The sequence below is a fragment of the Pseudomonas sp. NFPP12 genome (genome assembly GCF_900103205.1).
GTDB classification, from domain to species: Bacteria; Pseudomonadota; Gammaproteobacteria; order Pseudomonadales; family Pseudomonadaceae; genus Aquipseudomonas; species Aquipseudomonas protegens.
The window spans coordinates 114191-169498 of the sequence record NZ_FMWW01000003.1 but is presented as its reverse complement, the minus strand read 5'-3'; the positions used below and the strand labels follow the sequence as shown (position 1 = coordinate 169498).

Annotated in this window: 52 protein-coding genes and 2 tRNA genes (2 of these 54 only partly in view); 27 read left to right on the top strand and 27 right to left on the bottom strand. The window is 61.9% G+C overall.

Annotated elements, in window-relative coordinates; all coding sequences use genetic code 11:
- From BLS75_RS13540 to BLS75_RS13530, 3 genes are all read left to right on the top strand, one after another.
- Positions 1-654, top strand: the 3' end of a protein-coding gene (locus BLS75_RS13540; RefSeq protein WP_011059756.1) for an APC family permease. The gene continues 918 nt to the left of window position 1, outside the view; only the last 654 of its 1572 coding nucleotides appear in the window; its start codon lies off the left edge, out of view; its stop codon occupies positions 652-654.
- A gap of 32 nt (positions 655-686) precedes the next feature.
- Positions 687-2261 (top strand): aldehyde dehydrogenase (NADP(+)), encoded by a 1575-nt coding sequence (locus BLS75_RS13535; protein ID WP_072451063.1) that lies wholly within the window; start codon positions 687-689, stop codon positions 2259-2261.
- An 88-nt stretch (positions 2262-2349) separates the two neighbouring features.
- Entirely contained in the window at positions 2350-3360 is a 1011-nt protein-coding gene (locus BLS75_RS13530) for an Ldh family oxidoreductase (RefSeq protein WP_053149530.1), read from the top strand.
- 74 nt (positions 3361-3434) lie between these two features.
- Here BLS75_RS13530 and BLS75_RS13525 read toward each other — a convergent pair whose 3' ends face one another.
- Positions 3435-5534, bottom strand: coding sequence for a TonB-dependent receptor (locus BLS75_RS13525; protein WP_239690665.1), 2100 nt, complete (start codon positions 5532-5534; stop codon positions 3435-3437).
- 288 nt (positions 5535-5822) lie between these two features.
- On the opposite strand from BLS75_RS13525, the gene BLS75_RS13520 reads away from it, so the two are divergent.
- Complete coding sequence (locus BLS75_RS13520) at positions 5823-6359, top strand: GNAT family N-acetyltransferase (protein WP_072451061.1); 537 nt, start codon at positions 5823-5825, stop codon at positions 6357-6359.
- 58 nt (positions 6360-6417) lie between these two features.
- Here the strand turns inward: BLS75_RS13520 and BLS75_RS13515 are convergent, their stop codons facing one another.
- The 4 genes from BLS75_RS13515 to BLS75_RS13500 form a co-directional block, all read right to left on the bottom strand.
- Positions 6418-6792, bottom strand: coding sequence for a hypothetical protein (locus BLS75_RS13515; protein ID WP_015634498.1), 375 nt, complete (start codon positions 6790-6792; stop codon positions 6418-6420).
- A 218-nt stretch (positions 6793-7010) separates the two neighbouring features.
- The gene (locus BLS75_RS13510) at positions 7011-7298 is read right to left on the bottom strand and encodes a hypothetical protein (protein ID WP_015634499.1); all 288 of its coding nucleotides are present in this window, start codon (positions 7296-7298) and stop codon (positions 7011-7013) included.
- A gap of 473 nt (positions 7299-7771) precedes the next feature.
- Positions 7772-8959, bottom strand: coding sequence for a DUF1501 domain-containing protein (locus BLS75_RS13505; protein ID WP_072451060.1), 1188 nt, complete (start codon positions 8957-8959; stop codon positions 7772-7774).
- 27 nt (positions 8960-8986) lie between these two features.
- Complete coding sequence (locus BLS75_RS13500; protein ID WP_176876746.1) at positions 8987-10513, bottom strand: DUF1800 domain-containing protein; 1527 nt, start codon at positions 10511-10513, stop codon at positions 8987-8989.
- 374 nt (positions 10514-10887) lie between these two features.
- Between BLS75_RS13500 and BLS75_RS13495 the strand changes: the two genes are divergently transcribed.
- The gene (locus BLS75_RS13495) at positions 10888-12663 is read left to right on the top strand and encodes a sensor domain-containing diguanylate cyclase (protein ID WP_019094829.1); all 1776 of its coding nucleotides are present in this window, start codon (positions 10888-10890) and stop codon (positions 12661-12663) included.
- A 77-nt stretch (positions 12664-12740) separates the two neighbouring features.
- Here BLS75_RS13495 and BLS75_RS13490 read toward each other — a convergent pair whose 3' ends face one another.
- Positions 12741-13469, bottom strand: coding sequence for a class I SAM-dependent methyltransferase (locus BLS75_RS13490; RefSeq protein ID WP_072451058.1), 729 nt, complete (start codon positions 13467-13469; stop codon positions 12741-12743).
- Positions 13470-13741: 272 nt separating this feature from the next.
- Between BLS75_RS13490 and BLS75_RS13485 the strand changes: the two genes are divergently transcribed.
- Positions 13742-14170, top strand: a complete 429-nt coding sequence (locus BLS75_RS13485) for an SMI1/KNR4 family protein (protein WP_072451057.1) — start codon at positions 13742-13744, stop codon at positions 14168-14170.
- Between the two features lie 106 nt (positions 14171-14276).
- Here BLS75_RS13485 and BLS75_RS13480 read toward each other — a convergent pair.
- From BLS75_RS13480 to BLS75_RS13460, 5 genes are all read right to left on the bottom strand, one after another.
- Positions 14277-14350, bottom strand: a tRNA-Gly gene (locus BLS75_RS13480).
- Between the two features lie 155 nt (positions 14351-14505).
- Positions 14506-15390 carry an alpha/beta fold hydrolase gene (locus tag BLS75_RS13475; protein WP_015634505.1) on the bottom strand — a complete coding sequence of 295 codons (885 nt, stop codon included), beginning with the start codon at positions 15388-15390 and terminating at the stop codon, positions 14506-14508.
- A gap of 325 nt (positions 15391-15715) precedes the next feature.
- Complete coding sequence (locus BLS75_RS13470; RefSeq protein WP_015634506.1) at positions 15716-16408, bottom strand: pseudouridine synthase; 693 nt, start codon at positions 16406-16408, stop codon at positions 15716-15718.
- 29 nt (positions 16409-16437) lie between these two features.
- Positions 16438-16656 carry a cysteine-rich CWC family protein gene (locus BLS75_RS13465; protein ID WP_072451056.1) on the bottom strand — a complete coding sequence of 73 codons (219 nt, stop codon included), beginning with the start codon at positions 16654-16656 and terminating at the stop codon, positions 16438-16440.
- Positions 16649-18136, bottom strand: a complete 1488-nt coding sequence (locus BLS75_RS13460; protein ID WP_072451055.1) for a sensor domain-containing diguanylate cyclase — start codon at positions 18134-18136, stop codon at positions 16649-16651. The genes BLS75_RS13465 and BLS75_RS13460 overlap by 8 nt, the downstream gene beginning before the upstream one ends.
- A gap of 312 nt (positions 18137-18448) precedes the next feature.
- On the opposite strand from BLS75_RS13460, the gene BLS75_RS13455 reads away from it, so the two are divergent.
- Both BLS75_RS13455 and BLS75_RS13450 read left to right on the top strand, forming a co-directional pair.
- Positions 18449-18685: a hypothetical protein gene (locus BLS75_RS13455; RefSeq protein WP_072451352.1), complete on the top strand. Its 237-nt coding sequence runs from the start codon at positions 18449-18451 to the stop codon at positions 18683-18685.
- A 274-nt stretch (positions 18686-18959) separates the two neighbouring features.
- Positions 18960-19355 (top strand): hypothetical protein, encoded by a 396-nt coding sequence (locus BLS75_RS13450; protein WP_065364737.1) that lies wholly within the window; start codon positions 18960-18962, stop codon positions 19353-19355.
- 115 nt (positions 19356-19470) lie between these two features.
- Here BLS75_RS13450 and BLS75_RS13445 read toward each other — a convergent pair whose 3' ends face one another.
- Entirely contained in the window at positions 19471-20583 is a 1113-nt protein-coding gene (locus tag BLS75_RS13445) for an enoyl-CoA hydratase/isomerase family protein (protein ID WP_041116463.1), read from the bottom strand.
- Positions 20584-20715: 132 nt separating this feature from the next.
- Here BLS75_RS13445 and ung point away from each other — a divergent pair, with 132 nt between their 5' ends.
- Positions 20716-21408, top strand: a complete 693-nt coding sequence (ung, locus tag BLS75_RS13440; protein ID WP_011059775.1) for a uracil-DNA glycosylase — start codon at positions 20716-20718, stop codon at positions 21406-21408.
- 154 nt (positions 21409-21562) lie between these two features.
- Here ung and BLS75_RS13435 read toward each other — a convergent pair whose 3' ends face one another.
- The 5 genes from BLS75_RS13435 to BLS75_RS13415 all read right to left on the bottom strand — a co-directional run bounded on the left by BLS75_RS13435 (position 21563) and on the right by BLS75_RS13415 (position 26978).
- On the bottom strand, positions 21563-22594 hold the full coding sequence (locus BLS75_RS13435) for an AbrB family transcriptional regulator (RefSeq protein WP_072451054.1): 1032 nt from the start codon (positions 22592-22594) through the stop codon (positions 21563-21565).
- Positions 22587-24101, bottom strand: a complete 1515-nt coding sequence (locus BLS75_RS13430) for a tripartite tricarboxylate transporter permease (protein ID WP_011059777.1) — start codon at positions 24099-24101, stop codon at positions 22587-22589. The genes BLS75_RS13435 and BLS75_RS13430 overlap by 8 nt, the downstream gene beginning before the upstream one ends.
- A gap of 1 nt (position 24102) precedes the next feature.
- Positions 24103-24561: a tripartite tricarboxylate transporter TctB family protein gene (locus BLS75_RS13425; protein WP_011059778.1), complete on the bottom strand. Its 459-nt coding sequence runs from the start codon at positions 24559-24561 to the stop codon at positions 24103-24105.
- A gap of 58 nt (positions 24562-24619) precedes the next feature.
- A complete protein-coding gene (locus BLS75_RS13420; protein WP_011059779.1) occupies positions 24620-25606 on the bottom strand; it encodes a Bug family tripartite tricarboxylate transporter substrate binding protein in 987 nt (328 codons plus the stop codon).
- Positions 25607-25685: 79 nt separating this feature from the next.
- Entirely contained in the window at positions 25686-26978 is a 1293-nt protein-coding gene (locus BLS75_RS13415; protein ID WP_072451053.1) for an OprD family porin, read from the bottom strand.
- A 236-nt stretch (positions 26979-27214) separates the two neighbouring features.
- On the opposite strand from BLS75_RS13415, the gene BLS75_RS13410 reads away from it, so the two are divergent.
- Both BLS75_RS13410 and BLS75_RS13405 read left to right on the top strand, forming a co-directional pair.
- Positions 27215-27886 carry a response regulator gene (locus BLS75_RS13410; protein WP_011059781.1) on the top strand — a complete coding sequence of 224 codons (672 nt, stop codon included), beginning with the start codon at positions 27215-27217 and terminating at the stop codon, positions 27884-27886.
- Entirely contained in the window at positions 27879-29264 is a 1386-nt protein-coding gene (locus tag BLS75_RS13405) for a sensor histidine kinase (protein ID WP_011059782.1), read from the top strand. Before BLS75_RS13410 ends, BLS75_RS13405 begins: the two co-directional genes overlap by 8 nt.
- Positions 29265-29271: 7 nt before the next feature.
- Here BLS75_RS13405 and BLS75_RS13400 read toward each other — a convergent pair whose 3' ends face one another.
- Both BLS75_RS13400 and BLS75_RS13395 read right to left on the bottom strand, forming a co-directional pair.
- Complete coding sequence (locus BLS75_RS13400; protein ID WP_011059783.1) at positions 29272-30093, bottom strand: HDOD domain-containing protein; 822 nt, start codon at positions 30091-30093, stop codon at positions 29272-29274.
- Between the two features lie 37 nt (positions 30094-30130).
- Positions 30131-31072, bottom strand: a complete 942-nt coding sequence (locus BLS75_RS13395) for a CAF17-like 4Fe-4S cluster assembly/insertion protein YgfZ (RefSeq protein ID WP_041116481.1) — start codon at positions 31070-31072, stop codon at positions 30131-30133.
- Positions 31073-31221: 149 nt separating this feature from the next.
- Between BLS75_RS13395 and BLS75_RS13390 the strand changes: the two genes are divergently transcribed.
- Both BLS75_RS13390 and BLS75_RS13385 read left to right on the top strand, forming a co-directional pair.
- Positions 31222-31476, top strand: coding sequence for an FAD assembly factor SdhE (locus BLS75_RS13390; protein WP_011059785.1), 255 nt, complete (start codon positions 31222-31224; stop codon positions 31474-31476).
- Positions 31460-31912 (top strand): protein YgfX, encoded by a 453-nt coding sequence (locus BLS75_RS13385; protein WP_072451052.1) that lies wholly within the window; start codon positions 31460-31462, stop codon positions 31910-31912. The genes BLS75_RS13390 and BLS75_RS13385 overlap by 17 nt, the downstream gene beginning before the upstream one ends.
- Here BLS75_RS13385 and nadB read toward each other — a convergent pair.
- Entirely contained in the window at positions 31881-33497 is a 1617-nt protein-coding gene (nadB, locus tag BLS75_RS13380) for an L-aspartate oxidase (protein ID WP_072451051.1), read from the bottom strand. The genes BLS75_RS13385 and nadB overlap by 32 nt on opposite strands.
- Before the next feature lie 558 nt (positions 33498-34055).
- On the opposite strand from nadB, the gene rpoE reads away from it, so the two are divergent.
- From rpoE to BLS75_RS13360, 4 genes are all read left to right on the top strand, one after another.
- Positions 34056-34637: an RNA polymerase sigma factor RpoE/AlgU gene (gene rpoE, locus BLS75_RS13375; RefSeq protein ID WP_007930230.1), complete on the top strand. Its 582-nt coding sequence runs from the start codon at positions 34056-34058 to the stop codon at positions 34635-34637.
- A gap of 31 nt (positions 34638-34668) precedes the next feature.
- On the top strand, positions 34669-35256 hold the full coding sequence (locus tag BLS75_RS13370; RefSeq protein ID WP_011059788.1) for a sigma-E factor negative regulatory protein: 588 nt from the start codon (positions 34669-34671) through the stop codon (positions 35254-35256).
- Positions 35257-35264: 8 nt separating this feature from the next.
- A complete protein-coding gene (locus BLS75_RS13365; protein ID WP_041116484.1) occupies positions 35265-36221 on the top strand; it encodes a MucB/RseB C-terminal domain-containing protein in 957 nt (318 codons plus the stop codon).
- Between the two features lie 224 nt (positions 36222-36445).
- Complete coding sequence (locus BLS75_RS13360; RefSeq protein ID WP_011059790.1) at positions 36446-37876, top strand: DegQ family serine endoprotease; 1431 nt, start codon at positions 36446-36448, stop codon at positions 37874-37876.
- A gap of 75 nt (positions 37877-37951) precedes the next feature.
- Here the strand turns inward: BLS75_RS13360 and BLS75_RS13355 are convergent, their stop codons facing one another.
- Positions 37952-39385 carry a M48 family metalloprotease gene (locus BLS75_RS13355; RefSeq protein ID WP_011059791.1) on the bottom strand — a complete coding sequence of 478 codons (1434 nt, stop codon included), beginning with the start codon at positions 39383-39385 and terminating at the stop codon, positions 37952-37954.
- Positions 39386-39617: 232 nt separating this feature from the next.
- On the opposite strand from BLS75_RS13355, the gene BLS75_RS13350 reads away from it, so the two are divergent.
- Entirely contained in the window at positions 39618-39857 is a 240-nt protein-coding gene (locus BLS75_RS13350) for a sulfurtransferase TusA family protein (RefSeq protein ID WP_011059792.1), read from the top strand.
- A 40-nt stretch (positions 39858-39897) separates the two neighbouring features.
- Positions 39898-40968 (top strand): AI-2E family transporter, encoded by a 1071-nt coding sequence (locus BLS75_RS13345; protein WP_047284335.1) that lies wholly within the window; start codon positions 39898-39900, stop codon positions 40966-40968.
- Positions 40969-41004: 36 nt separating this feature from the next.
- Here BLS75_RS13345 and BLS75_RS13340 read toward each other — a convergent pair whose 3' ends face one another.
- Together BLS75_RS13340 and BLS75_RS13335 are read right to left on the bottom strand one after the other, a co-directional pair.
- On the bottom strand, positions 41005-41478 hold the full coding sequence (locus BLS75_RS13340; protein WP_072451050.1) for a peroxiredoxin: 474 nt from the start codon (positions 41476-41478) through the stop codon (positions 41005-41007).
- Positions 41479-41487: 9 nt separating this feature from the next.
- A complete protein-coding gene (locus tag BLS75_RS13335; RefSeq protein ID WP_011059795.1) occupies positions 41488-42048 on the bottom strand; it encodes a glycine cleavage system transcriptional repressor in 561 nt (186 codons plus the stop codon).
- A 327-nt stretch (positions 42049-42375) separates the two neighbouring features.
- Here BLS75_RS13335 and dapA point away from each other — a divergent pair, with 327 nt between their 5' ends.
- From dapA to BLS75_RS13310, 5 genes are all read left to right on the top strand, one after another.
- Entirely contained in the window at positions 42376-43254 is an 879-nt protein-coding gene (gene dapA, locus BLS75_RS13330) for a 4-hydroxy-tetrahydrodipicolinate synthase (protein ID WP_011059796.1), read from the top strand.
- 17 nt (positions 43255-43271) lie between these two features.
- Positions 43272-44387 (top strand): outer membrane protein assembly factor BamC, encoded by a 1116-nt coding sequence (gene bamC / locus BLS75_RS13325; protein WP_072451049.1) that lies wholly within the window; start codon positions 43272-43274, stop codon positions 44385-44387.
- A gap of 4 nt (positions 44388-44391) precedes the next feature.
- On the top strand, positions 44392-45150 hold the full coding sequence (locus BLS75_RS13320; RefSeq protein ID WP_072451048.1) for an MBL fold metallo-hydrolase: 759 nt from the start codon (positions 44392-44394) through the stop codon (positions 45148-45150).
- A gap of 28 nt (positions 45151-45178) precedes the next feature.
- On the top strand, positions 45179-45892 hold the full coding sequence (gene purC / locus BLS75_RS13315) for a phosphoribosylaminoimidazolesuccinocarboxamide synthase (RefSeq protein ID WP_011059799.1): 714 nt from the start codon (positions 45179-45181) through the stop codon (positions 45890-45892).
- 84 nt (positions 45893-45976) lie between these two features.
- A tRNA-Ser gene (locus tag BLS75_RS13310) sits at positions 45977-46066 on the top strand.
- 379 nt (positions 46067-46445) lie between these two features.
- Here the strand turns inward: BLS75_RS13310 and istB are convergent.
- Together istB and istA are read right to left on the bottom strand one after the other, a co-directional pair.
- Complete coding sequence (gene istB, locus BLS75_RS13305) at positions 46446-47249, bottom strand: IS21-like element helper ATPase IstB (RefSeq protein WP_072451047.1); 804 nt, start codon at positions 47247-47249, stop codon at positions 46446-46448.
- Positions 47242-48741 carry an IS21 family transposase gene (istA, locus tag BLS75_RS13300; protein ID WP_143031433.1) on the bottom strand — a complete coding sequence of 500 codons (1500 nt, stop codon included), beginning with the start codon at positions 48739-48741 and terminating at the stop codon, positions 47242-47244. Before istA ends, istB begins: the two co-directional genes overlap by 8 nt.
- A gap of 153 nt (positions 48742-48894) precedes the next feature.
- On the opposite strand from istA, the gene BLS75_RS32600 reads away from it, so the two are divergent.
- Together BLS75_RS32600 and BLS75_RS32085 are read left to right on the top strand one after the other, a co-directional pair.
- Positions 48895-49095, top strand: coding sequence for a hypothetical protein (locus tag BLS75_RS32600; RefSeq protein WP_219737568.1), 201 nt, complete (start codon positions 48895-48897; stop codon positions 49093-49095).
- A 676-nt stretch (positions 49096-49771) separates the two neighbouring features.
- Positions 49772-50068 carry a hypothetical protein gene (locus BLS75_RS32085; RefSeq protein ID WP_143031427.1) on the top strand — a complete coding sequence of 99 codons (297 nt, stop codon included), beginning with the start codon at positions 49772-49774 and terminating at the stop codon, positions 50066-50068.
- A 38-nt stretch (positions 50069-50106) separates the two neighbouring features.
- Here BLS75_RS32085 and BLS75_RS13290 read toward each other — a convergent pair whose 3' ends face one another.
- Both BLS75_RS13290 and BLS75_RS13285 read right to left on the bottom strand, forming a co-directional pair.
- Entirely contained in the window at positions 50107-53610 is a 3504-nt protein-coding gene (locus BLS75_RS13290) for a transporter substrate-binding domain-containing protein (protein WP_239690664.1), read from the bottom strand.
- A 254-nt stretch (positions 53611-53864) separates the two neighbouring features.
- Positions 53865-55076 (bottom strand): EAL domain-containing response regulator, encoded by a 1212-nt coding sequence (locus BLS75_RS13285; protein ID WP_072451044.1) that lies wholly within the window; start codon positions 55074-55076, stop codon positions 53865-53867.
- A gap of 202 nt (positions 55077-55278) precedes the next feature.
- Between BLS75_RS13285 and BLS75_RS13280 the strand changes: the two genes are divergently transcribed.
- On the top strand, positions 55279-55308 hold the start of the coding sequence (locus BLS75_RS13280) for a response regulator transcription factor (protein WP_072451043.1). The gene runs 597 nt beyond the window's last position; 30 of the gene's 627 nt are visible here — the first part of the coding sequence; the start codon lies at positions 55279-55281; its stop codon lies beyond the right edge, outside the window.

The following is a 55308-nucleotide window of genomic DNA, read 5'->3' as shown; positions in this document are numbered from 1 at the left end:
AACATCTACATGAACGCCACGCCGCGGGTGGTCTACGGCTGGGCCCGCACCGGGACCTTTTTCAAGATATTCACCCGCATCGACGAAGAGTCCGGCATTCCGCGTCCGGCGCTGTGGCTGACCTTCGGCCTGTCGGTGTTCTGGACCTTGCCGTTCCCTTCCTGGGAAGCCCTGATCAATGTGGTCTCGGCGGCCCTGGTACTGAGCTATGCAGTGGCGCCCATCAGTGTCGCGGCCTTGCGCAAGAGCGCGCCGGAGTTGGCGCGGCCGTTCCGTGTGCGTGGTTTTGCCCTGCTGGGGCCGGTGTCCTTCGTGATCGCGGCGCTGATCGTCTACTGGTCGGGCTGGGGCACGGTGTCCTGGCTGCTGGGGCTGCAGATCCTGATGTTCGTGATCTACCTGTTGTGCAAGCGCCTGGTGCCCACCGATCACTTGAGCCTTGGCGAACAGGTGCGTTCGTCCCTGTGGCTGATCGCGTTCTATGCCCTGACCATCGTCATTTCCTACCTGGGCAGCTTCGGCGGCATCGGCGCCCTGGCTCACCCCTTCGACACCCTGACCGTCACCCTCATGGCCCTGTGTATCTACTACTGGGGCGCCAACACCGGCGTGCCCGGCGCCAAGCTGGTGCTGGACGGCGATGAGGTGGAATGAGGGTGCCCACTTTCAAGCAGACGAGGCAAACCATGACTGTTACTGGACAGATGCTGATCGGCCAGCAAGCCGGCTTAGGCACTCACGGGCATATCCATGGGCTGAACGCGGCCACCGGCGAGGTGCTGCAACCGGCTTTTGGCGGGGCCGCACCGGCCGACCTGGAGCGTGCCTGTGCCCTGGCCCAGGCGGCGTTCGAGCCTTATCGGCTGTTGCCGCTGGAGCGGCGGGCGGCGTTTCTGGAGAGTATCGCCAGCCAGATTCTTGAGCTGGGGGATGAACTGATCGAGCGTTGCCTGCTGGAAACCGGCCTGCCCCGTGCCCGCCTGGAAGGCGAGCGCGGGCGCACCGTTGGCCAGTTGCGGCTGTTTGCCGCGGTGGTGCGCAAGGGCGGGTTTCTCGGGGTGCGGATCGACCCGGCGCAGCCCGGGCGCCAGCCTTTGCCCAGGGTCGACCTGCGCTTGCGGCAGATTGGTCTGGGGCCGGTGGCGGTGTTCGGTGCGTCGAACTTTCCTTTGGCCTTTTCCGTGGCCGGCGGCGATACCGCATCGGCCCTGGCGGCGGGCTGCCCGGTGATCGTCAAGGCGCACTCGGCCCACCCCGGCACCTCGGAGCTGGTGGCCCAGGCCATCGCCCGGGCGGCACGGCAGCAGGGAATGCCCGAAGGGGTGTTTTCACTGTTGTTCGACAGTGGCCGGGATATCGGCCAGGGGCTGGTGGCGGACTCGCGGATCAAGGCCGTGGGTTTCACCGGCTCGCGCAGCGGCGGGATGGCCCTGATGCAGATCGCCGCGGCGCGCGCCGAGCCGATCCCGGTGTATGCGGAGATGAGTTCGATCAATCCGGTGCTGCTGCTGCCCCATGCCCTTGAGGAGCGCGGCGAGCAGATCGCCCCGGCGTTTGTCGCCTCGCTGACCCAGGGCGCCGGGCAGTTCTGCACCAACCCGGGGTTGATCCTGGCCGTCGATGGGCCGGCGTTACAGCGTTTTGAGCGGGCCGCCGCCGAGGCCCTCGGCCACGTGGCGGCGCAGACCATGCTCACGCCGGGCATTTACCGCAGCTACTGCCAAGGCGTGGCCAGCCTCGCGGCGCATGCCCGGGTGCAGCTCCTGGCCCAGGGCCCGGAAGGGCAGGGCCAGCAGGCGCGCGCGGCATTGTTCGCCACCTCGGCCGCGGCGTTCATGGCGTGCCCCGAGTTGCGCGGGGAGATCTTTGGCCCGGCCTCGCTGATTGTCCGCTGCGCCGACTTGACTGTCCTGCAACAGGTACTGCGCAGCCTGGAGGGCCAGCTGACCATTGCCATTCACCTGGGCGAGGGCGATCAGCCGCAGGTGCGGGCGCTGCTGCCGCTGCTGGAGAGCAAGGCCGGGCGCCTGCTGGCCAACGGTTTCGGCACCGGTGTCGAAGTGGCCCATGCCATGGTCCATGGCGGGCCGTTCCCGGCCACTTCCGACAGCCGCAGCACTTCCGTGGGCAGCCTGGCGATCCAGCGCTTCCTGCGCCCGGTGTCCTACCAGGACCTGCCCGAGTCGCTGTTGCCGGCTGAACTGCACAGCGCCAATCCGTTGCAGGTGCCGCAGTTGCTCGACGGCCAGGGCCCGGGCTGACCCGAGGCGCGCCTGCTCATCCTTCTTGCCTTACCTATCCGCAAACTCTCCCACAGGAGCGTTCCCCACCTGCCATAGAGGTTCCTGCATGTCTGAATACATCACCCTGTCACTGGATGAAGTCTGTGCCCTGTCCTATCAGGTCCTCACTCGCCACGGCCTGTCCGACGCCCATGCCCGGGCGATCGCCGAAGTCATCACCCAGGGCCAGCGTGACGAGTGCCACTCCCATGGGGTGTATCGTCTGCTGGGCTGCGTACGTTCGGTGCGCGAGGGCCGGATAGATCCCCGGGCCGAACCGAGCCTGCGGCATGTTTCTCCCGGGGTACTGGAGGTGGATGCCCATTACGGCTACTCCCTGCTGGGTTTTCATACCGGTTTGCCGATCCTTGCGGAAAAGGCCCGCAGCCAGGGGATCGCCGCCATGGTGATCAAGCGCTGCTTCCACTTTTCCGCGCTGTGGCCGGAGGTCGAGGCGATTGCCGACTACGGCCTGGTGGGGATGGCGATGAACCCCAGCCATAGCTGGGTGGCCCCGGCGGGCGGGCGTCATCCGGTGTTCGGCACCAACCCCCTGGCCTTTGCCTGGCCGCGCCCGGGGGGCCAGCCTTTTGTCTTTGACTTCGCCACCAGTGCCATTGCCCGGGGGGATATCGAACTGCATGCGCGCCAGGGCAAGCCGATTCCCGAGCACTGGGCCATCGACGCCGATGGCCAGCCCACCACTGATGCCAAGGCGGCATTGCAGGGCGCCATGCAGACGTTCGGCGGGCACAAGGGCTCGGCCCTGGCGGCGATGATCGAGTTGCTGGCCGGTGCCCTGATCGGCGACCTGACCAGTGCCGAGTCCATGGCCTTCGATGGAGGCGTGGGGGCTACGCCCTGCCATGGGGAACTGGTGCTGGCGTTCGATCCCAGGGTGTTTTTGGGGGAGGGCTATGAGCAGGGGCTGGAACGGGCGGAAGGGTTGTTCGCGGCGATTGCCCGGCAGGGCGCACGGCTGCCGTCACAGCGGCGTTTTGCGGCCCGGGCCCGCAGCCTGGAGCACGGAGTGCAGATTCCCCGAGGGCTGCTGGAGGATATTCGCGGGTTGCTCTGAGGCCTGTTCGCCGGCAGACGGCTCCTGCGGATGAGTGCAGGAGCCGGCTTGCCGGCGAAAGGATGTTTACGGCATCAGAAGCGTACGTTGGCCGCCAGCTCGGCGGAGCGCCCCGGCGCGACGGTGGCGAACATCCCCACGTGGGAGGCGTCGTAGTAAGTCTCGTCGGTGAGGTTGAGCACGTTGAGTTGCAGGTCCAGGTTCTTGTTCACCCGGTAGGCGAGCATGGCGTCGTAGCGCCAGTAGGAATCGAGGCTGCGGGTGTTTTCATCGTTGGTATAGCGCTTGTCCACATAGTTGGCGCCGCCGCCGACCTTCCAGCGGTCGGTGAGGGCGTAGGTGGTCCAGACCGAGCCGCTGTTGGGGGCGATGAACTTGGCCTGGTTGCCATCGAAGTTGGTGTTTTTTCCGGATGCATACTTGACCGTCTTGGCATCCAGGTAGGTGTAGCCCGCCATCACTTCCCACTGCTCGGTGAGATGGCCGGTGGCTCCCACTTCAAACCCCTTCACCTCGACGTCGCCGTCCAGCGTGACCTCGTTGCTGATCGGGTCGTAGGTCCGGGCGTTGGTCTTCTCGGTCTTGAACAGGGCCGCGGTCAGGGACAGTCGTTCGTTCAGCAGGTCCCACTTGGTGCCCAGCTCGATGCTGCGGCTCTTTTCCGGATCCAGGTTGCTCAACCGCCCGCCCGCGGCGCCGTCGGCCCCCCCGGATTGCCCGGCGGTTTCCCCCGATGGGTTGAACGAGGTGCCGTAGGACAGGTAGATGCTGCCGTACGGCAGGGGCTTGAAGACGATGCCGCTCTGGTAGGTCCAGAGATTGCTGCGGTTGCTCTGGGCGTCATCGCGCACGTGGTAGTTGTCGAAGCGTGCCCCCAGGTTCAGGTCCCATTGTTCATGCAGGGCCATGGTGTCCATCACGTACAGGGCGCGGTTGTTGTGCTTGGTGACGCGATGCTGGCCATCGCCGCGTGGCACCGGGGTGAAGGGATCCTTGGGGTTAGGGTGGTTCAGGTCACCGAGGTCGGCGCTGCCCGCGCTGCCATAGCGGTTTTTCTCGTCGATCCGTTCCCGGGAGAATTCCAGGCCGGCGCTGTAGCTGTGGCCGATGGAGCCAGTGTCGAACTTGCCGAAAATATCGGTCTGGTTGATCAGCGAGGTATTGACCACGTTACGTGGGCGAGCGGTGCGTTGTGCGAGGTTGTTGCGCTCCTGGGCCGGTGTCGCAATCGGCCGGCTCATGATGTAGTCCTGCATGCTGCGCCCCTGGCGTGTGGTGTTGCGCAGGGTCAGGTGGTCATTGAAGTCGTGTTCCAGTTGCAGGGTGAACAGATCGGCCGAGGTCTTGCGGAAGTCGCGTTTGCTGAAGCCGTAGAAATTGTCCCGGTCGACCTTGACCGGCTTGCCGCTGATGGCCGATACCGGAACACCCTGGTCGGGAATGTCGTCGCTCTGCATGTGGTAGTAGCTGAGGGTGCCGCGGGTATCGGTGTTCAGGCCGAAGGAAAAGCTCGGCGCCAGGCCCCAGCGGGTAACTTCCACATCGTCGCGCCCGGGGGTATCGGCTTCATGTTTCATGGCGTTCAGGCGCAGCGCCATGTTCTGTTCGGGCAGGTACTGGTTGAGGTCGACGGTGGTGCGGCGCAGTTGATCGGTGCCCAGGGTCAGGCTGCCGGCGGCGAAGGTTTCCTGCTGCGGCACTTTGCTGACCAGGTTGATGGTGCCGCCGGTGGAACCGCGCCCCGCGTAGGCCGAGCCCGGGCCCTTGACGATCTCGATCTGCTCGACGTTGAAGGCTTCGTGGGTCATGCGCCCGACATCGCGAATGCCGTCGATCATGATGTCGGTGCTGGCTTCGAAACCACGGATGAAGGGCCGGTCGCCCAGCGGTGTGCCGCCTTCGCCCGCGCCGAAGGTGATTCCCGGCGTGGTGCGCAGGGCATCGGCCAGGGTCGACACCGCACGCTCCTGCATCAGGGATTCGGTGATGATGGTCACCGACTTCGGGGTTTCGCGCAGCGGTGCGGTGAACTTCACCGAATCCGATGTTTCGCGCTTGTATCCCGGCTTGTGTTCGCCCTTGACGTGGGTGGTGCCGAGGGTGACGGATGCCGGGTCGGACGGGCGTTCGGTGGATTGCTCGGTGGCGCCGAGGCTGGCTTCGCTAAGGGCCATAAAACCGAGGGATGTGGACCACAACTTCCATGGGTGTGGGCGGGCAGGACTGGACATTTCAGATAGAGCCTCCGTTTTATTTGGAATGGATTCTCATCTGCGAATTAATATCATTCAATCAGAACTATCTGAACAATCATGTCGAAAAGTGTATGCGTCGTTGTATGCGCGATAGCCGGGCCCTCCTCAGAACCGCTACCCAGGGGCCGTGGCCTGTTGCTGAACCGGAGGGTTCTTTTTTTTCCGGCGTTGCGGTTTCATGAGCGCCTCCTTTCAGGAAGCTCACGGATGAACCTGCATTTCGAAACCGCCCGCCTGTTGCTGCGCCCCCGTACCCTTGAGCACTTCCGGGCGTGCCTGCGTATGGATCAGGATCCCGAAGTCACGCGCTTCATCCCCGGGACCTGGGATGGCGGGCAGTGGCACAGGGACTTTTTACAGGGGCGCATGACCCAGGATTTCGGCCCGCGCTGCGGGTATTGGGCGATCTTCGCCAAGGGCGCGCCGGATGAGTTGCTGGGCTGGGTTTCCTTCATTCCCTTCGATGCTGTGGGGCCCGAGCTGGAAATGGGCTGGCGCCTGGTGCGGCGGGCCTGGGGGCGGGGTTTTGCCAGCGAGGCCGCGCGGCGGATCGTCGAGCATGCGTTTGCCGACCCGGCGGTGCAGCGCATAGTCGCCGATGCCCATGTCGACAACGAGGCGTCGTTGGCGGTGGCGCGCAAGGTCGGTTTTCGCTTCACCCACAATGCCGATTTCGAAGGCTTGCCCTGCCGCTTCTTTGCAATGACCCGTGAGGATTTTTGCCAGCAACGGTCGGCTGGTTGAGGCGGGGGGGCAAGCGTGGGGCGCCGTTGGCGGCGCCCCGTATGGTCCATGCCTGCCGTCAGAGGTGGCGGCTGACCCACCACAGCACCAGGAAGGCAATGACGGCTACCAGGGCCGCGAACTGGAACAGATTGATCAGCCACTTCAGGCCCAGGGGGAATTTCCTGTAGTCCTTCACGTTCAGGCCGCCGTTGCGCAGGAACAGGTGGGGCATGGCGAACAGTGCGCCGATGCACAGCAGCATGAAGAAACGGCTAAGGGGGTCCTTGCCCAGGAGTGGCATGCGGATGGCAATGACCCGGCAGCGCGACAGGTGCTTGACCATGTCATCAAGCCTGAAATAGCCCAGGTAGACCTGGATCGCCAGGGACACCAGCCCGGCCATGACCACCAGGACCCAACCCGCGGTATAGATATCTTTTGCGTTACACATATCTCTTCAGTGACCTCCTCAAGGTGGCGACCACGCGCTCAGCGTATTGCTCCTCCAGTGAGCCCTGGCACGCAGGGCAGCCGGCCACCATAGCACTTTGGGAGCCGTGTCGGGCGCAGGTGCTCCGGCCCCCAGGGGCCAATGAGCACCGCATCAGGGCTGTTTAGCGCGGTCGTAGCCCTGGTCGGAGGCTGGGAGAGAGGGGGGGCAGGGCGGCCCTAGAGCTTGGCGCAACGCTCCACATCGGCCTGGGTGGTGACCTGGGTGTCGATGCCCAGGCGGTATTTGCAATAGTCGATGATCATCTGGCGCTGTTCATCGGTGAGTTTTTCCACGCGCCGGTAGTCGCCGTCATTGGCGTGGATGTTGAAGAATTCCAGGCGCAGGGTCGGGGATGTCTTGATAAACCAGCGGGTATGGGTTTCAGCCTCTTCAAGCTCGGTGTAGTAACCGAGGTTGAGCACCATCAGCAGGATGAGGGAGAGCAGCAACAGCAGTGTTTTCAAGGCACGGCTCCTTCCGTGGGGGGGCGCCAGGGGCGCGGGCTGCGAATGCTTCAGGTTTTTCCCCGGCTTGGCAAGCGCCCGGGCAGGAGGGGGACAGCATCGATGGCGGGATTGGCTTCAGGTTCAGCAAGCAGACAGTTGCGCACTGGTAAAAATATCGGCACGCCGGGCAGGAGCCGGGCGGTGACAGGGGGCAAATGGTTTCAAGCGGATTCACGGCAGGTTGCCAAGAGTCTGCCGGGGTGAATGGCCCGGTGCATCCGTTTGCGAACCGCAGAGCGATCGTTGGCTCTGTACGAAAACTACCTGCGCTTCGATCAGACTGCGTTAAAAACAGGCTCGGAATGCTCATTTAGGTTCCTAAACTCCGCTTCCTCGCCTGTTTTTGCCTTGCCTGATCTTTGCTCGGCGAGTTTTCGTACAGACCCTGGATCGCTCTTTTTTGTCTGCATCCGGGCGTTTCAGCAACGGCATCAGACCAGGCCCAGGGTCGCGGGCCGGGAACCGGGGAACACCGCCTGCACCTGAGCGCGGGAAAGCCCCCAGGTAGCGCCCAGTAGGCCGCCGAGCAGATCCCGGTAGTTGTTGAGCACCGGGTAGTCGCGGTTCTGCAGCAGGCTTTGCGCGTTCACCGTCACTTGCTCGCCGGCCAGGCGCCCGCCGCGAATGCTGCCGCCCAACACCCAGTACACCGTGCCATGGCCGTGGTCGGTGCCCCGGGCGCCGTTCTCGCGAAAGGTCCGGCCGAATTCGGAGACCACGACCACCAGGCTGTCCTTCCAGTGCTCGCCCATGGCCTCGGCATAGGCCGCCAGCCCTTGCCCGAGGTTGGCCAGGTTGCTGGCCAACTGGCCCTGGGTGCTGCCCTGGTTGACGTGGGTATCCCAGCCGCCGACATCGACGAAGCCCAGGCGATACTGCTCGCGCATCAGGCCGGCCATGCGCCGGGTCTGGGCGGCGAAGCTCTGTGCATTGGCCGCCCCGCGATTGGCCGCGAGCATCTCTTGCTGCAGGTCCCGGGAGACCTTCTGGCGCAGGGCCAGTCCATCGCTGGCCGCGGCGGCATAGGGCGTGTGCTGGTACATGGAGGCCAGAATCGCTGCCTGGCGCTCATCGAAGGGCGTCTTGCCGGCGCTGCGCAAGGACAGGTTGGGAATCTCCTGGCCGCCCTGGAAGCTCAGGGGCAGGGCGTCGGTAAAGGCGATAGGCGCGCTGTCGGGCACCTGCCGCGCCAGGCGTGCGAGGAACCCCGAGTCGTAGCGCCGGTGCTGCTGGCTCGGCTGGCCGGCCTCGATAGTGTCCTGGGTCTGGAAGTGGCTGCGGGACAGGTCGTCGGTGCCGGCAAAAGGCACGAAGGCGAGTTCCTGGCGCTGCCACAGCGGGTACAGCGAATCGCGCAGCACCGGGTTCAGGCCCCAGTGGCTGTCCAGCGCGATGGCGCTCTGCGGGTTGTGCCCCTCGGGCCGGGCTATCGCCAGGGTCGGGCGCGACTCGTAGTAGAAGTCGCTGCTGTAGGGCACCAGCAGGTTGTTGCAGTCATAGCCGCCGCGCAGGAACACCAGCAGGGTGCGCGGCGCCGAGGCCGGTGCGGCGAACAGCCGGGCACAAAACGTGAGGCTGGGCAGGGCGGCGGCTGCGATCAACAATTGGCGACGATTCATGACGGCTCCTGGTCAGGTAGGGCGCTCTCAGCGATTGTTGAAATCCGGCGAGGACAGCAGGAAGGTGTTCCATTCCTGGGGGGAAACGGCCTGCTCCAGGGCGTTGCGGGTGGTGCTGGAGAGGTAGGGGGCGATCGCCTGGTAATACATCGGCGTGGTGATCATGGGAAACCCCGGCCCCGGGACCTGGCTGCCCTCGGCGGTGAACAGCCGGTTGTTGCCCGAGCCCATGGCCCGGGCGATTTCAAAGCGCTTGGCCATCTGCCCGGAACTCGACCAGTCACTGGCTACCAGCGGCCAGCCGTCGGGAGTGATGCGCCCGAACAGCGGCTGGCCCATCTGATTCAGCCAGTTGAGCAGTGGTCGCGGGTTGGCCAGGGGCTTGCCGTCATAGGTCAGGCGCAGCGCCGAGACCACGAACTGTTGCGGGTCCTTGAATTTCCTGCCGGCCGCGCGCAGCAGCTCCGGCGATTGCATCAGGGTGGCCATGACCTGGGCGATGTCGCCATCGCTGTCACTGAAGCTCTTGGCTATGCGCGCCACCAGCGCTGGCGGCGGCTCGTCCGCGACGAAGTACTGGGCCAGCTTGCGCGAGATGAACCGCGCGCAGGCCGGTTGCCGGGTGATGAGGTCCACGGCCTGGGTGATCTCGTCATACCCGCTGCCCTTGATGGTATGGCCCAGCAGGTGCTTGTCGCTGAAGTCGTGACGTTTGGGGTTGAACTGGAACAGGCCCTGTTGCACCACCAGGGGCTGCAGGTTGCGGGGAAAGTGCTGCTCGCGACCGTCCAGGGGCGCCAGCCCGGCTCCGGTGAGGATCAGCGCCAGCTGTTGCACGTCTTCCTGGCTGTAGCCGGCGTCGACGCCCAGGCTGTGCAGTTCCATCAGTTCACGGGCGTAGTTCTCGTTGACCTTGCCCCTGGCGTTGCTGCTGTTGTCCAGGTATTCGAGCATGGCCGGGCTTTGCAGGGTGGCCAGCAGCAGGTCCTTGAACTTGCCCAGGGCGTGGGGGCGGAGGGTGTTTTCAAGGTAGTCGGCGGTCAGCAGCCGCACCCTGCCCTTGCCCTGGAACACGCTGAAATGGTTGAGCCAGAACAGCACCAGTTGTTCCTTGAGCTGGTTGGGGCCGTAGACAGCTTGCAACAGCACACTGGACTGGGTCTGTTCAGCCAGTTGGGCGGCGTACTGGCGCAGGTCTTTTTGCGCCTGGTTGCGCGCTTCGCCCTCGGGCATTGCCTTGATCTGTTCCTGGCGCTGCCGGAACTCCTCCAGCAGGGAGCGGGGTGAATCGTTCAGGGCCGGATAACTGCGCAGCAGGGTGTCGATGACCGGTGGCAACGGATCGTGCAGGCGATCGTCCAGTTGCGCCCTCAGCAGCTCATTGCGCCCCAGGGTGTGCAGGCGCTGGAGTTGCGCCGCGTCCAGGTCGAAGCCGTCACGCCGCAGCCAGGCGATGTCGGCGGCACTGGGCGCTTGAGGTTGTGCGGCATGGGCCAGGATTGGCAGCAGCACAGCCAGGTACAGGCAGCGGGGCAACGGGGAAAGCCTTGGCATGGGCGGTTGGTCCGAAGTGAGAGGTCGCGGCCGATGGGATTTTCGCCGTCCGTTGCCAGGTTCAGGGCAGGGCGTGAAGCCTGTTCCGGCTCCCTGGGCAGCACAGCGGTATAGCGTCGCAGGCTATCAGAGGGTTGTTCCGGCTTTCAGTCGGCAATGCTCTAGGACAAGTGTTTCAACGCAGGGTTGGGGGGCTTGCCGTCGACCGTTCGTCCGACGGATGGAATTGGCAAGCACTAGTCACTGCGTCATGCTGTCGATGGATGTCGTAGTGCCACTACTTCAAGGCCCGACCCGGTTTCCGGGTGTCGTTCCATCCCTGCGTTGGTGAGATAGATTGGTGATGAGTGTGTTGATCCTGCCCGAGGCGCAATATGCCCGATAAGGCGCTGGCCGAGGAGCAGCGCCTGGCTGCCCTGTATGCCCTGGAACTGCTGGATACGGCCCGGTGCGAGCGTTTTGACCGCATCTGCCGGCTGGCCGCAGAGTACTTCAAGGTGCCCACGGCCCTGATCACTCTGGTGGACCGTGATCGGCAGTGGTTCAAGTCGCGGGTGGGCTTTGCGCCCGAGCAGACCCCCATCGAGCAATCGTTCTGCGCCTATACCATCAAGTCCGGCGATGTATTCGAGGTGGAAAACGCCCGCCAGGATGTGCGTTTCCACGCCAACCCCCTGGTGACCCAAGACCCGGGCATCGGTTTTTATGCCGGCGCGCCGCTGATTACCTCCACGGGGCATGCGATCGGCAGCCTGTGCGTCATCGATCGCCAGCCCCAGCGCCTGAACGCTGCCGAGCGTCAGCAACTGCGCGACCTGGCATCCCTGGTGATGGAGCAGGTGGAGCAGCGTCAGCGCCTGACCCGGCGCGACCCGGTGAGCAGGCTGCCCAACCGTGAGCAATTTCAGAGCGACCTGTACGACCTGGCGGATGAGAACCCGGGAGAACGGCGCGTGCTGGTGCTGGTGGACGCGGTGGACATGACCGTGGCCCACGAGCTGACCCTGGCCATGGGCCTGGCACCGTTCGAGACCATCGTGCGTTTCCTGGCCCAGCAACTGCTCGCCTACCTGGGGCGCCATGTGCGGGTGTATCACGTATCGGTCAAGCGCTTCGGCTTCCTGCTGCCGGCGGCTCCCGGGATCGAGCGCTTCCTGGAAGGCCTGGTGCGGCGCCTGCGGCGTCAGCCGCCAGGGCTGGAACTGCCGATGATTCCCGGGGTGTGCGCGGGCACGGTGGAGTTCTCCACGGATCGCGACGCCGTGCCCGACGTGTTGCGCAAGGCCATGTTCGCCCTGGAACTGGCGACCCTCAACCGCAGCACCTGGGCGCCTTACGACGTGGTGCGGGACCAGGCCTACCGGCGAGCCTTCAATCTGGCCTCGGATATCAGCGAAGCCCTGGACAGTGGGCAGATCTACCTGATGTTCCAACCGCGTTTCGCCCTGCCCGACGGCGCCCAGGTCAGCGCCGAGGCGCTGATCCGCTGGGATCACCCCTGGCTGGGGCCGATCTCACCGGCGGAGTTCATTCCGGTGATGGAGCGCAATGCGTTGATCCACCGCGTAACCCATTGGGTGATCAATGCGGTGCTCGGCAAGCTGCAAGCCTGGAGCGACGATGAAGTGCAGCGCCTGTCGATCAACCTCTCGCCCCAGGATTTCGAGGACCAGGACATCGCTGATGTGCTCAAGGCGGCCTGTCGCCGCCACGGCATCGAACCCCATCGCCTGGAAGTGGAAATCACCGAGGGTGCCTGGTTGCGTTCCAACCCGCGGGTGCTGGACCAGTTGAGCAAGATCCGCGCCCTGGGCATGGATGTGGCCATCGACGATTTCGGTACCGGCTACAGTAACTTCGCCTATCTGCATCAGATTCCGGCCAACGTGGTGAAGCTCGACAAATCCATGGTCACCGACCTTGAGAGCAGTGCCCAGCACCAGAAGATCACCCGCTCGGTCATCGCCCTGGCCCGGGAACTGGGCTACCGCACCGTGGCCGAGGGCATTGAAAGCTTCAAGTGCCTGCAGATGCTGCGCACCTTCGGCTGCGATGAGGCCCAGGGTTATTTCCTGGCCCGGCCCATGGTCCAGGAAAAATTCCTGGCCCGCAGCGCGGCCCAGCGCTTTCCACTCCAGCAAGGCTACTGACTGCGGCTACAGATGTTCTTCTGCAGCCGCGGCCGCAGGCTGCGACCGAGCTGCCGTTTCAAGGGCGCCGCACCTCCTCACCGCTGCGCTGACACCAGCAACAGCATCGGCCGCTCCCGCTCCTCTGCCAGCGCCGGAAGGTCCTCGACCTGCTGCTCCGTGGGGCCCCACTCCTGCACATGGCGCAGGTTGAAGCCGGTATCGATCAGCGTGTTGAGCAGCGTGCCCAGGGTACGGTGCTGCTTGATCACCCCTTCGGCCAGCCAGTGGGTCACCCGCTCGCCTTCCTGCTGGTAGCTGTCCACCGGCCAGGACTGGCGGCCCTGCGCGTCCACCTGCCAGCCCGGGTTGCGCGGTGCCATGAAGATCGGGTGCTCGATGGAGAACACCAGGCGCGCCCCCGGTACCAGGGCCGCATAGACCTGGGCGAACAGGCCGGGCAAATCCTTGATGTAGTGCAGGGCCAGTGAGCTATAGACCAGGTCGAAGCTGCAGGCGGGCAGGCGCAGTCGCTCCAGGTCCTCTTGCTGATACTGCACGTTGGGTGCCGAGGTCGTGGCGCGGGCGGTGGCCAGCATCTTCTGCGAAACGTCCAGGCCCACTACCTGGCGGGCACCGTGCTCGCTGGCCCAGCGGCTGAACCAGCCATAGCCGCAGCCCAGGTCCAGCACCCGCAGGCCGTTCATCGGTGGCAGCAGGGCTTGCAGGGCCGGCCATTCCGGCGCGGCGTCGAGGCCGCCGAGGGAGCGGCCCATCTGGCTGTAGGCCTGGAAAAAAATCGGGTCGTCGTAGATGTTCTGAGTCATGTGGGGAGGCTCTTTCAGGTTCGTGTGCAGCCCTGGTGGGCAGGGAATGTCATGCAGTTGAAACGGCTGAGGGGCTTCTCCCTCGCAGGGCGCGACGCAGGTATCGTCGATGGCCGGGCAGGTGGTGCAGCAAAACAGGTCGGATATCTTAGCCAGTTTTGCGGGCCGGGCCATCGCCGGATGCTTTGCACGCCAGGATCTTCATCGGCACAATCGCCGGCCGGGAACACCGAGTGTCCCCGGCCCCGAATTCGTACCCCAAGAGAGGCATCATGGGCAAAGCGAGAGTGACAGGCACGACGATCGAGGCGATCCGCGCGGCAGAGACGGCATTGGGGCGTACCTTGCCCTGCTCGTTCGCGCGCTGGTTGCTGGAGCACAACGGCAAGGCCCTGGGGGCGCTGGAGGTGTTTCCGGTCTTCGATGCCCGGGATCCGCGCAAGACCTGGGAGTCGATAGTCCGCCATTTCGAAGGCGGCTGGCGGGCCTGTCAGGACAACGTCTGCGCTGAGCCGGCGGGTTTCTCCAGCCTGCTGCCGTTCGCCCAGTTCGGCACGGGCGACTACTACTGCTTCGATTACGCCGTGCTGGGGGAGGCCGGTGAGCCGGTGGTGGTGCTCTGGTCCCATGAGACTGGCGCCACGTCCGTGGTTGCCGATGGCTATGCAGCTTTTCTGGCCAGCACCGATCGGCCCGGATAGGCACAAGGCTTGGGCTTGAATGGTCAGGTCTGGAGGGAGAGATCGCTGCAGTTCAACGACTGGGAAACTGCTTGGAGCTTCTGCGTGGGCACGCAGATTGGGGAAGTGGAGCGGGTGAAGGGAATCGAACCCTCGTTATCAGCTTGGGAAGCTGGAGTAATGCCATTATACGACACCCGCTCGAACGGCTGACTTTGTACCAGATGTGGCCGTGGATTTGAAGTTTTTCTTTAGCTGACTTGTGCTTGCGCGCCGCTAACCTTCATCGCCAGCCCGCCCCCTACCGTGAAAACCGGGGTTGTCACGGTATGCAGGCGGCCTGCGAGGAGGGCTTTTCAGAGGGCTCGTACATGCTGCTCCTGGACATGCGGGGCACGCGAACGGTTGTCGTACTGGCCCGGTTTGAGGAACCCCATCAGGGCCTGGCGGGTGTCGCGGCAGGCGGCCTTGTGCTCCATGTCGAGAAAGTGCCCGGTGGCCTGGATGGTGCTGAAGCTCGACTGCTGCACATGGTTGGCGAACAGCCGGGCATCGTTGGCCGAGGTGTACTCGTCCCATTCGCCGTTGATGAACAGCACCGGGACCTGGATGTTGCGTGCGGCCCTGAGGTAGCACTGGCGATCACCATGGAGCACATGGCTGATGTGGAAGTGCATCTGCCCGTACTCATGTTCCGCCAGGCTGCTGACGTGGCGATAGTTGAAACGCTTGAACAGCGACGGCAGGTGCTTGCCGATGGTGTTGTTGACCAGGTCGCCGACGCGATGGCCATCGCGGCTGCCGAGGTAGTCGACACCGCGTTCCAGGTAGTCGCGCATCGGTTCGTTGATCACCGGCGAGAACGAGCTGATCACCGCCTTCTCGATGCGTCGCGGGCGCTGGGAGAGCGCTTGCAGGGCGGCGGCGCCGCCCCAGGAAAACGACAGCACATGTTCGGCGGCGAAGTGCTCGATCAACTCCAGCAGGATCTGCCCCTCGACTTCCTTGGTGAGCATCCGTTCGTGCCTGTTGTGGGCCTTGGAGCGACCCGCGTAGGGCTGGTCGTAGAGCACCACATTGAACTGCGGGTGGAGGTTCTTCACGGTCTGGGCAAAGGACGCAGTGGTGGCCAGTGAGCCGTTGACCAGAATGATGGTCTTGTCTGCGGCATCTGCGCGATAGAACTCCGTGTAAACCCGATACTGACCCTGTATATCCAGCACAGCGATTTCTGGCCTCATGTCATAAGACTCCTGGCAAGCGGGTATGCGCGCAACGTGAGTGTGCACGGGCAATGTGACAGGTAGGCATACGCCTGGAATCGGAGCCCATGTCGATCCGGTAAGGCAGGTCGACGGGTGTTGTTATAGGCGGGCGATTTGCCGGGGGGAAGGCAGAGCAGGCAGGGCTCAGGCCGGCAAAGGGTTTCTTAGATGTGTGGTTGTGACTCATCGGTCACAATACGGCCGACGGACAGATTCAAGCAGGGCAACCGGGAACCTGCAAGGTCATTGGGCAAATTGTTCGACAGCTTCTGCCCAGCGGTCGTGTGGCGCGGCGCAACGCTCAGATCAGGCGTATTTCGGCGTCGCTCAGAGCACGGTATTCACCGGGGGCCAGGCGTTCGTCCAGCAGCAGCGGGCCCATGCGTTCGCGGTGCAGGCGCAGCACCTTGTTGTTGAAGTGGCCGAACATACGCTTGACCTGGTGATAGCGCCCTTCGACGATGCTCAGCCGGGCGCTGCGGGGGCCGAGGATCTGCAGTTGAGCGGGCAGGGTGGTCAGGTCCTCGAAGGCGAAATACAGGCCACGGGCGAAAGTCTCGACGTATTCGGGGCCGATCTCCTGCTCGGTTTCCACGTAATAGAGCTTGGGCAGTTTGGTCTGGGGCTGGGTCAGGCGCCGCGACCAGTTGCCATCGTTGGTGATCAGCATCAGCCCCGTGGTGTTGTAGTCCAGGCGCCCGGCGATATGCAGATCCTGCGGGTCCGGCTCATGGATCAGTTCGAGCACGGTCTTGTGCTCGGGGTCGCGGGTGGCGCTGACGCAGCCCATGGGCTTGTGCAGCATGAAGTAGCGCGCCGGCTTGCCGGCCTGCAGCACTTCGTCGTCCAGCTCCACCCGGCTGAACTCGCGGACCTCGGCCTTGGGGTCGCTGACCGGCTGCCCATCGATGCGAATGCGTCGTTGCACCAGCAGCACGCGCACTTGCTGGCGGTTGAAACGGGGCAGGTTGCTGAGAAAACGGTCAATGCGCATGGTAATCGGTGGCTATCGGCTGGAGGGGCTCAGGGACGGGGCAGGGTAGCGGCGCGCAGCTGCGCGTCGACCCCGGCACAGCGCGGGCACAGGCAGGACTGGTTGCGCAGCTCCGGCGCCAGGGCCTCGATGATCGCCGGGTCGATGTCCACGCTGTAGCACCAGCAGGCCTGGCCGGCGCGGCGTGGGTCGGCCAGGGTGCAGTCGTTGCGGGCACCGCAGGCGGGGCAGAGTTCAGGTTCATTCATGGCTGGAGTGAGGCATTTCCACGCAGGTTCGATTGCGTCCGGTGTGCTTGGCACGGTACATCGCGTGGTCGGCACGGGACAGCAGGCTGTGCAGGGTGTCCTGGGCTTGCAGGCTGGTCAAGCCGATGCTGACGGTCAGTTGCAGCGGCTGCCCTTCATAGTGATAGCGCTGCTGTTCGGTGAGCAGGCGGATCTTCTCGGCGATGCCCAGGGCCACGCTGCTGTCGGTGTCCTTGAGCAGGACGATGAACTCTTCGCCGCCCCAGCGGCAGACGATGTCGGACTGGCGCAGGCAGCCCTCCAGGTCCCGGGCGAAGCCACTGAGCACCTGGTCCCCGGCCAGGTGGCCGTAGGTGTCGTTGAGGCGCTTGAAGTGGTCCAGGTCCAGCAGCACGGCGCACAGCGGCGTCAGGTCGCGCCAGGCCTCTTGCAGTGCCTGGGCCGCCAGCAGGTCGAACCCGCGGCGGTTGGGCAGACGGGTAAGGCTGTCGAGGGTGGCCTGGGCTTCGATCTTGCGCTGATAGCGGCGCACCACGGCGCTGAGCAGGACCAGCACGATGGTGGTGATCACCAGGCAGATCAGCAGGTTCAGGTACAGCGACTGGCGGATGCTGTTGAGGGCGCCGTCTTCGCGTTTGTCGACGAACAGGTACCAGTTCAGCTCGGGAATGAAGCGCACATTGAGAAAGTGCCCCTGGCCCTGGGAATTGTATTCATAGCTGCCGCTGTGGGGCTTGGGCAATTGGCTCAGCAGCTCCTTGAGGCTGTCCAGTTCATGCAGCGACTGGCCGCTGCGGGCGCCCTGGGGGCCTCCGTCGGCACCGGTGAGGACGATGCGGCCGAAGGCGTCGACGAAGTACACGCTGCGCTGGTAACGCTGCTGGTACTTGTCGATCAGCTTGATCACCGCATCCACGGTCAGGCCGACCCCGGCGGCGCCGATGAAGCGGTCCTGGTAGTCGTAGACCTTGTAGTTGATGAAGAAGGTCAGCTTGTCCTGGTTGGCCAGGTCCGGGTCGACGTTGATCTCGTAGGGCGTGCTCATGTCGCGTACGCGAAAGTACCAGGCGTCCCGGGGCTCATCGGCCTTGACCTTCTTCAGCACGCCCTTGGCCTGGTAGTAGGTGAGGCTTGTGTTGGAGACGAAGAACGCGGTGTAGGCGTCGTAATGGGTCATGACCTCGTTGAGGTAGCGGGTCATCTGGCTCGGGTCGCGCTCGCCGGCCACCACCCAGTCGCGCATGAAGGTATCGCGGGCCATCATCGAGGAGATCAGCACCGGCCGCACCAGGTCCTTCTGGATTTCCGAGTACACGGTATCGGAGGTCAGGGGCAGTTCGGTATTGACGATGCTGTCGCGGATCGAATCCCGCGAGGCGTAGTAGCTGAGCAGCGAGGTGGCGAGAAAACCGCTGCCCAGCAGGGCGATCAGGACCAGAACCAGCGAGCGCTGGGAATACAGGGGAGAGCGGCGCGGCATGGTGATTCCGTGATAGTGGCCCGATGACGCATTCTAGTGGCACGGCGCGCAAATAACTCGTTCATCACGCGCCTGAATTGTCTCGACTTCGATACGTTTGCCAGGCGCTGGAAGGCCCGCCAGAGGCTCGTCGCAGTTGGGGCCTGCAGGGCCGCCAAGCGGGCCCCGCCACTGGTCGGTGAAGTCATCGGGGCACTGCTACGCGGCGCACCGCAACGGCTTTTTGCGGTCCTATGCAATGCCAGTCATGCCGTTTCGATTGGCGTCGTCCAGCGTCGCTGGTACGGCTTGCACGCGGTCCGGGAGGCCGCCATGTTCCGTCGAATCTTGCTCGGTGTTGTGCTTGGTTTGAGTCTGTCCGCCTGTGTGCCCTATTACGTCGAGCCGGGCTACTACCGCACTGACGTGTATGCGGTTCCAGGCCCCTATTACTACGATGGCTACCCCTACTATGGAGGCGGCTACAGGCCTCACTACTATTACCGGCCCTACTATCACGGGGGCTACGGGCCGCACTACTACGGCGGCTACCGACGCTGGCACCACTAGCCGGCACCAAGGCCCGTACAACAGGCCACCGCCTCGGATGACAAGAGGCCAAGGGCCGAGAGTCGTTGCCCACAGCGCTGCCTTTGCCTGAGGCAGCGCTTTTTCGTGGGCGTGGAAAACCGCGGGAAAGGACGTCAGCAGCACTTGTTTCAAAGTGTTGCGCAAATCGCACCACAAGCGCTTTTCGCGGTCAGATATTGCGTCAGTCAGCCTGTTGCTGATTGCCGCCTGCCAGCGTCGCTGGCGAGGCTTCTTCGCGGTCCAGGAGGCCGCCATGTATCGTCGACTTCTACTGATTGCCTTACTGGGTTCGAGCCTTGCTGCGTGTGCCCCTTATTACGGTGGAGGCTCCGGCTACTACAGCTCGGAGGTCTACAGCGCTCCCGCGCCGGCCTATTACTACGGTGGCGGGTCTTCCTACTATTCCACGGGGCGCAGTTACTACCCACCGCGCTACTACCAGCCGGCGCCGCGCTATTACCAACCGGCCCCGCGTTACTACCAGCCACCGCGCGCGGTATACCGGCCTTATCCGAACCAGGGTTGGGGTGGGCATGGCCGGCCGAACAACTGGAGCAACCAGGACTGGGGCGGCCACGGCGGGCGTGACAATGGCGGGCGCGGCGATCACGGGCGCGGCGACCATGGCCACGGTGGCCGCGGTCATTGAACCGGTACTGGGCTGAACCCTGTAGCCGCTGCCGCAGGCTGCGACAAGGTCCGCAGGACCTTCGGCGAGTCCACTGTCGCCGGGTCCCTTCGGGCAGTGCGCAGCCTGTGACGATCTAGTAATCCGTCAGGTCCGCCAGGGGATGGCGACCTTCCCAGGCCTTGTGGAAATGCGCCTCCACCACGGCCTCGGGCACGCTGTTGATATCCGCCCAGTGCCAGTGCGGCTGATGATCCTTGTCGATCAGCCGCGCGCGCACGCCTTCGGCAAATTCCGGATGCCGGCAGCAGTTCAGGCTCAGGGTGTACTCCATCTGGAACACCTCGGCCAGGGACAGGTAACGGGCGCGGCGGATCTGTTCCCACACCAGGTGTGCAGTCAGCGGGCAGCCTTCGACAAGGGTCTTGGCCGCACGGCTGTAGAGGGCATCGCTGTGGTTGTGCAACTGGCTGATCGCCCGCCAGGCACAGGCCACGTCACTGACATCCAGCCAGCTGTCGATCTGTTGCCGGCGCGGCAGCCACTGAGCGTCGGGCATCTGCTCCAGGGCTTCCTGTTGCAGGGCCTTGAGCAGGCTGTTGAGCTGCCTTGGGGTCTGTTCCTGCCAGTTCAGTTGCAGCAGGCCCTCGATCAGCGCTTCCTGTTGCTCATCGAGCAGGAAACGGTCGGCAAGGTTCAGGTCCAGAGCGTCGCGGCCGTTCATATGGGCGCCGGTAAGGCCCAGGAATAGCCCGAGCTTGCCGGGCATGCGCGACAGGAACCAACTGGCGCCCACATCCGGGTACAGGCCAATGCTGATTTCCGGCATCGCCAGGCGGCTGCTGGGGGTGACGATACGAATGCCAGCACCTTGCAGCAGCCCCATGCCGCCACCCAGGACATAACCGTGGCCCCAGCAGATCAGTGGTTTGGGGTAGGTGTGCAAGCGATAGTCGAGGCGGTATTCCGCGGCGAAGAAGTGCCCGGCCAGCGGCGGCACTTCGCCGGGATGGGCCAGGCAGGCCTGGGCCAGGCTGCGCACTTCGCCGCCGGCGCAGAAAGCCTTGGCGCCGTTGCCCCGCAACAGCACGCACACTACCTGCGGGTCCTTGGCCCAGGTGTCGAGGTGTTCGCTCAACTGCTGGATCATGGGCAGGGACAGGGCGTTCAGGGATTTTTCCGCGTCCAGGGTGGCAATGGCGATGCGTGCACCATCGGTGCCGGTGAGTTCTTCGACGTGCAGGTTCATCGTGACCTCGATGGGAAATTTAAGCGGTCAGTATGATCGCTGTAAGGGAAAGTGCCGGTTCTGTGTCAGATCAATTGACAAGCGAAGTGGGCTTTCCTAGGGTGCGGCCATTGTTTTTTCACGGGCATGGCCATGACTGCTGACGATCGTATCAAACTCGAACCGAGCTGGAAGGAGGCCCTGCGTGCCGAATTCGACCAGCCCTACATGAGCGAACTGCGGGAGTTCCTGCGCCAGGAACATGCCGCCGGCAAGGAAATCTACCCGCCGGGACCGATGATCTTCAACGCCTTGAACTCCACGCCGTTGGACAAGGTCAAGGTGGTGATCCTCGGCCAGGACCCCTACCACGGGCCGGGTCAGGCCCATGGGTTGTGCTTCTCGGTGCAGCCCGGGGTGCCCGCGCCACCGTCGCTGGTGAATATCTATAAAGAGCTCAAGCGCGACCTGAACATCGACATCCCCAACCATGGCTACCTGCAGAGCTGGGCCGAACAGGGCGTGCTGATGCTCAACACCACCATGACCGTGGAACGGGCGAACGCCGCTTCCCATGCGGGCAAGGGTTGGCAGTTCTTCACCGACCGGATCATCGAAGTGGTCAGCGAGCATCAGCCGCACCTGGTGTTCCTGCTGTGGGGCGCCCATGCCCAGAGCAAGCAGAAGCTGATCGACGCCACCAAGCACCTGGTGCTGACCTCGGTGCACCCGTCGCCCTTGTCGGCCTATCGCGGCTTTCTTGGTTGCGGGCACTTCAGCCGCACCAACAAATACCTCGAGCAGAACGGCGAGACGCCGATCGAGTGGCGCCTGCCGCCGTTGTAACCAGTGCTCGATGGGGAGGCTGCTTGGCGGCCACCCCGCTCGCGACTTGAACCAAGGCATATCTGTAGCCGCTGCCGCAGGCTGCGAACGGCCCGTGGGGACGCAGCGGTGGTTCGGCCACTGAAGGTCCTGCGGACCTTGTCGCAGCCTGCGGCTACAGGGGGCCTTTGTTCCAGTGGCGGAACAGGGGCTCGGCGAGAAACAGCACGAACAGCAACCTCATGACCTGCATCGCCGTTACCAATGGCACCGACAGTTGCAGGACCTCGGCCGTCAGGCTCATTTCCGCAATGCCACCGGGCATCATGCCCAGGGTCAGCGAGCGCAGGTCCAGGCGGGTCAGGGCGCTCAGGCCCAGGGCTGCGAGGCCGGCGATCAGCATGGTCAGGGCGGTGCCGATCAGGGTGCGGCCCATGAACGAAGGGGCCCGGCGAAAGAACTGGCGGTTGAAGTGGCAGCCCAGGCCGCTGCCAATCAGCCACTGGCCCATCTGGCTGGCGCCGTTGGGCAGGCCGATGTGCAGGTCCCAGGCGATGCTCAGTGTCGCGCTGAGCAGCAGGGGGCCGAACAGCCAGGGGTTGGGCTGGCGCAGGCGCTGCCAGAGCCAGGCCAGCAGGGCACCGGCCGGAAACAGCAGGGCCAGCCAGCGCCAGTCCACCGTAGCGGCATGCAGGGCGGGTGTGCCTTCCCCCAGCAGGTACTTGAACGCCGCCGGCACACAGAGCACAACCGTCAGTACCCGCAGGCTCTGCCCGGCCGCTACCCGGCTGAGCACAGCGCCGTTGCGCGCGCCGAGGTTGACCATCTCCCCGGAGCCGCCGGGCATGCTGGAGAAGAACGCGGTGGCCCGGTCCTCGCCGGTGCGCCGCAAGAGCCAGACCCCGACCACGCTGGACAGGCTGGTGACCAGGGCACCGAAGAAGATCAGGCCGAAATGGCTCAGCACCTGCTCCATCACCTGCGGGGTGAAGTGCAGGCCGATGCCGATGCCTACCACCCATTGCCCGCATTTGCGCCCGCCGGGGATTTCCGCCAGTTGCCAGGGCGTCAGGCAGCGCACCAGGATGATCGCCAGCAACGAGCCGACCATCCACGGCAGCGGCCAGCCGATCTGGCTGGCGAGGTAACCGCCAGCCAGGCCCACCAGGGGCGTGCCCCACCACTGTTTCCAAGTGGATTCAGACATCGGCCACGGCACGTTGCTGGGCCGCGCGCTTGCGCCAGATACGCAGCAGCGGCATCAGCAGCATGATCACGGTCAGCACCCAGACCCCGACGGTGATCGGGCTCGACCAGAGGATCTCCATGGCGCCGTTGGAAATCGACAGCGCCCGGCGCAGGTTCTGCTCCATCAGGCCACCGAGGATGAAGCCCAGCAGCACTGGCGACAGCGGGAAGTCCAGCTTGCGCAGGATGTAGCCGAAGATGCCGATGCCCACCATCAGGAACAGGTCGAAGGTGGTGGCGTGTACCGCATAGACGCCGATCCCGGTAATGATGGCGATCACCGGCACCAGGGCCCAGTTCGGCACCGCAAGGATGCGGGTGAAGATACGGATCATCGGAATGTTGAGGATCACCAGCATGATGTTGGCGATGAACAGCGAGGCGATCAGGCCCCAGACGATATCCGGCTGTTGCTGGAACAGCAGCGGGCCGGGGGTGATGTTGTACAGCGACAGGGCGCCGATCATCACCGCGGTGGTGCCGGAACCGGGCACACCGAGGGTCAACATTGGTACCAGGGCGCCACAGGCCGAGGCGCCGATGGCGGTTTCCGGGGCTGCCAGGCCGCGCTTGTCGCCCTGGCCAAAGGTGCCGCTGGCACCGGCGATGCGTTTCTCGGTCATGTAGGCCACAGCGCTGGCCAGGGTCGCGCCGGCTCCGGGCAGCACGCCCATGATGAAGCCCAGCAGGCCGCAGCGGATGTTCACCACGAACACCGAGGCCGCTTCCTTGAAGTTGAACATCATGCGCCCGGTGGCCTTCACCGCTTCCTGGCCGCGATGGGTCTTTTCCAGCAGCAGGAGAATCTCGCTGATGGAGAACAGGCCCAGCACCAGCACCACGAACTGGATGCCGTCGGTGAGGTGGATATTGTCCCCGGTGAAGCGGTACACGCCGCTGTTGGCGTCGATGCCCACGGCCGACAGGAACAGGCCGATCAAGGCGGCAATGAAGGTCTTCAGTGGTCGGTCGCCGGCCATGCCGCCCAGGCAGACGATGGCGAACACCATCAGCACGAAGTACTCCGCCGGGCCGAAGGCGATCGCCCACTTGGCCAGCAGCGGGGCGAACAGCACCATGCCGCAGGTGGCGATGAAGGCACCGATGAACGAACTCCAGGCCGACAACGACAGGGCTACGCCCGCCAGGCCCTTGCGTGCCATGGGGTAACCGTCGAGGGTGGTCATCACGGTGGAGGCTTCGCCGGGAATGTTCAGCAGGATCGAGCTGATCCGGCCACCGTATTCGCAGCCCAGGTACACCGCCGCCAAGAGGATCAGCGCCGATTCCGGCGGCAGGCCCAGGGCGAAGGCGATGGGGATCAGCAGCGCCACGCCGTTGATCGGGCCCAGGCCCGGCAGCAGCCCGACCACGGTGCCGATCAGGGTGCCGGACAAAGCGGTGACCAGGTTGTAGGGGGTCAGTGCAACGCCGAAGCCCTGGCCCAGATAGCTGAGGGTATCCATATCAATTCTCCAGAACGTCGAGCAGGCCGAGGGGCAGGGGGACGTCCATGACCCGGTCGAACAGCCAGTAGAGGCCGACACTGAGCAGGCAGATGATCACCAGGCTGGGCAGCCAGCGGCCGCCGTACAGGCGGGCCATGGGCACGCCGATGAGAATGCTGGCGACGATGAAGCCCAAGGGCTCGAAGGCCCCGGCGAAGACCAGCAGCAAGGCCACGCAGAGGGCGATCTTGGTCAGGGTCTGCCGGTCCAGGGGCGGTTCTTCTTCGCTGTGCTTGATCGGTGCCGGGCGAAACAGCATGTACAGCAGGGCCAGGCCCATCAGCCCGAGCATCAGCAGGGGGAAGGCCCGCGGGCCCACCGGTTCGTAGGAAAAGGCCGCCTGGTAGGGCCAGGCCATCAGTGCCAGGCCGGCACAGGCCAGCAGCAACACCGCGGCGAAGAGACGTTGAACGAGCATGGCTAACTCCCGGGCCCGGCCCCCGATGCGCGAGGGCCGGGCCGTCAGAAAGGGACGGTCACTGGATCAGGCCGAACTCTTTGGCCAGGGTCTTGTAGTCGGCTACCTGCTTCTTCACGTAGGTATCCAGTTCGGGGCCGGTCATGGCGAAGGGGAACAGCTCGCGCTGGTCGCGCAGCTTGGCGAACTCTTCGGAGGCCAGCAGCTTGTCGAAGGCCTCTTTCCACCAGGCGTACTCCGCATCGCTGACCTTAGGCCCGAGGTAGAAGCCGCGTACCACCGGCCAGACGATGTCGTAGCCCTGCTCCTTGGCGGTGGGGATGTCTTTCATTTCCGGCTCGTCCAGGCGCTGCTCGGAGAACACCGCCAGCAGGCGCATGTCGCCGGCCAGGATATGCGGCATGGAGTCGGAGATGTCGGTACTGCCAACCTGGATATGCCCGCCCAGCAGGGCAGTGGCGATCTCGCCGCCGCCTTCCAGGGCGACATAGCGCAGGTCCCGCGGGTTGATCCCGGCGGCCTTGGCGATCAGCGCGGTCTGCATCCAGTCCTGGCTGCCGACGGTGCCACCGGAGCCGATCACCACTTTGCTCGGGTCTTTCTTCAGGGCCTGGACCAGATCGTCGAGGTTCTTGTAGGGCGAATCGCTTTTCACCGCGATGGCGCCGTAGCTGGTGCCCACCGCCGCCAGCCAGCGCACCGCGCTTTCATCGAAGCGGCCGAACTTGCCCTGGGCCAGGTTCAGCAGCGAACCACTGGACCAGGCCACCAGGGTCCCGGCATCGGCCGGACGCTGGGCCACCACCGCGTTATAGGCCACGGCCCCGACACCGCCGGGCATGTAGGTCACGCGCATCGGCTTGGAGAGGAGTTTCTCGTTGACCAGGGCGCTTTGCGCCAGCTTGCAGGTCAGGTCGAAACCGCCGCCAGGTGAGGCCGGGGCGATGCATTCCGGGCGCTTGGGCTCGGCGGAGGCTGCCAGCAACTGGCCGGCGAACAACATGCAGCCGGCGGCGAGGGCGAGTTTGCGCAGTGAAAGGTCCATGAGCGTCTCCACAGGAGTTGTTGTGGGTATGTCCGGGTCATCCCCGACCCGTTTTTCGTAGGAGCGTGATAGGGGGGGCTTACCACAGCGCTACGCTGTAGCTCACCAGCAGGCGCACTTCATCCGCATCGCGTGCCGAATAGTTGGAACGGTAGGTGGCGTTGCGCAGGCGCACGGCGACGTCCTTGAAGGTGCCGCTTTGCACTACGTATTTGACCTCGGTGTTACGTTCCCACTCTTTGCCGGTGTCGCCGTTCTTCAGGGCAATGTTGTCGCCGCTGAGGTAGCGGGTCATGAAGCTCAGGCCGGGCACTCCCAGCTTGGCGAAGTCGAAGTCGTAACGGGCTTGCCAGGAGCGTTCCTCGGCCCCGGCGAAGTCGTTGATCTGCACGAAGTTCACCAGGTATGGGTCGCTGCCATCGACGTAGGGGAAAGCGCTGTCGCCGGACATGTGCTGGTAGCCGGCGCTGAGTTTATGCCCGTTGAGGGCGTAGCTCACCAGGCCGTTGAGGGATTTGTTGTCGATCTTGCCGCCGCGGGCCTGGCCCTGGTCGTCGCTGATGGCCAGGCGCAGGTCGGTGCCGAAGGTGCCCGGGCCCATGGGCTGGGAGGTTACCAGGCCGAGAAAGTGCTGGTTGTAGACATCGTCCAGTTGGGCGAAGTGGTAGCTGCCGGTGATCTTGTCGGTGAACTTGTAGTCCAGGCCGCCGAAATTGAAGTGCTTGCCGGCCACGGTGCCGACGAAGCGGCTGTTCTTGTTGTTGAGGCGGATATCCTCGTAGTTGCTGTCATCGCGGTCCTTGGCCTTGTCCAGGCGACCGCCGGTGAAGGTCAGGTTCTTGATCTCCCTGGAGGTCAGCAAGCCGCCCTCGAAGGTCTGCGGCAGGATGCGCCCGTCGTTGGGCTTGAGGATCGGCAGTTCCGGAATCAGGCTGCCGATTTTCAGTTCGGTGGCGGAAATCTTCACCTTGCCGGTCAGGCCGAGCTTGGAGTACTCGTTGGCCGCGCGCCCGTCATCGTGGGTCGGCAGCAGGCCGGTGCCGGTGCGGTCGGGGCTGGAGTCGAGCTTGACCCCGAGCATGCCCAGGGCGTCCAGGCCGAAGCCCACGGTACCTTCGGTGTAGCCCGACTGCAGGTTGAGCATGAACCCCTGGGCCCATTCGTCGCGCTTGGACTGCTGGGCGCTGGTGCCGTCGCGAAAGTCGCGGTTGAAGTACATGTTGCGGGTTTCGAAGGTGGCGCTGCTGTCTTCGATAAAGGCGGCCTGGCTCAAGGGCGCGAAACCGGCAAGGGTGGCGGCGCTGGCAAGAGCAGTCGGGGTCAGACGGGAAAAACGCGCGGGCTGGACAGCCTGAGGGTGCGTGGATGGCATCCTGGAGTACTCCGTTATTGTTCTTATTTTGACGAAAACGCTTCGAGGCGTTTTGCGGGTCAGCGGCCTTCACGGCCAGGGCAGTCGAGACTGTCCGTGGCGGGACTCTAAAGGGCCAACCTTTCGCTAACCTTTCAGTGCACTTTCGTGGTTTTCGGGCTTCACAGCGGCGGTTGCGGCGGTACACTCCGCGCCAAAGAGCGGCGTCGATCCCCCCTGAAACGAGGTAAACAGCCATGCGAGTCCTGCTCGTGGAAGACCATCTGCAACTGGCCGAAAGTATCGCCCAGGCGCTCAAGAGCACCGGCCTGACCGTGGATGTGCTGCACGATGGGGTGGCGGCCGACCTGGCCCTGGGCAGCGAGGAATACGCCGTGGCGATCCTTGATGTCGGCCTGCCGCGCATGGATGGTTTCGAAGTGCTGGCGCGCCTGCGGGCCCGCGGCAAGAACCTGCCGGTGCTGATGCTGACCGCCCGCAGTGACGTCAAGGACCGGGTCCACGGCCTGAACCTGGGGGCCGACGATTACCTGGCCAAGCCCTTCGAGCTGACCGAGCTGGAGGCCCGGGTCAAGGCCCTGTTGCGCCGCAGCGTGCTGGGGGGCGAGCGCCAGCAGCGTTGCGGAGTGCTGGCCTATGACCTGGACACCCGGCGTTTCACCCTGGGCGAGGAGTTGCTGACCCTGACTTCCCGCGAACAGGCGGTGCTCGAAGCCTTGATTGCCCGCCCTGGCCGGGTCATGAGCAAGGAGCAACTGGCCTCCCAGGTGTTCGGCCTGGACGAAGAGGCCAGCCCCGACGCCATCGAGATCTACGTGCACCGCCTGCGCAAGAAGCTCGACGGCCATGCGGTCGCCATCGTCACCTTCCGCGGCCTGGGCTACCTGCTGGAAAGCCGCGATGCATAAGCCCAGCAGCCTGCGCTGGCGCTTGCTGTGGAACCTCGCACTGCTGCTGGTGGTGCTGATGCTGGCCAGCGGCCTGAGCGCCTACTGGAACGGCCGTGAGGCCGCCGATACCGCCTATGACCGGACCTTGCTGGCTTCGGCGCGAACCATCGCCGCCGGCTTGTCCCAGCGCGATGGCAGCCTGAGTGCCAACGTGCCCTATGTGGCCCTGGACACCTTTGCCTACGACAGCGCCGGGCGCATCTACTACCAGGTCAACGACATCCATCAGACACTGATTTCCGGTTATGAGAACCTGCCCGGGCCGCCGCCCGGCACCCCGCGAACCGATGATTACCCGGCCCTGGCGCGCTTCTACGACGCCCGCTACCAGGGCCAGAACGTGCGGGTGGTGAGCCTGCTCAAGGCGGTCAGCGAGCCGAACATGAACGGCATGGCGGAAATCCGCGTGGCGGAGACCGACGAAGCGCGGGTGGCCATGGCCCGCAGCCTGATGGCCGATACCCTGCTGCGCCTGGGCATGCTGGCCATCGGCGCCCTGGTGCTGGTGTGGTTTGCGGTGAGTGCGGCCTTGCGCCCCCTGGAACGCCTGCGCGGGGCGGTGGAAGAGCGCCAGCCGGACGACCTGCGGCCGCTGCCCCTGGTCTCGGTGCAGCGCGAACTGTGGCCGCTGGTACGCGCCTTGAACCATTTCACCGAGCGCCTGCGCGGGCAGTTCGAGCGCCAGGCGCAGTTCATCGCCGAGGCTGCCCATGAGTTGCGCACCCCGTTGGCCGCGCTCAAGGCCCGCCTGGAACTGGGCTTGCGCGCAAGTGAGCCGGATACCTGGCGCGCCACTCTGGAAAGTGCGGCCCAGGGCACCGACCGCCTGACCCACCTGGCCAATCAGTTGCTGTCCCTGGCCCGGGTGGAAAACGGCGCCCGGGCGATCGCCGAGGGCGGGGCGCAGTTGCTCGACCTCAGCCAGCTGGCCCGGGAACTGGGCATGGCCATGGCGCCTCTGGCCCATGCCCGGGGCGTGGCCCTGGCCCTGGAGGCCGACGAACCGGTGTGGCTCAGGGGCGAACCGACCCTGCTCAATGAACTGCTCAGCAACCTGGTGGACAACGCCCTGGCCCATACTCCGCCGGGTGGCAATGTGGTGCTGCGGGTGTCACCGCCCGGGGTGCTGGAGGTGGAGGACGATGGGCCGGGCATTCCCCTGGAAGACCGTGACCGGGTCTTCGAGCGCTTCTACCGGCGCAATCAGCAGGGTGCGGGTTCGGGCCTGGGGCTGGCGATCGTCGGTGAGATCTGTCGCGCGCACCTGGCACAGATCAGCCTGCACGATGGCGAGCCGTCGGGGTTGAAGGTGCGGGTGAGCTTTACAGCCGGCTAGGGGATGCTCAATAGAGCATGGAGCGGGATTCTTCCAGGTCCAGGCACATGGCCTTGTTGTCCGGGTCTATCCCCAGCTTCTTGAAGGCCGGCACGCTGAAGGCGTCGATCCGCGACAGCGGGTGCTCGGTGTCCTTGTGGCAGTACAGGGTCGCCACCTGGACCAGGTCGACGTAGTCGATCCGGCTCGACTGGCGGCTGAAGTCCAGGTATTGCCCGGGGATCTCCACCAGTTGCTCGGGGAACTCCCAGACCCGCAGCAGCTTGTCTCCCAGCAACGGGTGGATGCGCTCGATCACGTGATTGAGGCTGACCGGGTCGGAGAGCAGTTCGTAGTGGTCTTCGGCGTAGGTAAGAATCGGCAGCACGCCGATCTGGTGCACCAGGCCGCCCAGGGCCGCCTGGTCCGGCTTGAGCTGGCTGTAGCTGCGGCACAGCGCATAACTGACCCCGGCCACCTCCAGGCTGCGGCGCCAGACATCGCGCATTTTCTGTTCCACCACTTCGGAGCGGGCGTTGAAGATCTGCTCCATCACCAGGCCGATGGCCAGGTTGCTGCTGTAGTTGACCCCCAGGCGGGTGATTGCCGTGTGCAGGTCGGTGACTTCCTGGGCCGCCCGTAGCAAGGGGCTGTTGACCACCTTGATCAGCCGCGCCGACAGCGCGGTATCGCGGCCTATCACCTTGCTCAGGGTACTGACGCTGATTTCCGGGTCTTCGGCGGCCTGGCGAATCTGCAGGGCCACCTCCGGCAGGGTTGGCAGAACCAGGTCATCGTTGCCGATGGCCTCCAGCAAATCCTGTTGGACCTTTTGCGCCAGCTCAGTCATGTAAGTTCTCTAGGGTGTTGCAAGAAAAGGCAGGCAATCAGCGCTGGATCTCGCGGTCGCGATCCAGCTGGTACGGCAGGTCCAGCAGTTGCAGGGTTGGCCCTTCGAGTGTTTCCAGGTGCAGTTCGCCCCCTTCCACCGCTTCGGCCTGCAGCACGGCCAGCAGTTCCACGCCCTGCTGCGCCCGGGCGGCCAGGACCACTTCGCCAATGGCGCTGTTGTGGCTGGGAGCGAACAGCGCAGTGCCTGGAACGGGGAGGGCGTCGCCAGGCAGGGCAAGGCGGTACAGGCGACGCTTGAGCTTGCCCAGGTACTGCATGCGGGCGACGATTTCCTGGCCGGTGTAGCAGCCTTTCTTGAAGCTGACGCCGCCAACGGCCTGCAGGTTGAGCATCTGTGGAATGAACAGTTCACGGGTCTCGGGCATGACTTGGCCGAGGCCCGCGCGGACTTGCCCCAGCAGCCACTGGTTCAACTCGCCCTCGGGCAGTTGCGCGGCCAGTTGCTGGCGCAGGCTGGCGACGCGCTCGGCCGGCACCCAGAGTTCGGCGCGCTGGCTGGATACGCGCAAGGCGATCAGGCCATCGGCGCGGGCCACGGAGCCGTCTTCCTCGGGCAGCTCAAGGCCCAGACCGCTCAGGGCGACCTGGGCATCGGCCAGGCCGAAACGCGCCCAACTGGCGCTTTCGTCGGCAAGCTTGGCCTTGGAGAACACCGCGTACTTCTTCAGGTCCGCCAGTTGCGGCTCGATCAGCTCGCGGGCCATGGCCAGTAGGCAGCCGTCGCCTTCCAGAAGGATGCGGAAGCTCGATTGCATGCGGCCTTTCTGATTGCAGCGGGCGCCGAGGCTGGACTGGCTGTCACTGAGGTAATTGAGGTTGCAGGTCAACTGACCCTGAAGGAATTTGCTGGCGTCAGGCCCGCGGACAGCGAGCACGCCTTCGTGGGAGAGGGGGCAGAAAAAAGCGGAGTCAGCCATGGTTCATCGCAGGGTAAAAAGTCTGGAGCACATCATAAGGGGGCGCCCCTGAAATGGATAGTTCACAAAGGATGGGTGGCCACCGACCAAAGCCGACTGTTCTCGTCTCCCCCGGGCTGTATACTTGCGCTCTATTTGAGGAGCGCTCCATGGTTGAAGATGTTGAACTGAATCGCCTCTACTGGCACAGCCGCCGCGGCATGCTTGAGCTGGACGTATTGCTGGTGCCGTTCGTCAGGGAGGTGTACCCGCATCTCAATGAGACCGACCGCGAGTGCTATCGCAAGCTGCTGGAGTGCGAGGATCAGGACATGTTTGGCTGGTTCATGGAGCGCAGCGAGTCCGAGGACCCCGAGCTGCAGCGCATGGTCCGCATGATTCTGGACCGTGTCCAACCCAAGTAGGTTGTTCGAATGCCGCTGGCGTGCCTCACGGCAACTGCTGGCGGCCTACCTGCTGGCCCAGGCGTTCGCCCTGGGCGCGTTTTTCCTGCTGGATCTTCCGTCTGTCGCCAGGTTCGTGGGGCTAGGGTTGTGCCTGCTGCACGCCGGCTGGGTGTTGCCGCGGCAGATTCTCTTGAGCCATCCACGGGCCTTCACCGGGTTGCGCCATTCGCCCGAAGGCTGGCAGCTGTGGAGTCGATCCGAGGGGTGGCAGGCCGTGCAGTTGCGCCCCGACAGCATGGCGCTGCCATTGATCGTGGTGCTGCGTTTTCGGCTGCGGGGGGAGCGCTGGGTGCGCTCCCTCTGTGTGCCGCGGGACGCGCAGGCCGCCGACCAGCATCGGCGCCTGCGGCTGCGGCTCAAGTTCAGCCGGCGTAGGTGGGCGGCACCAGAATAGTGTCCCGGGCCTCGGGCAGCATCTGCGGGTAGTCCAGGGTGTAGTGCAGGCCGCGGCTCTCCTTGCGCTCCATGGCCGAGAGAATCATCAGTTCGGCCACCTGGGCCAGGTTGCGCAGCTCGATCAGGTCACGGCTGACCTTGTAGTTGCTGTAGAACTCGTCGATCTCGTCCAGCAGCAGGCGCACCCGGTGCTGGGCCCGCTGCAGGCGCTTGTTGGTGCGCACTATGCCTACGTAGTCCCACATGAACCGCCGCAACTCGTCCCAGTTGTGCGCAATGATCACGTCTTCATCGGAATCGGTGACCTGGCTGGCATCCCAGGCGGGCAGGGCGATGGGGATCGACACCTGAGGCAGTTGCCGAAGGATGTCGGCCGCCGCCGAACGGGCGTAGACGAAGCACTCCAGCAACGAGTTGCTGGCCATCCGGTTGGCGCCGTGCAGGCCGGTGAAGCTGGTTTCGCCAATGGCGTACAGGCCCGGCACGTCGGTGCGGCCCTGTTGGTCCACCATCACCCCGCCACAGGTGTAGTGCGCGGCCGGCACCACCGGGATCGGCTGCCGGGTGATATCGATGGAAAACTCCAGGCAACGCTCGTAAACGGTGGGGAAGTGGCTCTTGATGAAGGCTTCCGGCTTGTGGCTGATGTCCAGGTACACGCAGTCGATGCCCAGGCGCTTCATTTCATGGTCGATGGCCCGGGCCACGATGTCCCGTGGTGCCAGCTCGGCCCGAGGGTCGAAGCGCGGCATGAAGCGTTCGCCGTTGGGCAGCTTGAGGTGGGCGCCTTCGCCACGCAGGGCTTCGGTAATCAGGAAGCTTTTGGCCAATGGGTGATACAGGCAGGTGGGGTGGAACTGGTTGAATTCCAGGTTGGCCACCCGGCAGCCCGAGCGCCAGGCCATGGCGATACCGTCGCCGCAGGCACTGTCGGGGTTGCTGGTATAGAGGTAGACCTTGGCTGCGCCGCCGGAGGCGAGGATCACGAAGCGTGCGCCAAAGGTGTCGACCTGGCCGGTGCTGCGGTTGAGCACGTAGGCTCCCAGGCAGCGGTCGCCTTCCAGCCCCAGGCGTTTTTCGGTGATCAGGTCGACGGCGACCCGTTGTTCCAGCAATTCGATATTGGGGTGTTGCCGAGCCTGGGCCAGCAGGGTCTTGAAGATGGCCGCACCGGTGGCATCCGCCGCGTGGATGATCCGCCGGTGGCTGTGGCCGCCCTCGCGGGTCAGGTGGAATTCGAAGCTGTTGTCGTCGCTGCTGGAGTCTTCGTCGCGGGTAAAGGGCACGCCCTGGTCGATCAGCCACTGGATGGCCTCGCGGCTGTGTTCAACGGTAAAGCGCACCGCATCCTCGTGGCACAGGCCGCCGCCGGCATTGAGGGTGTCATCGACGTGGGATTCTACGGTGTCGGTATCATCCAGCACGGCCGCGACGCCGCCCTGGGCCCTGAATGTCGAGCCGTTGGCGAGGTCGCCTTTGCTCAAGACGGCAATACGCAGGTGGCTGGGCAGGGTCAGGGCCAGGCTCAAGCCGGCGGCACCGCTGCCAATCACCAGAACATCGTGTTGAAACTGTTGGCTCATTTGAAGGATTCCGCTCAAAGCGACCCGGGAAGGGGTTGGCGCAAGACGCCTGAATCGGCAAGTCAAAGCAGCCACACAGCCCACTAGTATATAGAGGGGGGGATCGGCACAATAGTCGCGCCTTCATGGCATTGTGCGACTTCACCGAGCAAAAGCGTTGCTCTCGGTCAGTCCGATATTCGGAGCATTCCAGCCTCTGGAGCGGCTGATCGAAGACATAGGGCGGTTTTTCTTGCCACCGTTATACAATCTTCGTCTGGCGCAGCTATAAAGATTGGGAACTTTTGCCAAGGCCCCAAACTCAATAGAAGGTTGCCTGAAAGAAGGGACAGCGTCGGTTATATCCAAGGTTTACAGTGTGTCCCTTGTGACAGAATTCGACGACAGGATTATTCGCGCAGCCGGCCTCGCCCGTGCTGCGTTTTTCGTGCGTGCCGGATCAGAGCCCGCAGGAAACTTGCTTGGAGGGGGAGAACTTTTGCGAAAAGCCCGAGTCTATGTTTGCAAGCCTGATCGTTTAGTGATGCAAGCCTCCTCCGAGCTTATCGAGGAGTGTTCATGCTAACCCAGGAAGAGGATCAGCAGCTGGTCGAGCGCGTTCAGCGTGGCGACAAGCGAGCGTTCGATCTGCTCGTGCTGAAGTACCAGCACAAAATTCTCGGGTTGATCGTGCGTTTCGTGCACGACACCCATGAAGCCCAGGATGTTGCACAAGAAGCTTTTATCAAGGCTTACCGTGCGCTAGGTAATTTTCGGGGTGACAGCGCGTTTTACACGTGGCTGTACCGTATCGCCATCAACACGGCGAAAAACTATCTGGTTTCACGCGGCCGCAGGCCGCCGGATAGCGATGTAAGTTCTGAGGATGCGGAGTTCTATGACGGCGATCATGGCCTGAAGGATCTCGAATCGCCGGAGCGTGCGTTGCTGCGGGATGAGATCGAGGGCACCGTCCATCGAACCATCCAGCAACTGCCTGAAGATTTGCGTACGGCCTTAACTTTACGTGAATTCGATGGTCTGAGTTACGAGGACATTGCGAGCGTCATGCAGTGTCCGGTGGGTACCGTGCGCTCCCGGATTTTCCGCGCTCGGGAAGCCATCGATAAAGCCCTGCAGCCGTTGTTGCAGGAAACCTGAGACAGCGGCGACAGCCAAGAGAGGAACCGCCATGAGTCGTGAAGCCCTGCAGGAATCGCTGTCCGCGGTGATGGATAACGAAGCGGACGAACTGGAATTGCGTCGGGTATTGAATGCCGTCGACGAAGTGGAAACCCGTGAGACCTGGGCCCGTTATCAAATCGCCCGGGCAGCCATGCACAAGGAGTTGCTGCTTCCGCGTCTGGACATCGCCGCTGCCGTTTCTGCAGCTCTGGCTGATGAGGCCGTGCCGGCCAAAGCCTCCCGCGGACCTTGGCGCAGCCTGGGCCGTCTGGCAGTAGCTGCCTCGGTGACCGTGGCCGTGCTGGCCGGTGTTCGCCTGTACAACCAGGACGAGATCGCAGGTGTCGAGTTGGCACAGCAAACCGGCCAGCCCACCCTGGCGACTCCACAAGTCAAAGGGCCGGCAGTACTGGCCGGCTACAATGAAAGCTCGGAAGCTACTGGCCCCATGGCCAATGGCGTCCTGCAAGGGCAGCCAGGCTGGCACGATCAGCGTCTGCCAAGCTACTTGCGCCAGCACGCCCAGCAAGCTGCACTCAAAGGCACTGAAAGCGCTCTGCCTTACGCCCGTGCGGCAAGCCTGGAAAACCGCTAAGGAGGATCATGCGCGCCATACCTCTATTAACGCTTCTGCTCAGTGGCTGGTTTGTGGTTCCAGCCCATGCCGACGAAGCCCAGGACTGGTTGCAGCGTCTTGGGCAAGCGGAACAGCAGCAAAGCTTTCAGGGCACTTTCGTTTACGAGCGCAACGGTAGTTTTTCTACCCATAACATCTGGCATCGCGTCCAGGATGGAAAGGTCCGTGAGCGGTTGATCCAGCTCGATGGGTCCGCTCAAGAGGTGGTGCGTGTCGATGGTCGTACCCAGTGCGTCAGTGGCGAGTTGGTGGCAGGGCTCGGGGATTCCCCGGACGGTGCCGCCCGAGCCCTGGACCCGCAAAAACTCAAGAATTGGTACAACCTTGCTGTCATCGGCAAGTCGCGCGTGGCCGGTCGCCAGGCGGTGATCGTCTCGGTCACGCCCAAGGACCAGCATCGCTATGGTTTCGAGCTCCACCTGGATCGTGAGACTGGGCTGCCGCTCAAGTCCCTGTTGCTCAACGACAAGGGGCAGTTGCTGGAGCGCTTCCAGTTCACTCGCTTGGATACTGCGGATGTGCCTGACGACGTCGAGTTGCGTCCCAGCGCTGGCTGCAAGCCGGTGTCTCTGGACAGCGACAAGGCCTCGGCGGTCAAGACTGTGCAAACCTGGCATTCCGACTGGCTGCCTCCGGGCTTCGAATTGACCAGCAGCAGTGCCCGCAAGGATCCGGAAACCAAATCCATGGTCAACAGCCTGCTGTATGACGATGGTCTTGCGCGCTTTTCGGTGTTTCTCGAGCCGCTCAACGGCGCGACGGTCACCGATACCCGCACTCAGCTCGGACCTACGGTGGCTGTATCACGCCGCCTGACTACCCCCGATGGCGAGATGATGGTCACGGTGGTCGGGGAGATCCCCATTGGTACTGCTGAACGTATTGCGCTGTCGATGCGTTCCGATGCCACTGCCAAGCAATGAGCCTTTGTTGGTTGTGTAAGAGGTCAGTGATGCCCGCTCCACAATTGAGAAGATGAAATGTTTGGTCAGCAATTTCATTTGCAAAATTCCCAGAGTTTTTCTATAGGTCAGAACCCCCTCGGTTCTGACCTTATTTGTCGTTCCTGGAACAAAGATGCCGCCCCTGCAGTTTCGGTATTTGCTGTTCCATATCGCTTAACCACGCTCGTCGTAACGGGAGCCGTATGTCGATACCACGCTTGAAGTCCTACTTCACCATTCTTGCCACCGTGCTGGTGCTTGGGCAGGCCGTTTCTGCTCAGGCGGCCGAGCTGCCTGATTTCACCCAACTGGTCGAGCAGGCCTCGCCTGCGGTGGTGAACATCAGTACCACGCAGAAACTGCCGGACCGCCGGGTTTCCAATTCGGCTCAGATGCCCGATCTCGAAGGCCTGCCGCCAATGCTGCGCGAGTTCTTCGAACGGGGCATGCCCCAGCCACGCTCTCCGCGCGGGGATCGTCAGCGCGAAGCGCAGTCGCTGGGTTCCGGGTTCATCATCTCCGCGGACGGTTACATCCTCACCAACAACCACGTGATCGCCGATGCGGACGAAATTCTTGTGCGTCTGGCCGATCGCAGTGAGCTGAAAGCCAAGCTGATCGGTACCGACCCACGCTCCGATGTAGCACTGCTGAAAATCGATGGAAAAGACCTGCCGGTGCTGAAACTGGGTAAATCCCAGGACCTCAAGGCCGGCCAGTGGGTGGTGGCCATCGGCTCGCCGTTCGGCTTCGACCATACCGTGACTCAGGGTATCGTCAGTGCCATCGGTCGCAGCCTGCCGAACGAAAACTACGTGCCGTTCATCCAGACCGACGTGCCGATCAACCCGGGCAACTCCGGTGGCCCGCTGTTCAACCTGGCCGGTGAAGTGGTGGGGATCAACTCGCAGATCTACACCCGCTCCGGTGGTTTCATGGGCGTGTCTTTCGCCATCCCGATCGATGTGGCGATGGACGTTTCCAACCAGCTGAAAACCGGTGGCAAAGTCAGCCGTGGCTGGCTTGGCGTGGTAATCCAGGAGGTCAACAAGGACCTGGCTGAATCCTTCGGCCTGGAGAAACCGGCCGGCGCGCTGGTGGCACAGATCCAGGATGATGGCCCGGCGGCCAAGGGCGGCCTGCAAGTGGGTGACGTGATCCTCAGCCTCAATGGCCAGCCCATCGTCATGTCGGCCGACCTGCCGCACCTGGTAGGCGCGCTGAAGGCCGGGGCCAAGGCCAACCTGGAAGTGATCCGCGACGGCAAGCGCAAGAATGTCGAGCTGACCGTCGGCGCTATTCCTGAAGAAGACAAAGACCTGAGCATGCTGCCCAAGTCGGGTGTCGAGCGCAGCAGCAACCGTCTGGGTGTAGCGGTGGTCGAGCTCAACGATGAGCAGAAGAAAGCCTTCGACCTCAAGGGCGGGGTAGTCATCAAGGAAGTCCAGGACGGTCCTGCGGCGCTGATCGGCTTGCAGCCGGGCGACGTGATCACTCACCTGAACAATCAGGCGATCACTTCGGCGAAGGAGTTCACTGAAATCGCCAAGGCATTGCCGAAGAACCGCTCGGTGTCCATGCGGGTACTGCGTCAGGGGCGAGCCAGCTTCATCACCTTCAAGCTGGCCGAGTAATTCGCCAGCCTCTGAGGTTGCCCAATAAAAAGCCCGCCTCGTAAGAGGCGGGCTTTTTTGTGGCTTGCGTCAATGTCAGCGCATCATGTCCTTGACCATCTGTTCCTGGTCCATCATCTCGCGCTGGCGAGCGTCGATCCTCGACGACAGGGGGAAGTTGCTGCCGGCCCGGCGCTTGGCGAAGTCCAGCTGCTGGATGGCCTGGCGATAGTCGCCCACCAGGGCGAAGTACTCGGCTCGGGCCTGGTGCAGGCCGATGATATTGCCCGACAGGCCGCGGGTTTCCGCCACCAGGTACCAGACATCCGGGTCGTCCGGGCGGCTTTTCAGCAGGCCTTCCAGGGCCTTTTCGGCATCGGCCGGGCGGTTCTGCTTGAGCAGCAGGTCCACGCGGATCTGGTTCAAGGGGTAATTGCCCGGGTACAGGTTGAGCATCCTTTCGACCCGAGTCTGCGCGTCCGGCAGGCGGCTGTTGGCCATGTCCAGTTCGATCTGAGCCAGGTTGTAGGTCACGTCGTTGGGCGACTTGGCCAGCAGGGGCTTGAGGTTTTCCCGTGCTTCGTTCCACTGGCTGCCCTTGATCTGGGCGATGGCCAGGCCGTAGCGAGCGATGTCGTTCTTCGGGTTCTCATCGAGCTGCGCGCGAAAACGCTTGGCGGCCAGCCCTGGCGATTCCTCATAGGTCAGTTGCACCCGGGCGCGGATCAACTGGTAGCGCAGGCTGTCTTCGGTGCCGCCTTGCCGGGCCTGTTCCGCACGGTTGCGGGTGTCGGCGATCCGCGATTCGGTCACCGGGTGAGTCAGGAGAAATTCCGGCGGCTTGGCATCGAAGCGGTACTGGCGCATCAGGCGTTCGAACATGGTGGGCATCGAGCGCGGGTCGTAGCCGGCCTTTTCCAGGTTGAGGATGCCGATGCGGTCGGCTTCCTGCTCGTTCTGCCGGGAGAAGCGCCGCTGTTCCTGGATGGCTGCGGCCTGGGTGCCGGCGATGGTGGCGATCCCCGCGTCCCCGGCGCCAGCGGCGGCAATCACGATCCCGGCCAGCAGGGCGGCCATCATCGGCACCTGCATGCGCTGCTGGGCTTCGACCCCCCGGGCGAAGTGGCGCTGGGAAAGGTGCGCCAGTTCGTGTGCCAGCACCGAGGCGTACTCGCCTTCGGTCTGGGCATTGAGGAACAGCCCGCCATTGACCCCGATGATTCCCCCGGGAGCGGCGAAGGCGTTGAGCTGCGGGCTGTTGATCAGGATGAACTCCAGGCGCCGGTCATTGACCTGGCTGGTTTCCACCAGTTTGTAGACGCTGGTTTCGACATAGTCCTTGAGTTGCGGGTCGTTGAGCTGCGAAACCTGGCTGCGCAGCAACGCCAGCCAGGCACGGCCCAGTTGGTATTCCTGTTGCGGAGAGACAATGGCTGAACTGGCATCACCAAGTGACGGCAGGTCGTCGGCGAAGCCCGGTGAGGCGAGCAGGCAAGCGAGCGTCAGCAGGGTAGGGCGCAATACATTCATGCACAAAGCCTTAATCGACAAAGGCTCTACTGTAGCTGGACACCTGGCCGGGGACCAGACAAAGCCAGTGAAAACTCTGAGGATAAAAAGTGCTTTTGGGTAAATTCCGGCGTCTATCTGATCGTGGCTCCGGCAGCGCGCGGCAGTGCTCTGGTGTCGGCCTTCTTTATTGCCGGCGAGCCTGGCTTGCAGGGTATTCTAGACACCTTGAATTGATGATCGGAGTAACCCAATGACCGATGTTGTCGCCCATGATGCCGAGCTGGACGCCAGCGGCCTGAACTGCCCGCTGCCGCTGCTCAAGGCCAAGATGGAACTCAATCGCCTGGCCAGTGGCGCGGTACTCAAGGTCATTGCCACCGATGCCGGCTCCCAGCGTGACTTCCGCACTTTCGCCCGCCTGGCCGGTCATACCCTGCTGCGTGAAGAGGATGAGGCCGGGGTGTATCGCTACTGGTTGAAAAAGGCCTGAGCGCAGTCTGCCCTTGAGGGCCTTCATCTAAGGAACATCGATGTTCAAAGTGCTACGTGACTGGATCCAGCGCTACTTCTCGGATGAAGAGGCGGTGGTGCTGGCCGTTCTGCTGTTTCTGGCCTTCACTGCCGTCCTGACCCTGGGCGGCATGCTCGCGCCGGTGCTGGCGGGGATGGTCCTGGCCTACCTGATGCAGGGGCTGGTGGTGAGCCTGGAGCGGCTGCGCCTGCCTGGCGGGGCGGCCGTGGGGCTGGTGTTCGCGCTGTTCATGGGGCTGCTGCTGGTGTTCATCCTGGTGGTGGTGCCGTTGCTCTGGCATCAGTTGATCACCCTGTTCAACGAGCTGCCGGGCATGCTCGCCAAGTGGCAGTCGCTGTTGCTGCTGTTGCCCGAGCGCTACCCGCATCTTGTGTCCGACGAGCAGGTGCTGCAGGCCATCGAAGTGGCCAGGGGCGAGATCGGCAAGTTCGGCCAGTGGGCGCTGACCTTCTCCCTGTCCAGCCTGCCCTTGCTGGTGAACATCATGATCTACCTGGTACTGGTGCCGATCCTGGTGTTCTTCTTCCTCAAGGATCGGGCGATGATCAGCCGCTGGGTGATCAGCTATCTGCCCCGCGAACGTACGCTGATTACTCGCGTGGCCCATGAAATGAACCGGCAGATCGCCAACTACATTCGCGGCAAGGTCATCGAGATCGTCATCTGTGGCGGGGTGACCTACATCGCCTTCGTCGCCCTGGGCCTGAATTATGCGGCCCTGCTGGCTCTGCTGGTGGGGATCTCGGTGGTGGTGCCCTATGTCGGCGCCGTGGTGGTAACGGTACCGGTGGCGCTGATTGCGCTGTTCCAGTGGGGCTGGAGCGATCAGTTCATCTACCTGATGGCGGTCTACGGGATCATCCAGACCCTGGATGGCAACGTGCTGGTGCCGCTGCTGTTCTCCGGCGCGGTGAACCTGCACCCGGTGGCGATCATCTGTGCGGTGCTGCTGTTTGGCGGGCTGTGGGGGTTCTGGGGGATATTCTTCGCGATTCCCCTGGCGACCCTGTTCAAGGCGGTGCTGGATGCCTGGCCCAGGAAGGACCCGGTGGTGGCACCTCTACTCTAGATACGCGGGGCGGCTGATACAGCCGCCCCGGTCATTTCAGGCCTTGTTCAGGGCCTGGGCCGCGGCCAGTACGGCGTCGACGTGCCCGGGTACCTTCACCCCGCGCCATTCCTGGCGCAACACACCGTCCTTGTCGATCAGGAAGGTGCTGCGGTCCACGCCCAGGTATTCCTTGCCGTAGAGCTTCTTCAGCTTGATCACGTCAAACAGCTGGCAGACGGCTTCGTCCTTGTCGCTGATCAGCTCGAAGGGGAATTCCTGCTTGCACTTGAAGTTCTCGTGGGACTTCAGGCTGTCGCGGGAAACGCCGAAGACTTCGGTGTTGGCAGCCTGGAAGGCTGTGTATTGATCGCGAAAGCCCTGGCCCTCGGTGGTGCAGCCCGGGGTGCTGTCCTTGGGATAGAAGTAGATCACCACTTGCTTGCCCTTGAGGCCGGACAGGCTGACGGTCTGCCCGCTGGTGGCGGGGGCCTGGAAATCGGCAATAGGTTGATCGATAGCAACGGCCATGGGGCTTCCTTACATAGGGTTCTGTGGGCGCCAGGGTTCGATCAGCGCGTCGAGGTTCATGGCATCGGCAAAGTCCAGGAACTGGTCGCGCAGCCAACTGATCTGGGTGCCGGCGGGCAGGGTCACGGTAAAGGTGGCATTGAGCATGGTGCCGCCGGTCTGTGGAGCCTGGTAGGTATCGCAGGTGAGGTTTTCCAGCTCGACCTGATGGTCGATGAAGAACTGGCACAGCTCATTGACGATGTCCGAGCGGTACGCGGCGCTGACGTAGGCCACATAAGGCAGGGCTTGGGGGCGGCTTTCCAGGGCGGCGCTGCGCACCACGTTGACCGTGAAGGCATGCTTCTTGGCCAGGAACGGCAGGCTGCTTTCCAGGCGCGCCAGGGCGTCCCAGCTGCCGGAAATCTCCAGAACCAGCGCGCTGCACTCGCCATGCCGGGTCAGGCGCGACGTCACCACGGCGCAGCGGTTTTCATGGCTGGCGCGGCACAGGACGTTGGTCAGCTCCATGGGGTTGGCGCCGAGGGCACTGATGACAAGGAATTGTTCGCGAACTGTGGGGGTGGACATGCAGCATTCCTAAAGCGATGAGCGGTCGGTACTTTTTTGACAAGCCTGTACCGGGCAAGCGTCGCCGGCGGAACTTCAAGGCCTCGGACCACAAGCCGGCGACTGGCCCCGAAACGCTCGGAACACAGGCTGGCAACGCGGGAATGGGGCTTTGCAGATCCAACAGGCAGGCGATAACCCGGTCTACACGCTTATCAGTAGCGATCAAAGCCTGAAGGGTAGCGAAAACCATCGCTCAGGGGAATGCTCATGGCGCGGGACTTCGCTTGTGCAAGGAACTTGGCGCCAGTACCATTACCGCTCTCTTTTTCCGGCAGGAGCGGTTGCATGATTGCGGGCAGTATGGTGGCACTGGTCACACCCATGGATGCACAGGGAAATCTCGACTGGGACAGCCTGAGCAAACTGGTGGACTTCCACCTGCAAGAGGGCACCAACGCCATCGTGGCGGTCGGCACCACAGGTGAGTCGGCCACCCTGGATGTGAACGAGCACATCGAAGTGATTCGTCGGGTGGTCACCCAGGTTGCAGGGCGCATTCCAGTGATCGCCGGTACCGGCGCCAACTCGACGCGCGAAGCGATCGAGCTGACCACCAATGCGAAGATCGCCGGCGCCGATGCGTGCCTGCTGGTGACCCCGTACTACAACAAGCCGACCCAGGAAGGCCTGTACCAGCATTTCCGCGCCATTGCCGAGGCCGTGGACATCCCGCAGATCCTCTACAACGTTCCGGGCCGCACCGCATGCGACATGCAGGCCGAGACCGTGATCCGCCTGTCCAGCGTGAAGAACATCATCGGGATCAAGGAAGCCACCGGCGACCTGCAGCGCGCCAAGGCCATCCTGGCCGGTGTGCCCGGCGACTTCCTGGTGTACTCCGGCGATGACGCCACCGCAGTCGAGCTGATCCTGCTGGGCGGCAAGGGCAATATCTCGGTGACCGCCAACGTCGCGCCACGGGCCATGAGCCAGATGTGCGCCGCGGCCATGGCCGGCGATGCCGCCAAGGCTCGGGAGATCCACGAGACCCTGATGCCGCTGAACAAGACTCTGTTCATCGAATCCAACCCTATTCCCGTGAAATGGGCCCTGCACGAAATGGGCTTGATGCCGGACGGTATCCGTCTGCCGCTCACCTGGCTCAGTGCCGCCTGTCACGAACCGCTGCGGCAGGCCATGCGCCAGTCCGGCGTCTTGGTTTAATTGAGGAAGTACAACGCATGAAGCGAATGGCCGGACTTTCCGCACTTGCCTTGATTATCTCCAGCACCAGTGGCTGCGGTTGGATCTGGGGCCCGGAAGGCTACTTCCGTGACCGGGGTAGCGATTACCTGCAAGCGCAACAAACAGCACCGATGCAATTGCCGCCGGATGTACAGACCGCCAAGCGTCTGGACCCTCTGCTGCCGATTCCGCGCAACGTGGCCGACGACAACGTCAAGGGCGAGTACGAAGTGCCTCGTCCCCAGCCGCTGTCGGCCATTGCCGATGCCAGCGACTACACCCTGCAAAAGAGCGGCGATTCGCGTTGGGTCATGGCCCAGCATCCACCGGCCGAAGTCTGGCCAGTGGCGGTGCAGTTCTTCCAGGACAACGGTTTCCGCCTGGATCAGCAGCGCCCGCAAACCGGTGAGTTCACCACCGGCTGGCAGCGTTCCGACGAGCTTTCCGCTGCCGTGGCCAAGCGCCTGAGCAGTGCCGGCGTCGCCGCCGACAGCGAAACCCGCGTGCGGGTACGCATCGAGCCAGGCGTGCAGCGCAACACCAGTGAAGTCTACGTGGTCAGTGCCGAGCGTCCCGCCGGCAGCACCGCTGACGTGGAGTTCACCAACCGTTCGGTCAACACCGGCCTGGACGCAGCGCTGGTGGACGACATGCTGGCAAGCATGAGCCGCACCTCCGAGAAGGGCGGTTCGGTGTCTCTGCTGGCGGCCCGCGATTTCGATACCCCGAGCCGGGTCAGCCTCAGCGAGGACGGCAGCGGCAACCCGGTGCTGAACCTGGGCGCCGACCTCGATCGCGCCTGGTCCAGCGTTGGCCGTGCCCTGGAACAGGGCGAATGGCGGGTTGAGGACATCAACCGCAGCCTGGGCCTGTACTACATCAACCTGGCGGAAAAAGCCGAGAAGAAAGACGACGAGCCGGGCTTCTTCGGCAAGTTGTTCGGCAGCAAGCCGGCCAAGGAAGAGGTCGAAGCCCGTGCCGAGCGCTATCAGGTTCGCCTGAGCAAGGTAGGCGAGAACGTCCAGGTCACCGTCGAGAAGAACATCAACACCGTGGCGCCGGCCGATGTGGCACGCAAGGTGTTGGGCGTGATTCAGGACAACCTGGGCTGATCCGATGCGTTTTGCCGTTCTCGGCAGTGGTAGCCAAGGGAATGGCACGCTGATCGTCAGTGCCGACACCTGCGTTCTGGTGGATTGTGGTTTCTCCCTGCGGGAAACCGAGCGGCGCCTGCTGCGTCTGGGAGTTCATCCCGCGCAGCTGAGCGCCATCCTGGTAACCCACGAACATGCCGACCACGTGCATGGCGTGGGTTTGCTGTCTCGGCGCTACAATCTACCGGTCTACCTCAGCCAGGGCACGTTGCGCGGGATGCGCAAACCGGTGGAGGTCGCGGGTTTTGTCCGCGGTGGCGAGTCGCTGCAGATCGGCGCCTTGCGCATCGACGTGATTGCCGTGGCCCACGACGCCCAGGAACCTACGCAATTTGTCTTCAGTGATGGCCAGCGGCGCTTCGGCCTGCTGACCGACCTCGGCTCCTACTGTGACGAGGTGCTGGACGGCTACCGTGGCCTGGACGCCTTGATGATCGAGGCCAACCATTGCCGGGATCGGCTGGCACGGGGTTATTACCCGTACTTTCTCAAGCAGCGGGTTGGCGGCGACCTGGGACATTTGAACAACCATCAGGCCGCAAGCCTGGTGGCCGAATTGGGATGGCAGGACCTGCAGCACCTGGTCCTGGCTCATCTGAGCAGCAAGAACAACCTGCCGCAGCTGGCCCGGCAATGTTTTGTCGACACCCTCGGGTGCGACCCGGACTGGCTGCAACTGGCCGATCAAGATTCAGGGCTCGACTGGCGCCACATCGCCTAGCCCACCTACTTAGCAAGCGGAGCCCATCATGGAAAAACGTGAAGAACTCTACCGCGGCAAAGCCAAATCGGTTTACAAGACCGACGACGCCGACCGCTTGATCCTGCTGTTTCGCAACGACACCTCGGCGTTCGACGGCAAGCGCATCGAGCAGCTGGACCGCAAGGGGATGGTGAACAACAAGTTCAACGCCTTCATCATGCAGAAACTCGAAGCCGCCGGCGTGCCGACCCAGTTCGACAAGCTGCTGGGCGACAACGAATGCCTGGTTAAGAAGCTCGACATGATTCCGGTGGAGTGCGTGGTGCGCAACTACGCCGCCGGCAGCCTGGTCAAGCGCCTGGGCGTGGAAGAGGGCATGAAGCTCAACCCCTACACCTTCGAGCTGTTCCTCAAGGACGACGCCAAGGGCGACCCGTTCATCAACGAATCCCACGTGGTGGCATTCGGCTGGGGTACTGCCGAGCAACTGGCGCGCATGAAAGAGCTGTCGCTCAAGGTCAATGAAGTGCTGAGCAAGCTGTTCGATGACGCCGGCCTGCTGCTGGTGGACTTCAAGCTGGAGTTCGGCGTGTTCAGCGACGGCTCCATCGTTCTGGGCGACGAGTTCAGCCCGGACGGTTGCCGTCTGTGGGACAAGGACACCAAGAAGAAGATGGACAAGGACCGCTTCCGCCAGGGCCTGGGCGATGTGATCGAAGCCTACGAAGAAGTGGCCCAGCGCCTCGGCGTACCGCTGTAATCGACGCAAGCATCTGATAGCACGGAAAAAAATTGCTCGGGGGGCTTCGCTTCGAGCAAAGGTGCTGTTATGATGCGCGCCGTTGGAGAGATGCCAGAGTGGCCGAATGGGACGGATTCGAAATCCGTTGTACCTTCACCGGTACCTAGGGTTCGAATCCCTATCTCTCCGCCATTATTTAGCCTAAAGGCCCCGCTTTGCGGGGCCTTTTTGCATTCTGCGGTTTCTGTTCCCCCATCTGTTCCCCCCATGTGGATTTTGAAAAGTTATCCGTGTCGTTAGGTGGCTTGGGATCTAGTGCTTTACCGTGTTGGCGAGTGCGTCAGGCTCCAGGGTCGTCTGTGTCGCATTGGCACTGCCATAGCGTTCTCTAGCGCATGTTGACTGTCGGCGCTGATTGAAAACTGACCCACCCTGCCGATTGAAAATTGACCCAGGGCGGATTGCTGATTTGACATCAGCAATTATGGATAAGCTTAGCAATCGTGTCCCGGAGGAAGAGGCATTAAGCCCCACCGCATGTGGGCATGCGGCAGGGTATTTTCGGTGCAGATCAAAACAGCTCATCGTCCTCGGCACCATCATCGTCTTTGCGCTTTCGTTCACGTGACTTGATCTTCGTCTGGGCGACCAAGCTGCTGTGTTGCAGGCGGTAGGACTCGTTGCCCGTTTCGACGACGTGGCAGTGGTGTGTCAGCCGATCCAGCAACGCCGTGGTCATCTTGGCGTCACCAAACACACTCGACCATTCCGAGAAGCTGAGGTTGGTAATGATCACCACGCTGGTGTGCTCGTACAGCTTGGACAGCAAGTGAAATAACAGGGCACCACCGCTCTGGCTGAAGGGCAAATACCCCAGTTCATCGAGTATCACCAAGTCTGTTCGTAACAGCCCTTGAGCTATGCGGCCCGTCTTGCCGTCGTACTTTTCGCGCTCCAGCAGATTGACCAGATCCACCATGGAGTAGAAGCGCCCGCTTTTGTGATGCGTCGTGATCCCGGACACAGCAAAGGCAGTGGCGAGATGTGTTTTGCCTTTGCCAGGCCCGCCGATGAACACCACATTCTGCGCGGTATCGGTGAACTCCAGGTTGGACAGATCCCTGACCAGGCGGGCGTCTGCGCTGGAAGCGCTAAAGTCGAAGCCGGCCAAATCACGATGCATGGGGAGTTTGGCCATATTCATCTGGTGGTTCACTGAGCGCACCGCTCGATCCGCATGTTCTTGTTGGAGGAGATGCGCAAGCAGCCATTTCGACGAGGTCGTTGAGGCTTCGCCTTGCGAGGCCAGTTCTTCCCAGGCGCTGGCCATACCATGCAGACGCAGTTCTTTGAGTTCCGCCTTAAGATCACGCATTGCGAGTCTCCTCATCGGTGGTACGGAGCCGGTCGTACCGTGCCGTATTGGCGACAGGCACTATCTTGAGTTGAAGGCTGGTTTCGGCGGACGGTGGGGCTGCTGTCGATGTCAGTCGAGCCGGGACATTCAGGATGTGGTCAGCACTCAAGCTGCCTGATTCAAGTACCAATTCCACCGTCACCAACACGGCATCGAGCCCGGCGATGGGCACAGCCGCCAGTACCTGCGTCATGATTCGATCACCGTTGGTGTGACGCCTCAGACCGCGTTTTAGCAGTTGCAAAGGCTCCGGCAGATCAGCAAACGGAGCGCCATTGCGCAGCGCTCCGGGCTTGCGCTCGATAAGCGGAATGGAATGCTGCCAGTCAAAACTGACCTGATCTCGATCAAACAGGCGCTCATGACTGGCAATCGTCGTTTCATCGGCGATGACTACAATCCGGGAAGGATACAGACGGCTGCTGATCCACTGGCCGACCTGCTCACACGGCACCGAATAGCGATTTCGCGCCACGCTGATCAGACAGGTGCTGGAGACCCGTACGGTGCGCTCGACGTAGCTATCAAAGGCCGTCGGCATCGACATCATTTCGACCCGTTCCAACTCCAAGACGTCCGCCACCGTCAGCCCGTTGTACTGCGGGTGCACCAGCTCGCTCCAGAGCGCACGACAGCGTTTGCCGAGCCAGGCATTCAGTTCCTCGAAGGTGTGGAATATGCAGTTTTGAGCATCGAGCCAGATGCGCCGCCGGCTGTCTTGGACGTTCTTTTCAACGATGCCTTTTTCCCAGCCGGAGGCCACGTTGCAGAAGTCCGGATCGAATAGGTAGTGGGCACACATGACGGCAAACCGGGCATTGACCATGCGGCCTTTACCCTTGTTGACCTTATCGGCAGCGGTCTTCATGTTGTCGTAGATGCCACGACGCGGCACCCCACCTAACGCACCAAACGAGCGGGTATGGGCATAGAACAGCATCTCGTGGCCTTGGCTGGGATACGCAACCAACCAAAATGCGCGACTGGCGTACACCTTCATATGGGAGACCTGGATGCGTCGGAACAGGCCGCCAATCAGCAGATCTTCTTCGCTCCAGTCGAATTGAAAGGCCTCGTCGAGTGCAAAGGTCAGCGGTACGAAGGCCCGTAACGATTTGCCTTGCTCACCGCGCCACGAGCGTATGAAGGCGGTGAGCTGGCTGTAGCCGCCGTCGTAACCCAGAGCCTTGATCTGTTCGAAGAGTGCTTTGGCGCTTCTGCGGTTGTGCTTTGCCCGAAACGAATCGGCCTTGAGCGCCTGCTCCAGCGTCTCGTGAAATGGACTGAGTTTGTTGAAGGTTGCGCACCGTTGGTACGCCGGCTGAGTGGCTTCGGGTGCTCTGACCCATTTTCGAATGGTGTTTCTCGACAGCCCGGTACGCTTGGCTATCTGGTGCAGCGAGAGCTTGTCGCGGAAGTACATCCGCCGGATTTTTCCCAACATTTCCATGCTGATCACCCTGTGTTCTCCTGCTCGGAAAGTGAGCAGAAGCAGTTGAACACCTGGGTCAGTTTTCGGTCAGCGGCAACATTCTGGGAAGCCTGTCAGCATATCAGGTTGGAAAGGAGCCCAGCCGGTCCTGTCTGCCTGAATGAAGGGAGAATGGCCTATCTGGACCATCACCGCAGCATGAATCTGCTGGTCGTGAAGATTCGTCAGTTGATTCGGGGGCAATGGTATCGCCGTAAGAAGGACGATCGTCGGTATCAGTCCAAGAAGCAGGAAGTTAGGGTCACTGATTACACGGATGCCGTGCTGGATCGTTACGCACGTACCGTTGTGGTCAGGGTCAATCTGTCTTAGCACAAGGAGTCTCAAGCTAGTCAGCGTGTTGAGCACGTTTTTAATGATCTCGACAGGTTAATTGCCGAGCGTGAGCGCAACCCAATTTTTGATCATGAGACGGGCTATATCTGTAGCGTCGAGCAAGGGCAGGATCGGGGCTACCACATCCACGCTGCTTTCTTCTTCAACAGTGCCAAGGTGTGTCGGGATATCTACAAGACACGGCAGATTGGCGAGTTATGGGAGGGGATGACGCGGGGAGTGGGCTATTTCGACAGCTGCAATCAGGACAATGGCAGGTACGGGGACAGTCTGGGAATCGGAGTCATCCTTCGCAATGACCGGGAGGTCCGTTCGCATGTCCACTATGCGATGCGCTACCTGGTCAAGGATGATCAGCAGCTACGGCTGAAACCCTGGGGAACTCGATGTCTGCGAGTGGGATGTGTTGGTAGGTAGTTATCAGTTTGAGATGGCATTGGGAGCTTGCAATGCACTAGTTGGCCAAGGATGAAGGCACCCAGCATTTGCGGATGAAGCCTAAAGGATCTAGATGTTTGCGTAAGGGCAGCTTAGCAAGCCGACGCAGTAGAGATGCAGAAGGAGTCAGTAAAAGTTTGGGAAAACTCCTGTTGTATTAGATGAAATAGCGAGAGACCATAATAAAATTATGGCGAGTCAAGTGGTGCGCTAAATGCGATGGTTAGTTGTTAGCTCTGGTGAAATAGAAAAACTACCAGTGTGGAAGCGTACTGTGGGTATCTCGAAAGATGGGAGTATTTTTGTTCCGGCTGCTATTGGCGGTATCGAAAAAGCCGTTTCGACTTCCACCTTAAGGGATAAAATATCTGTCCGTATTCGAGATAATCATGTGTATGTACCAATGGTTTGGCTCGCTGAAAACTATCCACGCTCTTTGGATGAGTGTTGGATTTTGGGGAGTGCAGCCTTTAAATCAAGTGCTACACGAATAGGGATGCAGGTCGAGTAACCTCTGAGGATACTTTTTGATGCGCAAGGTTATTTAGGTTATTGTTGGCGAAGACTCAGTAACGCATGCTCTAGTGCAGCAATGGCTACCTCGACCTGCCCTACCAACTGCTGGAGCTGTCCCGAATCAATCTTTGAATTCTGACATGCGGTTTCCAGTCTTCTACAGCACTCCACCAATTGCTCGCCCTTTACTACTCGCGCAGCGCCTTTGATCCGGTGGGCCAGCTCTACAAGGCTGTCTATCTCACCGTTTTGCAGTAGTACCTGCATCATCTGACAGTCCTTTCGATTGCTTTTGATCAGTTCATCAAGGATCTGCTGAAACTTGATCGGTTCGTTACTGATTAGAAGCTCCAGCGGTGCAAGATCTACCAGTTTGAACGAATCAGGTATGGATATTAGTTGCTCCGTGGCAGGCTGATCTACGTCATCAGCCAAATAGTGCTCCAACAAGCGGGCGTCCAGATCATCAATTCCGATCGGTTTGATCAAGCAATCGTTCATGCCCGCGAGAATACACAGCTCTAACTCCTCTGGTTGTGCATCGGCGGTAAGGCCGATTATCACCGTAGGTTCCTGTGCGCTTTCCAGCTCTGCTCGCCGAATTGCCCGTGTCAGTTCGATACCGCCCATGATCGGCATATGGCAGTCGGTGATGACAATATCAAAAGGTTGCTCGCGCCAGTGTTCGAAGCCCTCCCGGCCGTTTTCGGCCTCGCTGACATCGTGGCCGAGAAACGCCAACTGCTGAGACAACACCTTTCGATTGACCTTATGATCATCCACCACCAGTACCTGCAAACGATAACGTTGTTTGTGCACAGGTGTCGCTAGCATCGGCGAGATGCTGATGCGCTCCAGAACTTGTAAGCGCAACTCAACGTCAATTTGCGTGCCGCGGCCTAGCGCGCTATTCATGCTTAACCGGCCACCCATCATCTCGCAGAGTGAACGACAGATTACCAGGCCCAAGCCAGAACCTTCGGTTTGCTGCACATTTCGTTGCACTTGGGTAAAGGGGCGAAACAGCCGCTGCTGATCAGTCAGACTGATGCCAACCCCCGTGTCTTCGACGCTAAGCCTTACGTTGAGTAGGCTGCTATCGATCAAGACACCTGTAATGCTGACCTTTACCGCGCCCTCTTCAGTAAACTTGATCGCGTTGCTGACGAGGTTGGAGAGGATTTGCTTAAAACGCAGTGTGTCAACCAGTACGTCGCAATTGATGCTCGAGTCGATCTCCAGTACCAAGTTCAGGCGTTTCTGCCGGGCCAGCCCTTCAAACACCCGTGCGACCGATTCAATCAACTCCCTCAGGTTGGTGCGTTTTGGCGAGAGGCTCAGACGGCCAGATTCGATGCGTGCAATATCGAGAATATCGCCGATTAATTCCAGGAGACTTTTCGCAGAGGTATGGGCAATTTCGATACTGGCACGATCGATAGGTACGCTATCGGCGCGCTTGAGCGCTAGCTCAAGAATACCAATAACGGCGTTCATTGGCGTACGAATCTCATGGCTCATCGTCGCCAGGAAACTACTCTTGGCCCTGCTGGCTTCGTCCGCATGACTCTTCGCTTCTTGTAGCTGCTGCACCAGTTGTCGATGTTCGGTGATATCCAACCAGCCGCAGATAATTCCCTGGGTGATGCCTTTTGAGTTTTGGAACGGTTGTACCCAGTGGCTAATCCATACCTCTTTTCCTTGTAGCTGAATGGTATGTACCGATTCGATCGTCTGGCTGTCACGTATGGCATGCAAGTGCTCCTGGTGAAACTCAAGCGAGCTCTCAAAATGTTGACTAGGTAGCTGATCGGATGTCTTGTTCAGCACCTGTTCACTGCTCAAGCCAACACTCTTGAGGAAGCTGCGGTTGCACGACACCATGCGTCCATTGGAGTCACACACGTAAAGGGAAGGGGGCATACAGTCAGTCAAGGTCTCGACAAACCGTAGTTGGTCGTTGAGTTTCTGCTCGGCTTTGGTTCTTACTTTGACCTCGCGACGTAGGTAAAACACCCAGACCAACGCGAGCAACAGCATCACCACTGCGGCTAATACAATTTGACGGATCACCCGTTCATAATTGATCCAGGTCTCTCCGCTCATACCCGGTGGGGAGCGCCAGCGGTTGTAAAGGGTATTGAGCTCATCCGGCTCCATGCTTTGCAATACCTTCTCTATTATGGACTGCAGTTCCGCGTCACGTCGTTGGTAAGCAAAGCTAATCGTGCCAGGTTCGATATCAAGCGCCTGAGTGACGACCAGTTTGTCGCGAAATAACCTCTCGATGTAATAGCGTGCTGCGGGTAGCGCTGTGACCGCGGCATCAACCTGTCCCTCATAGAGAAGATTCATTGAATTCACTGTGCTACCAGCTTCGATCAGTATTGCTTTGGGGTAGAGTTCTTGCAGGCTTTTTATAGCGACGTGGCCGGTGGCAATCGCCACACGTTTATCGGCCAGGTCTACTAACTTGTGTTTTTCTTGACTGTTGGTGAGCAGCACAAAGGGATCGACGAAGAGCGGTCGGGAAAAGCGCAGGAACTCTTCACGTTCAGGGCTTGCAGTCATAAGTGCCAAATCGGAGTCGCCCGTTTGTAGCGCATTCATGATTTGCGAGAAACTACCGCTATACGACGTCACCTGAAAATGCAGACCGGTACTGAGTGTTATCACTTCAAGAAGATCGGCTACACTGCCGATAAATACCCCATTGGAATCGAAGTATGCACTTGGGGCCAAGTCGTCATTGATCACCAGTCGAACCACCGGATGACGCTCAATCCATCGGGATTCTTGCACCGTGAGGTCGATGGGATCTGATCTGGGAACGAAGTTGTTACCAACCCAGCGCATCGCGAAGTGCCTCATTTGATTCTCACCGATGGCGACGATGGCGCTGTTAACCAAGCCTTGGAGTCGCGTATTGTCTCCGCGAAAGGCATAGCGGTAACCGTCGATGGATAGTTCGCTGAATCGCTCAAAGCTCAAATAACCGTAGAATGAACGATTAATTTGGTAATAAGCGCTATACAGGTCGTCGAGATAAACATCTGCCTGCCCAAAGGCGGCAGCGGCAATCGCCTTGTCGTGGTCGGAGTAGACCTTGAAATTAGCCCGAGGATACAGCTGCTGTAACTCGTTAATGTGCTCGCGGGTGACCGCCACACTCAAGCCTGCCAAATTGGCGGGCGAATGCCGAGACTCCGAACGACGCTTGAACACGGCAAGCCGATCCTGGGTGTAAGGCTTGCTGAAAATCAGATCCAGGGGCGATGCTTGGCCATAATTTCCGCTGATCAAATCTATAGTACCTGCTATCAGCGCTTGTTCGGCTTCCTCGTCATTGGCGAATGGAACGACCTTCAACGGCACCCCCAATAGCTGCGAAATGAGGTTCGTTGTATCAGCACTGATACCCTCGTACTGATTTTCTGCAGTCTTGATCGAGAACGGTGCCGATTCGCTGGCGGATACACCGACCTTCAGCTCACTTTTGTGTCGCAGCCAGAGCCAATCTTCAGGCGAAGCTTCCATTTCGTGGTGGTCAATATGTAACTTGCTGGCAAGCGCCTGATAGGGCAAAGGTATCTGTGCATACACTGCAGGAGTGGTTATCAGGAGTGGGCACAGGATTAGCCAGAGAGAGCGTAGGTACATGGGGGTCAGACCGAAAGTGCCCAGGGGGGCGGAGCCAACCCTTGCGGGAGTGGTATTGGGGGCGTGACGTAACGATAGTAGTCGTCAGCGATTCGGATAGCGCGCTTTTAGTTCAGCACTATTGCCTTCGTTCATTCATCAGGTGATGTCTCAGCCCGGCGAGTACTTCGGTCCATGCAGTAGTTTATGAAGTGACTTTCCGGCATAGGTCGGGCAAATAGAAAGCCTTGGGCAACGGTGCAGCCCAGATCAATCAGTCGAGCCTGCTGCTCGAGGGTCTCTACACCTTCGATGACCAATTCGATGTTCAGAGACTGCGCGAGGGCCACCGAACAGCTGATGATTGCCGCGCTTCTGGGTTGGCTTTGCATCTTGTGTACAAATGCCCGGTCAAGTTTGATCTCGCTGAACGGCAGTTCGCTGAGCCTGTCTAGCGATGAGTAGCCTGCTCCAAAATCATCCATGGCAAGACCACATCCGAGAATGCGCAAGCGTACGAGGTTTTCCAGGCTATTGGCCGGTGCATTGAGCAGACCTGATTCGGTGATCTCGAACATCACGCTAGACGGTGACACTTGCGCCTGTCTGAGGAGTATCGGTATACGATGAGTCAAAGCACGGTTGGCTAATTGCATAGGATGTAGGTTAAACGCTAAGTGGGACTCCAACCTTAGCTCCACCAGTCGCTGATGCAGCGCCAAACCCTGCTCGAACAGATGCCAGAACATTCTGTCTATCAGGTGGTGTTGTTCCATCACCGGTAAGAAGTGCGCAGGTGTTAGCACCCCCAGTTGCGGATGGGCCCAGCGTGCGAGCACTTCTGCTCCTACCAACGCTTGCCCTTGAAGGGTGACTTTGGGTTGGTAATAAGCCTCGAACTCGCCGTTGTCCAAACCTAGCAGCACGTCGTTTAGAGTTGGCAGTTCGGACGGAAGTAATAACCTGGGCGTGGCATTACAGTGCGCTTGGTAGCGCGTGATTAATTCATTGAAACCCTCCTTGTTGAATGGTTTCCCCAGATCGCCGAGATAGGTTAGACCAAGGCAGTGGATCATCGATGCAGTGGCATGGCGTAGAACTGGATCCAGTTCGCTGCACAGCGCTACTGCACGGACTTTTCTACTGCTGCTGGCATGGCGTAGGAAGGCTAGCCCGTCGGTACCTGCCATTTTAAGGTCGCAGAGAACGATATCTATGTGGCTGCAAGTTTCGAGGGCAGCAATTGCTTCGTCTCCGTCAGCGGCTTGCAGGACGGGGCTCGACAGTATTTTCTCCAGCGCGGTCACAGTGACCAGGCGTTGGAATGGTTCATCTTCCAGCACCATCACAGTCAAGTTTTGCATTGCGCATCTACACAAAAAAGGGGGGGCAGTGTGAGAGGGTGCGACTAGAGTCTAAATGAGAGGCTTCCTATCTTTTCTAGGAAATTTCCGAAGGCAGACAGCCAAAGGTCCTACAGTAGGACCGGTTCGTCTAATGGTGTTAGCCTTAGCTATCCTTAAGTTGCACTGCTGCGCACCGCCGCGCTCAAGAGGTAAAAATACGATGCATAGTGTTCTCATAGTTGACGATCAC

What these genes read in the sequence shown, in the direction of transcription:
- BLS75_RS13530 (WP_053149530.1), top strand. Translation starts at nt 2,350, where the DNA reads ATGTCTGAATACATCACCCTGTCACTGGATGAAGTCTGTGCCCTGTCC.
- BLS75_RS13505 (WP_072451060.1), bottom strand. Translation starts at nt 8,959, where the DNA reads ATGAATCGTCGCCAATTGTTGATCGCAGCCGCCGCCCTGCCCAGCCTC.
- BLS75_RS13485 (WP_072451057.1), top strand. Translation starts at nt 13,742, where the DNA reads ATGGGCAAAGCGAGAGTGACAGGCACGACGATCGAGGCGATCCGCGCG.
- BLS75_RS13495 (WP_019094829.1), top strand. Translation starts at nt 10,888, where the DNA reads ATGCCCGATAAGGCGCTGGCCGAGGAGCAGCGCCTGGCTGCCCTGTAT.
- BLS75_RS13460 (WP_072451055.1), bottom strand. Translation starts at nt 18,136, where the DNA reads ATGCCGCGCCGCTCTCCCCTGTATTCCCAGCGCTCGCTGGTTCTGGTC.
- BLS75_RS13425 (WP_011059778.1), bottom strand. Translation starts at nt 24,561, where the DNA reads ATGCTCGTTCAACGTCTCTTCGCCGCGGTGTTGCTGCTGGCCTGTGCC.
- istB (WP_072451047.1), bottom strand. Translation starts at nt 47,249, where the DNA reads ATGCGTGATCTTAAGGCGGAACTCAAAGAACTGCGTCTGCATGGTATG.
- BLS75_RS13285 (WP_072451044.1), bottom strand. Translation starts at nt 55,076, where the DNA reads ATGCAAAACTTGACTGTGATGGTGCTGGAAGATGAACCATTCCAACGC.
- BLS75_RS13465 (WP_072451056.1), bottom strand. Translation starts at nt 16,656, where the DNA reads ATGAATGAACCTGAACTCTGCCCCGCCTGCGGTGCCCGCAACGACTGC.
- dapA (WP_011059796.1), top strand. Translation starts at nt 42,376, where the DNA reads ATGATTGCGGGCAGTATGGTGGCACTGGTCACACCCATGGATGCACAG.
- BLS75_RS13415 (WP_072451053.1), bottom strand. Translation starts at nt 26,978, where the DNA reads ATGCCATCCACGCACCCTCAGGCTGTCCAGCCCGCGCGTTTTTCCCGT.
- BLS75_RS13400 (WP_011059783.1), bottom strand. Translation starts at nt 30,093, where the DNA reads ATGACTGAGCTGGCGCAAAAGGTCCAACAGGATTTGCTGGAGGCCATC.
- BLS75_RS13490 (WP_072451058.1), bottom strand. Translation starts at nt 13,469, where the DNA reads ATGACTCAGAACATCTACGACGACCCGATTTTTTTCCAGGCCTACAGC.
- BLS75_RS13405 (WP_011059782.1), top strand. Translation starts at nt 27,879, where the DNA reads ATGCATAAGCCCAGCAGCCTGCGCTGGCGCTTGCTGTGGAACCTCGCA.
- BLS75_RS13390 (WP_011059785.1), top strand. Translation starts at nt 31,222, where the DNA reads ATGGTTGAAGATGTTGAACTGAATCGCCTCTACTGGCACAGCCGCCGC.
- BLS75_RS13410 (WP_011059781.1), top strand. Translation starts at nt 27,215, where the DNA reads ATGCGAGTCCTGCTCGTGGAAGACCATCTGCAACTGGCCGAAAGTATC.
- BLS75_RS13535 (WP_072451063.1), top strand. Translation starts at nt 687, where the DNA reads ATGACTGTTACTGGACAGATGCTGATCGGCCAGCAAGCCGGCTTAGGC.
- BLS75_RS13345 (WP_047284335.1), top strand. Translation starts at nt 39,898, where the DNA reads ATGTTCAAAGTGCTACGTGACTGGATCCAGCGCTACTTCTCGGATGAA.
- BLS75_RS13500 (WP_176876746.1), bottom strand. Translation starts at nt 10,513, where the DNA reads ATGCCAAGGCTTTCCCCGTTGCCCCGCTGCCTGTACCTGGCTGTGCTG.
- BLS75_RS13395 (WP_041116481.1), bottom strand. Translation starts at nt 31,072, where the DNA reads ATGGCTGACTCCGCTTTTTTCTGCCCCCTCTCCCACGAAGGCGTGCTC.
- BLS75_RS13455 (WP_072451352.1), top strand. Translation starts at nt 18,449, where the DNA reads ATGTTCCGTCGAATCTTGCTCGGTGTTGTGCTTGGTTTGAGTCTGTCC.
- nadB (WP_072451051.1), bottom strand. Translation starts at nt 33,497, where the DNA reads ATGAGCCAACAGTTTCAACACGATGTTCTGGTGATTGGCAGCGGTGCC.
- BLS75_RS13515 (WP_015634498.1), bottom strand. Translation starts at nt 6,792, where the DNA reads ATGTGTAACGCAAAAGATATCTATACCGCGGGTTGGGTCCTGGTGGTC.
- BLS75_RS13350 (WP_011059792.1), top strand. Translation starts at nt 39,618, where the DNA reads ATGACCGATGTTGTCGCCCATGATGCCGAGCTGGACGCCAGCGGCCTG.
- BLS75_RS13470 (WP_015634506.1), bottom strand. Translation starts at nt 16,408, where the DNA reads ATGCGCATTGACCGTTTTCTCAGCAACCTGCCCCGTTTCAACCGCCAG.
- BLS75_RS13445 (WP_041116463.1), bottom strand. Translation starts at nt 20,583, where the DNA reads ATGAACCTGCACGTCGAAGAACTCACCGGCACCGATGGTGCACGCATC.
- BLS75_RS13520 (WP_072451061.1), top strand. Translation starts at nt 5,823, where the DNA reads ATGAACCTGCATTTCGAAACCGCCCGCCTGTTGCTGCGCCCCCGTACC.
- ung (WP_011059775.1), top strand. Translation starts at nt 20,716, where the DNA reads ATGACTGCTGACGATCGTATCAAACTCGAACCGAGCTGGAAGGAGGCC.
- BLS75_RS13360 (WP_011059790.1), top strand. Translation starts at nt 36,446, where the DNA reads ATGTCGATACCACGCTTGAAGTCCTACTTCACCATTCTTGCCACCGTG.
- BLS75_RS13340 (WP_072451050.1), bottom strand. Translation starts at nt 41,478, where the DNA reads ATGGCCGTTGCTATCGATCAACCTATTGCCGATTTCCAGGCCCCCGCC.
- BLS75_RS13290 (WP_239690664.1), bottom strand. Translation starts at nt 53,610, where the DNA reads ATGGAAGCTTCGCCTGAAGATTGGCTCTGGCTGCGACACAAAAGTGAG.
- BLS75_RS13335 (WP_011059795.1), bottom strand. Translation starts at nt 42,048, where the DNA reads ATGTCCACCCCCACAGTTCGCGAACAATTCCTTGTCATCAGTGCCCTC.
- BLS75_RS13420 (WP_011059779.1), bottom strand. Translation starts at nt 25,606, where the DNA reads ATGGACCTTTCACTGCGCAAACTCGCCCTCGCCGCCGGCTGCATGTTG.
- BLS75_RS32085 (WP_143031427.1), top strand. Translation starts at nt 49,772, where the DNA reads ATGCGATGGTTAGTTGTTAGCTCTGGTGAAATAGAAAAACTACCAGTG.
- BLS75_RS13525 (WP_239690665.1), bottom strand. Translation starts at nt 5,534, where the DNA reads ATGGCCCTTAGCGAAGCCAGCCTCGGCGCCACCGAGCAATCCACCGAA.
- istA (WP_143031433.1), bottom strand. Translation starts at nt 48,741, where the DNA reads ATGGAAATGTTGGGAAAAATCCGGCGGATGTACTTCCGCGACAAGCTC.
- BLS75_RS13435 (WP_072451054.1), bottom strand. Translation starts at nt 22,594, where the DNA reads ATGTCTGAATCCACTTGGAAACAGTGGTGGGGCACGCCCCTGGTGGGC.
- BLS75_RS13475 (WP_015634505.1), bottom strand. Translation starts at nt 15,390, where the DNA reads ATGAGGCCAGAAATCGCTGTGCTGGATATACAGGGTCAGTATCGGGTT.
- BLS75_RS32600 (WP_219737568.1), top strand. Translation starts at nt 48,895, where the DNA reads ATGGCCTATCTGGACCATCACCGCAGCATGAATCTGCTGGTCGTGAAG.
- BLS75_RS13365 (WP_041116484.1), top strand. Translation starts at nt 35,265, where the DNA reads ATGCGCGCCATACCTCTATTAACGCTTCTGCTCAGTGGCTGGTTTGTG.
- bamC (WP_072451049.1), top strand. Translation starts at nt 43,272, where the DNA reads ATGAAGCGAATGGCCGGACTTTCCGCACTTGCCTTGATTATCTCCAGC.
- BLS75_RS13430 (WP_011059777.1), bottom strand. Translation starts at nt 24,101, where the DNA reads ATGGATACCCTCAGCTATCTGGGCCAGGGCTTCGGCGTTGCACTGACC.
- purC (WP_011059799.1), top strand. Translation starts at nt 45,179, where the DNA reads ATGGAAAAACGTGAAGAACTCTACCGCGGCAAAGCCAAATCGGTTTAC.
- BLS75_RS13370 (WP_011059788.1), top strand. Translation starts at nt 34,669, where the DNA reads ATGAGTCGTGAAGCCCTGCAGGAATCGCTGTCCGCGGTGATGGATAAC.
- rpoE (WP_007930230.1), top strand. Translation starts at nt 34,056, where the DNA reads ATGCTAACCCAGGAAGAGGATCAGCAGCTGGTCGAGCGCGTTCAGCGT.
- BLS75_RS13355 (WP_011059791.1), bottom strand. Translation starts at nt 39,385, where the DNA reads ATGAATGTATTGCGCCCTACCCTGCTGACGCTCGCTTGCCTGCTCGCC.
- BLS75_RS13450 (WP_065364737.1), top strand. Translation starts at nt 18,960, where the DNA reads ATGTATCGTCGACTTCTACTGATTGCCTTACTGGGTTCGAGCCTTGCT.
- BLS75_RS13320 (WP_072451048.1), top strand. Translation starts at nt 44,392, where the DNA reads ATGCGTTTTGCCGTTCTCGGCAGTGGTAGCCAAGGGAATGGCACGCTG.